Origin of the sequence: Streptomyces sp. V3I7, from assembly GCF_030817495.1 — a bacterium.
Taxonomy (GTDB): Bacteria; Actinomycetota; Actinomycetes; order Streptomycetales; family Streptomycetaceae; genus Streptomyces.
The window spans coordinates 4,648,230-4,705,900 of the sequence record NZ_JAUSZK010000001.1; the positions used below are offsets into that span (position 1 = coordinate 4,648,230).

A 57,671-nucleotide genomic window follows, 5' to 3' on the forward strand; every position below is an offset into this window, starting at 1 on the left:
GGCTCCGTCAGCCTCGTGCTGACGGCGGGCAACAGCGGCACGCCGGTCAAGGCCGACAACATCTACATCGACGTCGCCGACCTGAACGCGGACGCCACGTTCAAGAACATCGACATCGGTGTGGCCGCCAAGGACGCCTCCAAGGGTCCGGGCATGAAGGGCCATGGTGAGCAGGCCAACCCCTTCGGCTTCGCGCAGCAGGCCGACAAGGCCATCCTGACCGACGTGAAGCAGACGGCGTGGGCCACCACCGCCGGAACCTTCAAGCTCAGCGGCCTGAAGATGTCGCTGCACCAGGGTGTCAAGGAGTGCTACTAAGCACTCGATGACGGGCGGGGGAGCCATCGGCGCCCCCGCCCGTCCCCTCTCCGGCCGCGCCTTCACACGCGGCACACATCACCACCACAGCACAACGCCGCACCAGGGAGCTGTTTTCCATGAGCGCCGAGACTCCTGCCGTATCCGGCCAGTTCACCCGCAGGAGGCAGCAGTTCCGCGTCTGGCGGGGCGAGAGGCCGTTCTGGTCCGGGCTGTTCGTCCTGCTCAGCGGGTTCCCGATCGCCTACCTGCCGTACGCACATCTGCAGATCGGCCACCTCACGCTGGCGATGGCGACCACGGCGGGCGCCGGGTCCCTGATCATCGGTGTGCTGCTCGTCGTCCTGGGCGTCAGCCTCTGGTTCCAGAAGCACGTACGGGTCTTCGCGGGTGTCGCGGCGATTCTGCTGGGGCTGGTGTCCCTCCCCGTGTCCAACCTCGGCGGCTTCTTCATCGGCTTCCTGCTCTCGCTGATCGGCGGGGCGATGGCCGTGGCGTGGGCGCCGGGCGAGGAGAGCCAGGCGCAGCCGGCCGGTGCGGGGACGACGGAGGCGGGCGACGCGGCGATGCATGCGAACGATCTGTCAGGAACGAGCCCGGCCAACGGGGCGAACGGGAGGCACAGTGCCGGCTGACGAGGTGACCCACGGGACTGATGTGGACGAGTCCTGTGCGAGAACCGGGCCGCGCCACGCGGCACCCAAGAAGCCGCTGTTCACCAGGTTCCACATGCCGACGGGCCGGACGATAGCCTCCGTGGCGATGCCGACCGCGGTCCTCATGGGCATGGGGTTCACGTCCTCGCTCGCCCTCGCCGACAGCGGGACGCCGACGCCGAAGCCGTCCAAGAGCCTGTCCGCGGACGACTACGCCAGCAATCTGTCCGTGGACCAGTACAAGGACTGCGTCGCGGCCCTCGACGGCTCCAAGGACAAGACGGACACGCCGTCGCCGTCCGCGAGCGAGGCCGACAAGTCCGACGGCACGTCCAAGGACGAGGCCGAGCCGAAGCCCTCGGCGTCGAGCGGCGGACAGGACACGCCGGGCACGCCGTCCTCGCCGGATTCAGGTTCCGGCGATGCCGGTACGCCCTCGCCGTCCGCCTCCCCCGAGGCGCCGGAGAGCGGTTCCGGCAGCACCTCCTCGGCTCCCTCGTCGTCCTCGGACGGCGGGCTGCTCGGTGGCCTGGGCGACGCGGTGGGCGGTCTGCTCGGCGGCGGTGGCTCGACCCCGTCGGCGAGCGCGAGCCCCACGCCGTCCCCGTCGGCCACCGGCGACGCCGCCGGCAGCGTCACCGGCTCCGTCAAGGACACGGTCGACCAGACCACCAAGACGGTCGGCGACACCGTGAAGGGCACCACCGACACGGTGTCCAAGACGGTCGGCGGTACCACCGAAGCCGTGCGGAAGGCGGCCGAGGCGGCGGCCTCCGGAACCGGTCCGGCGGCGGACTCCGGCGCGTCCGCGGACGGCTGCCCGGTCGCCACCGACGAGACCGGCGGCGTGGACAACGCGGTGCCGGTGGCGGACGACCCCTGGTACCTCAACGCCAGCTCGCTGCTCCTCAAGGGCGCCGACTACCAGGGCATCGTCCAGGTGAAGACGGCCAGCGGGGGCACCAAGAAGGTGCTCAAGTACGTCATCTCCGACGGCACCGACATCGGCGACCTGCACCAGACGGTGAAGGACAAGCAGTCCGGCAAGACCTACCACGTGCAGGCGGCCAAGGGCTCGACGTCCACGATCCGCGACGGCAAGACGGTGATGTACACCGAGAGCATCTCCGGCAACCTGTTCGGGCTGATCCCGCTGAAGTTCACCCCGGACAGCCCGCCGCCGCTGAACCTGCCGCTGATCTACTTCACCGACGTCCACGTGACCCAGGCCGCCCAGTTCGGCGGCAGCCTGCACGTGCCCGGCATGCACGTGTTCACGACCGACTGAGCGCGCTCACAGGCCCGTTCGGGAGCCGCAACGCCTGAGGGCGCCCCCTGTCGCAGGGGGCGCCCTCAGCGCCGTTCAAAGGCCTTCGCGGCCGGGGCCGTCGGTGGCCGTCAGTCCTGGTCGCCGCCACCGAGGTGGTGGACGCGCACCATGTTGGTGGTGCCGGGGACGCCGGGGGGCGAGCCCGCGGTGATGACCACGATGTCGCCCGGGCTGAACCGCTTGAGCTTGATGACCTCCTGGTCCACCAGGTCGACCATCTCGTCGGTGCTGTTCACGAACGGCACGACGTGCGACTCCACGCCCCAGCTGAGGGTCAGCTGGTTGCGGGTGGACTCGTCCGTGGTGAAGGCGATGACCGGCTGGGCGGCGCGGTAGCGCGAGAGCCGGCGGGCCGTGTCACCGGACTTGGTGAAGGCGACCAGGCCCTTGCCGCCCAGGAAGTCCGCGATCTCCGCGGCCGCGCGGGCCACCGAACCGCCCTGCGTGCGCGGCTTCTTGCCCGGGACGAGGGGCTGCAGGCCCTTGGACAGCAGCTCCTCCTCGGCCGCCTGGACGATCTTCGACATCGTCTTGACGGTCTCGACCGGATACGCGCCCACGCTCGACTCGGCGGACAGCATGACCGCGTCGGCGCCGTCCAGGATCGCGTTGGCCACGTCGGAGGCCTCGGCGCGGGTCGGACGGGAGTTGGTGATCATCGACTCCATCATCTGGGTCGCCACGATCACCGGCTTGGCGTTGCGCCGGCACAGCTCGATCAGGCGCTTCTGCACCATCGGGACCTTCTCGAGCGGGTACTCGACGGCCAGGTCACCGCGGGCGACCATCACGCCGTCGAAGGCCATCACGACGTCCGTCATGTTCTCCACCGCCTGCGGCTTCTCCACCTTGGCGATGACCGGGACGCGGCGGCCCTCCTCGTCCATGACCTTGTGGACGTCCTGGATGTCCTTGGCGTCGCGGACGAAGGACAGGGCGACCATGTCGCAGCCCATGCGCAGCGCGAACCGCAGGTCCTCGACGTCCTTCTCGCTCAGCGCGGGCACGTTGACGGCCGCGCCGGGCAGGTTGATGCCCTTGTGGTCGGAGACGACACCGCCCTCGATGACGATCGTCTTCACCCGCGGACCCTCGATGTCCACGACCTTCAGCTCGACGTTGCCGTCGTTGATGAGGACCTGGTCGCCGCGCGAGACGTCGCCCGGCAGGCCCTTGTACGTCGTTCCGCAGATGTGCTTGTCGCCCGGAACGTCCTCGGTGGTGATGACGAACTCGTCACCGCGCTCCAGCTCCACCGGGCCCTCGGCGAAAGTTTCCAGACGGATCTTCGGGCCCTGGAGGTCGGCGAGGACACCGACGGCCTTGCCGGTCTCCTTGGCGGCGGCCCGGACGCGGTCGTACCGCGCCTGGTGCTCGGCGTGGGTGCCGTGACTGAAGTTGAAGCGGGCTACGTTCATGCCCGCCTCGATCATGTCGACGAGCTTCTCGTGGGAGTCGACCGCGGGGCCGAGAGTACAGACGATTTTCGAACGGCGCATGGGTGCGATCCTATCGGTTTGTTTCGCCGCGGAATATTCCGGCCGGTGGAAGAGACAAATGGGCGGACATGCGCTCAGGCGTGTTACCGGGCTGTATTGCTCAGCTGTTCCCTCTATTGCTCAGCTGTTCTTTCGGACCAGCGCGTAGGTCTGTGCGGCGATCTCCAGTTCCTCGTCGGTCGGCACCACCGCGACCGCCACCCGCGCGGACTCGGGCGAGATCAGCCGCGGTTCCCCGCCGCGTACGGCGTTCAGCGCGTCGTCGACCGCCAGGCCCAGCTCCTCAAGGCCCGCGATCGCCGCCGCGCGCACCGGCGCCGCGTTCTCGCCGACGCCGGCCGTGAACGCGACGGCGTCCACGTGACCGAGCAGCGCGTAATAGGCGCCGATGTACTTCTTGAGCCGGTGAATGTAAATATCGAAGGCGAGCGCCGCCTCTTCGTCGCCCTCGTCGATCCGGCGGCGGATCTCCCGCATGTCATTGTCGCCGCACAGACCGAACAGGCCGCTGCTCTTGTTCAGAAGAGTGTCGATCTCGTCCATGGACATTCCGGCGACACGCGCCAAATGGAAGATGACCGCCGGATCCAGGTCACCGGAGCGCGTTCCCATCACGAGCCCCTCCAGCGGCGTCAGCCCCATGGAGGTGTCCACGCACCGGCCCTTCTCCACCGCCGACGCCGAGGCGCCGTTGCCGAGGTGCAGCACGATGACGTTGACCTCGGAGGGGTCCTTGCCCAGCAGCCGCGCGGTCCGACGGGAGACGTAGGCGTGCGAGGTGCCGTGGAAGCCGTAGCGGCGGATGCGGTGGCGGTCGGCGATCTTCGGATCGATGGCGTACCGCGCCGCCGACTCCGGCATCGTCGTGTGGAAGGCGGTGTCGAAGACCGCGACCTGGGGCAGGTCGGGCCGCAGCGTCTGCGCCGTACGAATACCCGTCAGATTGGCCGGGTTGTGCAGCGGCGCGACCGGGATCAACCGCTCGATCTCGGTGAGCACCGAGTCGTCGATGACGGTCGGCTCGGTGAAGAACATGCCGCCGTGCACCACGCGGTGCCCGATGGCGGCCAGTTCCGGCGAGTCCAGGCCGAGGCCGTCCCGGGTCAGCTCCTCGGCGACGGCCTTCAGCGCGCCCTCGTGGTCGGCGATCGGCCCGTTCTGCTCGCGGGTCTCGCCGGTGGCCAGGCAGGTGTGCTTCAGCCGTGAGGTCTGCTCGCCGATGCGCTCGACCAGGCCCACCGCGAGCCGGCCGCTGTCCCTCATGTCCAGCAGCTGGTACTTCACCGACGAGGAGCCGGAGTTGAGGACGAGGACCCGGGTCGGGTCGCTGGGGGTGCTCACTGCTGGGCTGCCTTCTCGCTGGGGTGCTGGGCCTGGATCGCCGTGATGGCGACGGTGTTGACGATGTCCTGGACGAGAGCGCCCCGGGACAGGTCGTTGACCGGCTTGCGCAGACCCTGAAGGACCGGGCCGACGGCGATCGCGCCGGCCGAGCGCTGCACGGCCTTGTAGGTGTTGTTGCCGGTGTTGAGGTCGGGGAAGATCAGCACACTGGCCTGCCCGGCGACCTCGGAGTCCGGCAGCTTGGTCGCGGCCACCGTCGGCTCCACGGCCGCGTCGTACTGGATCGGGCCCTCGATCTTCAGGTCGGGGCGCCGCGCGCGGGCCAGTTCGGTCGCCTCGCGCACCTTGTCGACGTCGGCGCCCGAACCGGACGTACCGGTGGAGTACGACAGCATCGCGATCCGCGGCTCCACCCCGAACTGGGCGGCGGTGGACGCCGACTGGAGGGCGATGTCGGCCAGCTGCTCGGCGTTCGGGTCCGGGTTGACGGCGCAGTCGCCGTACACCAGCACCTTGTCGGCGAGGCACATGAAGAACACCGACGAGACGATCGACGCGTCCGGCCTGGTCTTGATGATCTCGAAGGCGGGCCGGATGGTCGCGGCCGTGGAGTGCACCGCCCCGGACACCATCCCGTCGGCGAGCCCCTCCTGGACCATCAGCGTGCCGAAGTAGTTCACGTCGCTGACGACGTCGTACGCCAGCTCGACGGTCACGCCCTTGTGGGCGCGCAGTTGGGCGTACTTCTCGGCGAAGGCGTCGCGCAGTTCGGAGGTGGCCGGGTCGATCAGCTGGGCCTCGGCGAGGTCGATGCCCAGGTCGGCGGCCTTCTTGCGGATCTGGTCGACCGGACCGAGCAGGGTCAGGTCGCACACGTCCCGGCGCAGCAGCACCTCGGCTGCGTGCAGCACGCGCTCCTCGGTGCCCTCCGGCAGCACGACCCGGCGCCGGTCCGCGCGGGCCCGCTCCAGCAGCTTGTGCTCGAACATCATCGGGGTGAGGCGGTCGCCGCTCGGGGCGCTCACGTGCGAGGTCAGCTCGCCGGTGTCGACGTACCGCTCGAACAGCCCGAGCGCGGTCTCCGCCTTGCGCGGGGTGGCCGCGCTCAGCTTGCCCTCCAGGGAGAACAGCCGCTCCGCGGTCGGGAAGCTGTTGCCGGGCACCGAGAGGACCGGGGTGCCCGGGGCGAGGCGGGCGGCCAGGGTGAGGACGCCGTCGGAGGGGACCTCGTTCAGGGTCAGCAGCACGCCGGCGATCGGCGGGGTCCCGGCGCTGTGCGCGGCCAGCGAGCCGACGACCAGGTCGGCGCGGTCGCCCGGGGTCACGACCAGGCAGCCGGGGGTCAGCGCGCCCAGCAGGTTGGGCAGCATGGCCCCGCCGAAGACGAAGTCGAGCGCGTCCCGGGCGAGCCCCGAGTCGTCGCCGAGCAGCACCTTGGCGTCGAGGGCGTGGCCGATCTGGGAGACGGTCGGCGCGGACAGGGCGGGCTCGTCAGGGAGGACGTAGCAGGGGACCGGCATCCGTCCGGCCAGCCGCTCGGCGATCTCGTCGCGGCCTCGGCGGTCCACCCGGTTGGCGACCATCGCCAGGACGTCGCAGCCGAGACCGTCGTACGCCCGGTAGGCGTTGCGCGTCTCGGCGAGCACCGACTCGGCGCTCTGCCCCAGGCCGCCCACGACCGGGATCACGGACGCGCCGAACTCGTTCGCCAGCCGCGCGTTCAGCGACAGCTCGTCCGGGAGCTGGGTGTCGGCGAAGTCCGTGCCGAGGACGAGGACGACGTCGTAGTCGCGGGCGACCTTGTGGAAGCGGTCGACCAGCACGGACACCAGCTCGTCGGTGCCGCGCTCGGCCTGGAGGGCGGACGCCTCGTGGTAGTCCATGCCGTACACGGTGGCCGGGTCCTGGGAGAGCCGGTAGCGGCCGCGCAGCAGCTCGAACAGCCGGTCCGGGCTGTGGTGCACGAGAGGCCGGAACACGCCCACCCGGTCGACCTGCCGGGTGAGCAGTTCCATGACGCCCAGCTCGACGACCTGGCGGCCGTCGCCGCGGTCGATACCGGTCACGTACACGCTGCGGGTCACGCGTGCTCTCCGTTTCGTCTGCGTCTTCGTCTGCGGCACGGATTCCCTGTCGCGCCACAAAAATCGCCCACCGAGGTGAGCGGAGCCCTCTTGACAATACCCCTGGCCCTCGATATGGCGCCCGCCGACCCATGTCGTCCTTCGCAGCCCCGGGGGACGTGAAACAATCGGACTGGCTCACCGGTATCAACAGCGAGCAGGAGACACAGCACGATGCGCATCGGAGTTCTCACCGCAGGCGGCGACTGCCCCGGCCTGAACGCAGTGATCCGGTCGGTCGTGCACCGCTCGGTGGCCCAGTACGGCGACGAGGCCATCGGTTTCCAGGACGGCTACCGGGGGCTGCTCGACGGCCACTACCGCCCCCTCGACCTGGACGCGGTCAGCGGCATCCTCTCCCTCGGCGGCACCATCCTCGGCTCCTCCCGACTGGAGCGCGACCGGCTGCGCGAGGCCTGCGAGCGGGCGACCGACATGGTCGAGGAGTTCGGCATCGACGCGCTGATCCCGATCGGTGGCGAGGGCACGCTCACGGCGGCCCGGATGCTGTCCGACGCGGGTCTGCCCGTGGTCGGCGTCCCGAAGACCATCGACAACGACATCTCCGCCACGGACCGCACCTTCGGCTTCGACACCGCGGTCGGCGTGGCCACGGAGGCGATGGACCGCCTGAAGACCACGGCCGAGTCCCACCAGCGCGTGATGGTCGTCGAGGTCATGGGCCGGCACGCCGGCTGGATCGCCCTGGAGTCCGGCATGGCCGCCGGCGCCCACGGCATCTGCCTGCCCGAGCGCGCCTTCGACCCCGCCGACCTGATGAAGATGGTCGAGGAGCGCTTCGCCCGCGGCAAGAAGTTCGCCGTCATCTGCGTCGCCGAGGGCGCCCACCCCGCCGAGGGCACCATGGACTACGGCCACGGCGCGATCGACCAGTACGGCCACGAGCGCTTCCAGGGCATCGGCACGGCGCTCGCCTACGAGCTGGAGCGCCGCCTCGGCAAGGAGGCCAAGCCGGTCATCCTCGGCCACATCCAGCGCGGGGGCACCCCGACCGCCTACGACCGCGTCCTCGCCACCCGCTTCGGCTGGCACGCCGTCGAAGCCGCCCACCGCGGCGACTTCGGCAAGATGACCGCGCTGCGTGGCACGGACATCGAGATGGTGCCGCTGGCGGAGGCCGTGACGGAGCTGAAGACGGTGCCGAAGGACCGGATGGACGAGGCGGAGTCGGTGTTCTGACCCGCTTGCCCCGGCGGGACCGTTGCGCTCAGACGCTGATGATGCCGATCGAGGGCTGCCCCGGAAGCTCCAGAGCGGCGGCACACAGCTTCGGTATGTGCGAACTGTCAGACGTCACCAGGCGGACGGGCGGTGCGCTGAGCGCCGCCGTGGCAACGACGACAGCATCCACGAGACATTCGTGGCCGTCGAGGCCGGTCGCGTCCAGCAGCTGCCCCGCTGCCTGGATGACGCCGTCGTCGACGGGCCTGGTGTCCAGCCGGGACAACAGGAACGCGAGACGCCGGCCAGCGTGCCCCGTGCGCCTCACTTCGAGGGGTGTGAGAGCGGACAGCGCCACCTTTCGGCCGTGCTGCTCGGCGGACTTGATCCGGGCGCGCATTCCGTCGTCGCCGTCGACGTACAAGGACAGGCCCTGGGCGTCCAGCACGAGGGTACCTCCGGCCTTGACCCTCGCCTTGAGCCGTTTGCTCACCACTCGGATTCCGCCCGCCTCATGGCCTCGTCGCTGACAGGCCCGAACTCGCGCTCGTCGGCCTCGACCACTTCGCGCAGCTTGGCCATGGCCAGCCACTGCTCCAGTGCCTCGGAGACGACGGATGAGAAGCCCGTCTTTCCGGTCCGCGCCTCGACTTCCTTTATCAGCGACTGGGGCAGCGAGACCGACCGCTTTCCGGCCCGCTCCGGCGTGGGGGAAACAGCGTGTGTACCCATACCCAAAATGTACTACTGCTGGTAGGAAAGAACCTGGGATCGGGTGGACCGGAGGCCGAAGCGGTTCAGCCCTTGACCGCCCCGCCCAGTGCGAATCCGCCCCCGAGCCGCCGCGCCACCAGCACGTACAGCAGGATCACCGGGGTCGAGTACAGCATCGAGAACGCGGCGAGCTGGCCGTAGACGACCGTGCCGCGGTTGCCGAAGAACTCGTTGATTTCGACCGACGCGGGCATCTGGTCGGGGGACAGCAGGAGCATGAAGGGGACGAAGAAGTTGCCCCACATCAGTACGAACGAGAAGACCGTCACCACGGCGACCCCGGGCCCCATGAGCGGCAGCACGATCCGGACGAGTGACTGAAGGGACGACGCGCCGTCCGTCCACGCCGCCTCCTCCAGCTCCTTGGGTACGCCGTCCATGAAGTTCTTCATGATCCATATGGCGAAGGGGAGTTGGGAGGCGGTGAAGAACAGGATCGTGCCCTGCATGGTGGCGATGAGGTTGACGCGGACGAACAGGGCGTAGACCGGGACCATGATCGCCGTGACCGGCAGGCAGGTCGCGAAGAGGATCGTGAGCAGGAACGGGCGGTTGAGGCGGGAGCGGAAGCGGGACAGGGGGTAGGCGGCCAGGGCCGCGCACACCACGGTCAGCAGGGTCGCGCTGCCGCACAGGATCAGGCTGTTGAGCAGCGGCGTGAGCGTGATGTCGGGGGTGAGGATCGCGTCGAAGTTGCCGAGGGTGAGGGCGTCGGGCATCCGTACCCGGAGGTCGGCGTGCGGGTTCAGGGAGGACAGGACGACCCAGGCGAGCGGGAGGACGAAGCCGGCCGCCACGACCAACAGGCCCGCGTCGGCGGCCAGTCGACGGGTCGTACGGCGGGAGAGAGTCGGTGCCATGGCTGGGGTCAGACCTCCGTCCGCAGCAGGCGCAGATACACCAGGGAGAAGAGCGAGCCGACGACCAGGAGGAGCAGGGCGACCGCCGTGCCGTAGCCGATCGCGCTCTTCTGGAAGGCCTGCTCGTACATGAACAGGGGAAGCGTCTGGCTGCGGTTGCCCGGGCCGCCCCGCGTCATCACCCAGATCAGCCCGAAGACGGACAGTGTCTGGAGGGTGTTGAGCATCAGGTTGGTGCCGATGGAGCGGCGGATCATCGGCAGCGTGATGTGCCACATGCGCCGCCAGCCGCCCGCCCCGTCCACCTCGGCGGCCTCCGTGATCTCCTTCGGGATCTCGCCCAGCGCGGCGGTGTAGACGAGCATCGAGAAGGCCGTGCCGCGCCAGACGTTGGCGAAGGACACGGCGAGGATCGGAAGGGTGAACAGCCAGTTCTGGGTGGGGAGATGGAGCCAGTCCAGGATGGCGTTCAGGGTGCCCTCGCGGCGGAAGAAGGCGTAGAGCAGGAAGCCGGCCACCACCTCTGGCAGCACCCACGCCGTGACCACGACCCCGCCGGTGAGCGTGCGCACCGGCTTCGACGCGCGCTGCATGAGGGCCGCGAGGGCGAGCCCGAGGGTGTTCTGGCCGATGAGGGACGACAGGACCGTGAACACCAGGGTCAGCCATACGGCGTTGCGGAACGCCTCGTCCCCGAACGCCGTACGGAAGTTGTCGAGGCCGACGAACGAGGAGTGCGCCTGGCCGGTGAGCTGGAGGTCGGTGAAGGCGATGAGGACGCAGTAGGCGAGCGGGCCGGCGAGGAAGAGGAGCAGGACGACGACGGCGGGGTGAGGGGGAGGGCACGTACCAGGCGGCGACGGATCACTTCTGGGTCACTTGGTCGTCCGCGGCCCGCTTGAGCGCCTCGTCGTAGTCGCGCGCCGCCTTCTCGACCGAGGAGTCGCCTGTCGTCACGCCCTCCATCGCCTCCTGGATGGCGGTGGAGACCTTCGGGTACGCCGGGTAGGCGGGCCGGTAGTGGGTGCTGGCGACGAGGTCGGTGAAGAACTTGATGCCGGGCTGGGCCTTGACGTACGCCGGATCGGCGGCGACGTCCTTGCGGACCGCGATACCGGAGTTGGCGATGTACCACTTCTGGGCGTTGGCCTTGGTCTGCATCGTCCTGATGAAGTCGAAGGCGAGGTCGGGGTTGCCCGCCTTGGCCGGGATCGCCCAGGTCCAGCCGCCGGACATGCTCACCTTGCCCGGGGCCTGGCCGTGCTGGGTGGGCATCGCGGCGAGGCCGAGCTTCTTGGACCACTCGGGCCAGGCGTGGCCGGCGCCGGGCAGCCAGTCCTGGGGCAGCCAGGAGCCGTCGAGGTTGATGCCGAGCTTGCCCTGCGGGAGGAACTCGTCGCGGGCCCGGATGGCGATGTTGGGGTCGAGCGCGTCGGAGACGTCGGGCCCGAGCTTCTCCTTGTACACGGTCTGGACGAAGGAGAGGGCGTCCTTGAAGGGCTGCCCCGCGGTGATCCACTTCTTGCTCGCGCTGTCGTAGAGGGGCTCGGCGTTCGCGTCGCCCGTGCCGTAGAGGAGCATCTCGAAGCCCTGCATGGCGGCGGCCTCACCGGCGGGCTTGCCCGTGTAGACGTTGAGCGGGATGACACCGGGCACCTTCCGCTTGATGGTGCGCGCGGCGTCGAGGACCTCGTCCCACGTCCTCGGCTGCCAGTCGGCGGGCAGCCCCGCCTTCTTGAACACGCCCTTGTCGAACCACAGGCCCCGGGTGTCGGTGCCCTCCGGGATGCCGTACGTCTTCCCGTCCTCGGCCTTGGCCGCGGTCTTCGCCGTGTCGATGAACTGGTCCCAGTCCTTCCACTTGGCGAGGTACGGGTCGAGTGGCCTCAAGTACCCGCTGGTGATGTCCGAGTTGATGAGGAAGGTGTCCTCGTAGACCACGTCGGGCGCGGTCTTGGGGGAGCGGAGCATCTGCTGGAGCTTGGTGTAGTACTCCGAGTCCGGCGCCTTGATGGGCACCAACTCGACCTTCTTTCCCGGGTACTTCTTCTCGAACTGCTTCTTCATGTCGGCGAGGTACGTGTCCATCACCTTGATGGAGTTGTCCGTCGACTGCTTGAAACTGACCCTGACGGTGTCCGGGCTACTGCCCGAGCTGCCGCTACAGGCGGTGAGGGCGGACGCGGCGAGGGCGGTGGAGAGGAGGGCGGTGAGGGCGATGCGGGCGGGCCGGGAGGTGCGGGTGGCACGGGCAGTGCGAGCGGTGCGGGCGGCGGCGGGACGCACGGGCATGACCTCCTGCGGACTCACTGGGCTGTGGCCGGGATGGTTGCGGTGCGAACGTAAGAGGAGTGGTCTGGTCGGGTCAATGTGTGTGCGCGGGATTGGGTGCCGCGAACTTCATGAAGTCCGCGGCCCGAGTGGGGACTTCACTGTGCGATCACCGTCACGGCTCCAGGGCTCTGGTGATCAGTACGCGGGCCAGAATGCGCATGGCCACCGGGTCCGGCTCGACGAGGTCGGCGTGCTCGGTGTGCGCCCATACGTCCCGACCGGGCCCCGTGTTGGTCGGCTCGAACCGCAGGTGCACCGCGGCGTCGGGGGCGCTGATCGGCTGGCCGCAGTAGCGGCACACGGGCAGTCCGAGGGTCACGATCAACCTCCGGCCTGACCATGGCGGTTGCCGACCTTTTCGTAGTGGTCGCACAAGGCGTCCAGGGCTCGGGCCAGGCGTCTGGCGTGGCCGGCGACTCCTCCGTATCTGCGGCTGGGTTCGGAGTTGAGCCTGCGGCGTGCGTCGCCGACGCAAGCGAGCGCGCAGTAGCGGGGAATGCTCTCCTTGCCGAGCCTACGGACCGTTGCCTCGACCTCCGGGATGAGCAGCTCCAGGTGGCGGCGTACCGTCCGGGTCAGTGACTCGATCTCCGCGTCGGACGGCGGCAGTACCTCCGGGACGGCGTCCGGATCCAGCAGGATTCTCACGGTCTCGCGCATCGCCGCGAGGTCCAGCGGGTCTCCTTCGCTTTGATCTGCCGCAGCCGTCGGTCGGGTTGTAGGTTTCATGGTGTCGGCGCTCCCTCGAAGCGTTGACCAAGCCCCGGGGCCCTGCCAGGCCGCCGGGGTCCTGCGGCTTCGACGGTAGAAGCGCCTGCGCGGTACTGCCGACCGTAATCCGGTCGCTACGCTCAGGCAGCGAGGAGGCCCACCTTCGCCGCCAGTTCCGAGGCACGCCGGCGACGTGGCTCCCGCGTCGATTCGACCTGCTCCAAGAGGATCGCTCGCGCGTAGCCGTTGTATCGGATCGTCTCCGGCGCCGCCTCGTAGGCCTTCTCCAATGATGCGAGTGCCACGTCCGGTTGGTTGTCGAGCTGGTAGCCCCGTGCTTCTTCGATCCGGTGCCTGGCGCGGCGGGGGCGGGACTGGATGGTCGTCCGGTTCGCGCGGGCCGCTTGCCGTACCGACTCACCGCCTTGGTGCAGCTCCACAGCCACTGTCACGGCATGAGCGCCCATGACGGCTCGGCTGAAGCTGGTGACGGGGTGGTAGTACTCGGCGGGCAACCGTGTCGCCATGGCGTTGGCCTTGTCCCAGTGCCGCCATGCCGTACCACTTTCCTGACGGCGGGCTGCGGTATAGCCGAGCTCGAACTCAAGGGCGCCCGCGATGGCGAGGACGTCGCGCGAGGCATCGGGCAACAGTGGCTCAAGGAAACGTACAGCCTCGCTGTTGACGGCGTCGGCGGCGCCGTAATGCCTCGGCCCGGAGTCGCGGTGGGCCTGGGCGAGCAGCCACGAGGCGACGCCGATGGCATGCGGGTCTTCGCTCTCCTGAGCGGCGGTCATGCAGCGTTCGGCGACGCGCCACAGCAAGGACGAGTCGGGCTGGTAGGCGATGAAGAACTGCGACAGCGCGTAGGCCTGGGCGAGTTGGGATTGCGCGAAGCGCCTCTCAACTGCGGTGTCGGCATTTCGGACGAGGGCCTGGGTGTCGCGGATCAGGTCGGGCAGCAGCCTGCCGATCGCCTCACGATGGTTCTTTGAGGCATGGCGTGCCTTCCAAGCGGCGTGCAGTCGGGCCTCGAGATGTGACACCGGCGGTGGCTCGACGCCGGTGCCGAGCGGGAAGCTGTCGATGGCGGACCTGACGGCGGCGAGGCGTGGATGACCGGGGCCGATGAACAGGTCCACGTTCGCGTCCGAGCGTCCCGTCAGCTCCGCCAGGTCCCGGACCCGCAGCGCCTCGGCGATGCGCAGCACCGTGTCGAGGCGGGGTGGCTTCTGCTGGCCGTTCTCGATCTTCCGCACGGTGTGCTCCGAGAGGCCGATGAGACCGCCGAGTTGGGCCTGGGTCATCCCACGGCGTTCACGGAGGATCTGCACCCTCTGACCGAACCGCAGGGGATCGGCGTACGGACCCGGAGTAGCTTCTGAGGACATAACGGCGTTGCCCCTTCTGCCGGTTTCGTCATTGCCAGGGTAGAGGGAAGGTCGGTTTTCCGTGGCGATCAGGCTCGGCTTTGACATCGGGACGGCCCGTGCACCCTTGGGCGCGATGCCCGTGTGGGCGATACGAGGTGTACTGCAAGGGTTCCCCCGCCCGGCCGTGTCCGGTGCATGGTCAGTCGTCGAAGGAGGGGCACTGACCGACGTGGCGTTCGTGGCCGTTGAGGGCAGTGGGTTCGCAAAGCGCAGTGTGGCGCAGGTGTTCAGCGAGCACGGCCGTGGCCGGTGACGAGACACGGTCCCTGACGCCCCAGGCCAGCAAATGGTGGCGGCGGGCCCAGGAATCCCCCAGTTCGCACACGTCGAGTGGCTGGCGGGAGTCGACGGCGCGGCGCGGTACGACGGCGAGCCCGATGCCGGCGGCGGCGAGGGCCACGAGGACGTGGAGGTTGGCAACGGTGGTGCGATAGCGCACTGCGGGGGCGTGAGGCCCGAGGCGCTTCTCGATCCAACGTCGCAGTGAAGAACCGGCGTTGAGTCCAACGAGAGGGTGCTCGGCGACCTCGTGGTAGGCCAGCGCGGTCCGTCCGGACAGGATCCCTCCGGCCTGGCCGATGACGACGAGGGAGTCGTCGCCAAGAGGTTCCATGCGCAGGCCGCAGTCGCGGGCCTCGTCGTCTAGGACGACTCCCAGGTCCGCCTCGCCGTCAGTGAGCATTCGCACGGTCTGAGGGGTGCGGCTTTCGAAGACCCTGACATCGACATCCGGGTGGGCGCGGAGGAACGAGATCAGGGCCTGCGGCACGAGCCGATGCATAGCGGAGCCGCCGCCCAGCAGGGTGAGCGGAGCGGTCGGGGAGCGGGTATAACTCGCGACGGCGCTTTCGAGCCGTACGGTCTGGGCGATGACGTCGCGCGCATGGCGGGCCAAGGTCATCCCCGCCGGTGTGGGCCGCACGCCCCGTCGGCCTCGGATCAGGAGGGCCACACCGGCGTGGCGTTCCAGTGATCGGATCCTGGCACTGGCTGAAGGCAGGCTCAGACGCATCCGGTGAGCGCCCGCCGTGATCGATCCTTCAGCCACGATGTGGAGGAAGAGCCGCAGGTCGTCCAAGTCGTAGCGCACCGCCTCAGCCTAAGTTCCAGCCTTAGGCTGAGTAAGGCGATTACGCATTGTGGGCTCACCGTTCACAGGGCGATGCTCGGCGTGTGTCCGAGATATTGCTTGTCCTGCTGGCGGGAGTCGCCGCCGGAGCCCTGAACGCCATCGGTGGTGGAGGCACGTTCGTGGCGCTGCCCGCTCTGGCCGCGTTCGGCCTGTCACCGGTGACGGCGAACGCGTTGTCGCGGATTGCCCTCGTGCCCGGAGCGGTAGCGAGTACGTGGGTCTACCGACGGGAACTCACCCCGGTCGGGGCGATATCCACGAAGGCGCTGACGGCGACAAGTGTCCTGGGCGGCGGAGTCGGCGCTGCTCTGCTGCTGGTGCTCCCAGCAGCATCGTTTGATGCCGCGGCACCGTGGCTGCTCGCCTTCGCCACGGCGATTCTCGCCTTCGGACACCGCCTCTCCAGGGCGATGAGCACCGCACTGGGGCGCTCGTTCGGCATGAGGTCCCAAGCCGTTCTGATCGGCCAGTTCCTCCTCGCCGTGTACGGCGGATACTTCGGCGGTGCCGTAGGCATCATGATGTTGGCCCTGTGGGGCATCGGCCTCGACCTCGATGCTGCAGCCGGCAACCCGATGCGGATCGCGCAGATGGCGGCCATCTATCTCAGCGCCACCGCGCTGTTCCTTGTCGCCTCGGACGCACTGGACGTACCGCTCCTCCTTGCCGCCATGCTGGTAGGCGCCGTGGCCGGTGGCTTCGCGGGTGCCCACGTCGCCCGACATCTCTCTGCCCAACTGCTGAGGGGCGTCATCCTGGTCACCGCCGTGACCACAACCGTCCTGTACTTCCTGCGCGGATGACCACAGGGGGAAGGCGTGGCGATGATCCTGCGTCAGGCGCCGCAACCCGTCTCACTGCCCCGCCCCCCACCGATACTGCAACTCCGGTCGCCCCACCGTCCCGTACTGGGGGCTGCGGGCTGCTCGACCGGTGTGGACCAGGTGTTCCAGGTAGCGGCGGGCCGTGATGCGGGAGATGCCGACCGCTTCGGCGATGCCGGTGGCGGTGAGGCCGGCCGGGTGGTCGCGGAGAGCCGCGGTGACGCGTTCCAGGGTGGGGGCGCTGAGGCCCTTGGGGAGGGCGGCGGGGCCGGGGGCGCGCAGGGCGGCCAGGGCGCGGTCGACGTCGGCCTGGCCGCTCGCCTCGCCGGCCGCCGTGCGGAACTCGGCGTAGCGCATCAGCCGGTCGCGCAGGGTCGCGAAGGTGAAGGGCTTCAGGACGTACTGGACGACCCCGAGGGACACCCCCTCGCGGACCACCGTCAGGTCGCGGGCCGAGGTCACCGCGATGACGTCCGCGAGATGGCCGGCCGCGCGGAGCGAGCGGGCGAACTGCAGGCCGTGGACGTCCGGGAGGTGGAGGTCGAGGAGGAGCAGGTCGACCGGCGTGCGGTCCAGCAGGCGGCGGGCCTCCGCGCCCGTGTGCGCCGTGCCGACCGCCACGAAGCCCGGGACCCGGCCGACGTACATGACATGGGCGTCCGCCGCCACGGGGTCGTCCTCGACGACGAGGACGCGGATGGGTGGTGCGTCCGTCATACGGCACCCCGCGCCAGTGCGCGTCCCGCCGTCTCCCACGGCAGCCGTACCTCGAACACCGCGCCGCCCTCCTCGGCCTTCGCCACCGTCAGCGAGCCCTCGAGCCGGGTGACCGCCTGGCGTACCAGGGCGAGTCCGAGGCCGCGGCCGCCGGGTCCGGCCGGCTTGGTCGAGAACCCCCGCTGGAATACCAGACCGGCGTGCGCGGGATCCAGGCCCGTGCCCGTGTCCGCCACGCGCAGCAGCAGCTCGGCCCCCGCGGGGTCGTCGGAGTTGCGCGTGTACGCCGTCACCGTCACCCGGGCGCCCGCGCTTCCCTGCGCCGCGTCCACGGCGTTGTCGATCAGGTTTCCCAGGACCGTCACCAGGTCGCGCGCCGACAGGGTCTCGGGGAGCAGGCCGTCGTCGAGGCGGGTGTCGGGCGACACCACGAGCGCGACGCCCCGTTCGTGGGCCTGGGCCGTCTTGCCCAGCAGCAGGGCGGCCAGCACCGGTTCGCCGACCGCCGCCACCACCTGGTCGGTCAGCGCCTGCGCCAGCTCCAGTTCGGCGGTCGCGAAGTCCACCGCCTCGTCCACGCGGCCGAGTTCGATGAGGGACACGACCGTGTGGAGCCGGTTCGCCGCCTCGTGCGCCTGGGAGCGCAGCGCCTCGGTGAAGCCGCGCTCGGAGTCCAGTTCGCCCATCAGGGACTGGAGTTGAGTGACGTCCCGGAGCGTGACGACGGTTCCTCGGCGCTCGCCGCCCGACACCGGGGAGGTGTTGACCATCAGTACCCGGTCCGCCGTCAGATGCACCTCGTCCACCCGCGGCTCGGCGGACAGCAGCGCCCCCGTCAGCGGGGCGGGCAGCGCCAGTTCCGCCACCGACCGGCCCACCACGTCCTCCTCGGGGCCCACGCCGAGCAGCTCCCGGCCGCCGTCGTTGACGAGCGCCACCCGGTACTGCCCGTCCAGCATCAGCAGCCCCTCGCGCACCGCGTGCAGCGTGGCCTGGTGGTAGTCGTGGACGCGGCTGAGCTCGGTGGCGTTCATGCCGTGGGTGTGGCGGCGCAGCCGGGCGTTGATGACGTACGTACCGACCGCGCCCAGCAGCAGGGCGCCCCCGGCGACGCCGAGCAGGGCCGTGAGCTGGTCCTGGACCCGGCGGCTGATCGCCTCGACGCGGATGCCCGCGCTCACCAGTCCGACGACGCGGCCGTGCTCCTCGACCGGGGCCACCGCGCGGACCGACGCGCCGAGCGTGCCGGTGAAGGTCTCGGTGAAGGCGTGGCCGCTTCGGGCCGGCTCGATGTGGCCCAGGAAGCGCCTGCCTATCTCGTCCGGGTCGGGGTGGGTCCAGCGGATCCCCTCCGGGGTCATGATCGTGACGAAGTCGACGCCGGTGTCGCGGGTGACCTGGAGGGCGTACGGCTGGAGGCGCGCCGTGGGGTCGGGGCCGCGCAGCGCGGTCCGTACGGAGGGGGCGTCCGCGACGGCGCGGGCGACCGCCATGGCCTGGCGCCCGGCCGCCTCCTCGGCGTGGCCGCGGTTGCCGGCGTAGGCGAACAGCGCGTACCCCGCGACGACGACCGCTATCAGCACGGCCTGCATGGCGAACAACTGCCCGGCCAGGCTGCGCGGCCGGGGGACGACGGGAAAGCGCATCCCGACAGTGTGCCTCCCGGCGGGCGAGCGGGGACTCATCGCCCCCTGGGCGGGTACGAGCTCCGGCCCGCCTGCGACCGGATGGCTCGGCCTGCCCGCCCCGGCACGCGGCCCCGGCGCTCTTAGAACTCCTAACGAAATGATCTTCGAGATGGTTGGATCACTCCGGGATCAGCGATCTGGGGGTGCGGGGTGGCTCGGCCGAAGCCGTGGGAAGTTGACGACGAGTTGTGGGCGGTGGTGGAGCCGCTGTTGCCGAAGGTAGAGCGTCGGGCCCATCATCCTGGGCGCAAGCGGCATCCGGACCGGTTGGTGTTCCAGGGCATCCTGTTCGTCCTGCACACCGGGATCGCCTGGGAACATCTGCCACAGGAGCTCGGCTTCGGCTCGGGCATGACCTGCTGGCGGCGGCTGGCCGAGTGGACTGAGGCCGGGGTGTGGCCCCGGCTGCATGAGGTCCTCCTTGCCAAGCTCCGCAGCGCCAACGTCCTGGACTTCTCCCGGGCGGCCGTCGACGGCTCCCACATCCGAGCGCTAAAGGGGGCTCGAAGACGGGACGAAGCCCTGTTGACCGGGGCAGGACGGGCAGCAAGCATCACCTGATCACCGACGCTACCGGCATCCCGCTCGCTGCCACCTTGACCGGCGGTAACCGCAACGACGTCACCCAGCTGATCCCGCTCCTCCAAACCGTGCCGCCGGTGCGGGGCAAGCGCGGTCGACCCCGACGCCGCCCGGACGTGCTGCTGGCCGACCGCGGTTACGACCATGACAAGTACCGTCGCCTGGTCTGGGATCTCGGCGTGAAGCCGCTGATCGCCCGCCGGGGCACCGAACATGGCTCCGGGCTCGGCACCCAACGCTGGGTCGTGGAGCGCGCGTTTGCCCACCTGCACTGGTTCCGCCGCCTGCGGATCCGCTGGGAGATCCGCGACGACATCCACGAGGCATTCCTCACCCTCGGATGCGCTCTCATCTGTTGGCGACGCCTGAACTCGCCCCGCCTGGTTCCGGCCGAGGCGGCTGGTGCAGGATCTCGAGGTCGGGATCCGGCTCCAGGAGGCACACCATCACCATCATCACGCACGAGGACCCGATCGGCCGAGGTCCCAGCAACTACATGATCCACGCTGATCTGTCGGATCGGGAGGACGGCTGGCGCGAGCAGCTTTGGACCCAGCAGCTCGCGCCTGACCGGTTCGAGGTGGCGTGTCTGCCCTTCTTCACCTACGGCATCTGCTACCGCGACGTGGTGGCCATAGACAGCAACCACCTCGTAACCGCCGTGCTGGAGAAATCCGGCCACCGGACCCTCCGGGTCGCTCTCGTCATCGACCACCCAGATCGGGACCAGCTGCACGAACTCCTGCACGACAGCACCATTGAGGCCGGCTTGCCCCACGAATGGCTCCAGGGGACCTACCTCGCGGTGGACCTCCCGCCGGGCACGGATCCGACAGCAGCACTCGTGAAGATCCTGGAGGCATCCGCTCAGACTGGCGCTCTCCACTGGGAGATCGACTCCTGAGCATTCCGATAGGAGTTCTTAGACCGGATGCCCGTGTCCGGATGCGGGGCCTGTTCGGTGCGGCGCAGGATCCTGATCATGCGGACATCCACGGTCACCCTGTCCTCGCTCCGGTCGATGCGGTGTGGCGGTGCGCGGCATTTCGTATCCGTGGCCGTCGCCTGCGGCGTTCTGCTGGCGACGATGACGGCTTGCGGGGTCACGGGCGTGCGTACCAGCCCCGCCGGTGCGCCGGGCACCAACAACCCCGCGTCCGCCACGCAGGACGCGCCCCTTCCGGGCGTGGGGGAGCGGATGTGGCAGCGGGTGCCGTCCGGCACCCGGCAGGTGGTGGTCGTCTACGGGGAGGGCCGGAACTCGGCCGACAGCCTCGTCGCGCTCTACGAGCAGCACGGAACGGCCTGGGAACGGACCGGCAGCTGGCCTGCCCACAACGGCCGGATGGGCTGGACCACGGACCATCGCCTGGACGACGAACGCAGTCCCGTCGGCGTGTTCACCCTCACCGACGCAGGGGGCGCCCTGAGAAGCCCCGGCAGCCGGTTGCCGTACTGGTACGACGACAACGCCTTCACCGCCACCCTGGGCCAGGCGGACCGGGAGTACGAGGCGTACGGAGAGGACGAGGAGGACGGGAAGGGCCAGGACGCGGCCTTCGCCCACGCCTTCGACTACGTCATCGCCATCGACTACAACCGCCTCAAGGGCGCCCCGCCCTACGACTGGTCCCGGCCCGACGGCGTGGAGAAGGGCGGCGGCATCTGGCTGCACCTGGACCACGGAGCGGGCACGTCCGGCTGCGTCTCCCTCCCGGAGCCCGGGATGAAGACCCTGCTGCGCACCCTCGATCCCGTCGATCACCCTGTGGTGGTGATGGGGGACCGGGAACGGCTCGGGAGTTGACGCAGGCCGGAGGGGCGGCACACAACTCCCATGCCAACTCCCGTACCACGCGGATCCGTTCGGCACCCCGGCCCCACCGGGGGTGCCGGCGCGTCCGAACCGGGAGGCCGCACGGCACGTGAACTCAATGAACGGAAGGGTGACCGCCCGCACACAGCAGGAGATAGTCACGGCATTCCCCCACCCCGGACGTGAGCCGCACGCCGGTGATGCCGACGACGACGTCAAGGAGGGCAGCCGTGGCCGCCACAACCCCCGATACGGCACCTGCCGCACCCGCTGGGAAGCGGGACCGCACTCATTACCTGTACATCGCCGTCATCGCGGCAGTGGCGCTCGGCATCGCCGTGGGGCTCATCTGGCCCGAGGCCGGGGTCGAGCTCAAGCCGCTGGGCACGGGCTTCGTGAACCTGATCAAGATGATGATCTCGCCGATCATCTTCTGCACGATCGTGCTCGGCATCGGCTCGGTCCGCAAGGCCGCCAAGGTCGGCGCCGTCGGCGGCATCGCGCTCGGCTACTTCCTCGTGATGTCGTTCGTCGCGCTCGCCATCGGCCTCGTCGTCGGCAACGTCCTGCACCCCGGCGACGGACTGCACCTGACCGCCGCGCTCAAGCAGACCGGCCACGCCCAGGTCGCGCCCGACGCGCTGCCGCCGGTCGACTTCGTGCTGTCGATCATCCCGGTGACCTTCGTCTCCGCCTTCACCGAGGGCCAGGTCCTCCAGACCCTGCTCATCGCGCTGCTGGCCGGTTTCGCGCTCCAGGCCATGGGCCCGGCGGGCCGGCCGATCCTGCGCGGCGTCGAGCACATCCAGCGGCTCGTCTTCCGCATCCTCGCCATGGTGATGTGGGCCGCGCCGATCGGCGCCTTCGGGGCCATCGCGGCCGTGGTCGGATCCGCCGGCCTGGACGCGCTGAAGAGCCTCGCCGTGCTGATGCTCGGCTTCTACGTGACGTGCTTCCTGTTCGTCTTCGTCGTGCTCGGCGCGCTGCTGCGGATCGTCACCGGGCTGAACATCTTCTCCCTGCTGAAGTACCTGGCCCGGGAGTTCCTGCTCATCCTGTCCACCTCCTCCTCCGAGTCCGCGCTGCCGCGGCTCATCGCGAAGATGGAGCACCTGGGCGTGAGCAAGCCGGTGGTCGGTATCACCGTCCCGACCGGCTACTCCTTCAACCTCGACGGCACCATGATCTACATGACCATGGCGTCCCTCTACATCGCCGACGCCCTGGGCACCCCGATGTCCATCGGCGAGCAGATCCCGCTCCTGCTGTTCCTGCTGCTCGCCTCGAAGGGCGCGGCGGGCGTCAGCGGCGCCGGTCTGGCGACGCTGGCCGGCGGCCTGCAGTCGCACAAGCCCGCGCTGGTCGACGGCGTCGGCCTGATCGTCGGCATCGACCGCTTCATGAGCGAGGCCCGCGCCCTGACGAACTTCGCGGGTAACTCCGTCGCCACCGTCCTGATCGGTACCTGGACCAAGGAGATCGACAAGGACCGCGTCCAGCGCGTCCTCGCCGGTGAACTGCCGTTCGACGAGACGACGCTGCTGGACGAGGACGGGGACGAGAGCGGGGCCGACGCGGACTCCGGGCTGCCCGAGCAGCGCGGCGACGGCGAGAGGGAGCCGGCCACGGCCTGACGACGTACGAACCCCGGGTCCGTACGCCGACCCGGGGTTCGCCCCCCGAGCGCTCAGGCGCTCAGCTTCGCCACCAGTTCGGTGGCCTGTGAGGCGGGCATGCCCGCCGCGATCAGGACGGTGATCGCGGCGGAGCGGCCCGCCTCCTCTGCTGCCAGCTGCCCGTCGTTCACCGCCTCCATCAGCGCGAACAGCATCTGCTCATGGACGTACGCCAGCACCGGCGCCGGCAGCGTGGAGTGGAACAGGCCCGCGTCGAGGCCCTGTTGGAGCAGCGCGGCGCTGGACTCCCGCACGGGCGTGAGGCGTTCGCGGATGCCCTGCGGGGTGACCGTGCGCTGGGCGAGCGCGATCAGCAGCCGGTAGCGGTCGGCGATCTCCCAGACGGTGAGCACCGAGCGGGCCACCGCCGTCGCCGGATCATCCTCGACTCCTTCGTGGCCCGCCGCCTTCGCGGCCATCACCGAGTCCACCGCCTCGTCGAGGAGCGTGCTGATCAGCGCCTCGCGGCTGGGGAAGTGCCCGTACACCGTGCGGCGTACGACCCCCGCGGCGCGGGCGATCTGGTCCATGGAGGCGTCGGGGTCGCGCAGCAGCTCCGCGAGCGCGACGTCGAGGATGCGGCGGCGGTTCGCGTCGGCGCGCGTGGTGTTACCCGTGGTCATGGCGGCCATTCTGCCTTCCCTCGACTTGCACATCAATGTGCAACGGCGTACATTGCACAGCGTTGTGCAATTGCACTCCACTGTGCAAATCTGGTCGTGGTGCACCCGTCAGGGCTCGTGGTGCGCCTGCGAGGAAGGCGACTTCTGCCCATGCGACTCGTCATGAACGAACCCGTCGAACGGATGGAGCGCCCCTACGCGCGGCGCTGGTGGGCGCTCCTCGTGCTCTGTCTGAGCCTGCTGATCATCGTGATGGCCAACACGGCCCTCACGGTCGCGGCGCCCGACATGATCCGGGACCTGGACCTCTCCAGCGCCGACCTCCAGTGGGTGATCGACGGCTACACCGTCCCGTACGCCGCGCTGATGCTGCTGCTCGGCGTGATCGGCGACCGCCGCAGCCGCCGGGGCGCGCTCGTCCTCGGGCTCGCCGTCTTCGGAGGCGGGGCCGTCTTCGGCTACCTCGCGGACAGCGCCACGACCGTCATCGCGGCCCGTGCCGTCATGGGCGTCGGCGCGGCGCTCATCATGCCCGCCACGCTCTCCCTGCTCGCCGCGACCTTCCCGCGCGCCGAACGCACCCGGGCCATCACCCTGTGGACCGCCACGGCCGGCCTCGCCATCGCGGCCGGACCGGTGGTCGCGGGCGCCCTGCTGCGCGACCACGGATGGTCGTCGACCTTCCTGATCAACGTGCCCATCGCCGCCGTCGCGATCGTGGGTGCCCTGGTCCTGGTTCCGCCGTCCAAGGCGGCCGCCGGCCCGGACGGCACCCGCGCGAGGATCGACTACGTCGGCGGTCTGCTGTCCGTGCTGTGGACCGGCTCGCTGATCTACATGATCATCGAGGGCCCGCACTTCGGCTGGGGCACCAAGGCCGTCACCGCCGCCGTCGTCGCGGGCGCCGGGCTGATCGCCTTCGTCCTGTGGGAGCTGCGCCACCCGCACCCCGTCCTCGACGTCCGCCGCTTCGCCGACCGCCGGTTCGCGGGCTCCAACCTCGCCGTCGCCCTCTTCTTCCTCGCCGTCTTCGGCGCCTTCTACTACCTCACCCAGCACCTCCAGTTCGTGCTGCGCTACGACGCCCTGGAGACCGGTGTCCGCATGCTGCCGCTGGCCGGCGCCGTCTTCGTCGGCTCGGCGGTCACCGGCTTCCTGACCCCGCGCATCGGTATGAAGTGGACGGTCGGCGCGGGCATGGTCGGCGGCACGACCGCCCTCGCCCTGCTGACCCGGGTGGACGCCGCGTCGACGTACGGCGACTTCGTGCCCCCGCTCATCGTCCTCGGCCTGGCCATCGGCCTCGCGCTCTCGCCCTGCACGGACGCGATCATGGGCGCGTTCCCGGAGTCCCAGCTGGGCGTCGGCGGCGCCGTGAACGACACCTCGCTGGAACTCGGCGGCTCCCTCGGCATCGCGATCCTCGGCTCGCTCCTGTCGACGTCGTACGACCACCACCTCGCGGACGCCACCCGGGGCAGCAAGCTGCCCTCCGACGCCCTGTCCACCGCCCAGGACTCGGTCGGCGCCGGCTACGCCGTCGCCCAGGGCATCGCCGACAAGGCACACCGGCTCGCGGCGCAGGCCGCCCACACGACCGACCCCCACCAGGCCGCCCAGTTGAAGGCACAGGCCCAGGCACTCGCGGCCGGCGCCCGCCAGATGACGGACGCCGTCGGCTCCTCGTTCGCCGACGCGGTGGCCCACACCAGCCTCATCGGCGCGGCCATCCTGGGCCTCGGCACGCTCGTGGTGATCCTGCTGCTCCCACGCCGCAACCGGACCGCGGCGAAGCCGCCGACTCCGGCGGCGGGAACGCCGGTCGCCGGGGAGGCGTCGGCTGAGGCCGGGGAGGCGTCGGCTGAGGCCGGGGAGAAGTCGGCTGAGGTCGAGGGGATGTCGGCCGGAGAAGCGAAGTCGGCCGCGGAGGAGAAGCCGGTCGAGGTGGAGCAGTCGACCGAGGCAGAGCAGCCGACTGAGGCTGAGCAGGAGGAAAAGGGGGAACAGGAGGAACTCGCGGACAGTAAGGCGAGCTGAGGCTGCGGGTCGCCCCGCGGGGGAGCGGGGGGCCAAGGGGGCCCGGCACCCGAGGGGTGACCGGCCCCCGGCCAGGGGTGCAGGGGGCGCAGTCCCCGTCGCGGTCTGGGGCGGAGCCCCAGGGGGGCACCTTTCAGCCGACCGAGTCGGGTGGTTGGGTGGGCAAAGATCCGCGACCCAAGCGGAGCGCGACCCCTTGCCCTGACGTCGGCGTCAACCCCTACCGTCACAGACATGCGAATCGGCGAACTGGCCGCGCGGGCCAGGACCACCACGCGCACCCTCAGGTACTACGAGGCGCGGGGGCTGCTGCCCGCGCGGCGCGACGGCAACGGGCACCGGGCGTACGACGAGCGGGACCTGGAGTTGCTCGCGCAGATCCGGACGCTGCAGGACTTCGGGTTCGAGCTGGAGGAGACCCGGCCCTTCGTCGAATGCCTGCGGGCCGGACACCCGGAGGGCGACTCCTGTCCCGCCTCGCTCGCGGTCTACCGGCGCAAGCTGGACGAGCTCGACGCGCTCATCGGGGAGCTGCGGGCGGTGCGCGAGAAAGTCGCCGGGCAGCTCCGGCGGGCCGAGAGCGCGCGCGACGAGCTGGCCGCCGAGGCGCTGGTTCCGGGGGGTCCGGAACCCGTATGCGAACTGGGAGGGCAGGCAGGATGACCGTGGTGAGCGGGCTGGCCGAGGTGACGGACGCGGACTTCGAGGCGGAGGTGATCGGCTCCGAACTGCCGGTGCTGGTGCAGTTCACGGCAGACTGGTGCGGGCCGTGCCGGCAACTGGCGCCGGTGCTGAAGGACCTCGCCTTCGAGGAGGGCGACCGGCTGAAGGTCGTACAGCTGGACGTCGACCGCAATCCGGGGACCACCGTGGCGTACGGCGTGCTGTCGACGCCCACGCTGATGGTGTTCCGCGACGGGGAGCCGGTGCGGTCGATGGTCGGGGCGCGCCCCAAGCGGCGCCTGTTGGAGGAGCTGTCCGACCTCCTCTGAGGCCCTGCCCCGAGACCTGATCCGAAGGCCGCCGAAACCAAAGAAATCCCCCGGGCAATTGCGCTCGGGGGATTTCTTTGCGTATATTCGATGATTCGCGACTTCGAATGAATGAGGTCACGAAGAAGTTCGATGAGCAGAGTATATCCGGGCGGGAGTGGAATTGTCAAACACCGAATTTCCGGACGTTGAATTGCGGCAGGAACAGGAATTCATCGACGGACTGTACGCGCGTGTGGACGCGCTGCGCGGCGACACCGAGGCGGCGGTCGCGGACGCGCTCGCCCAGGGTGACAAGCCCATGCAGGCCCGGCTGGAGCGGGACATCGCGGTCGCCGAACGCTCGGGGCTGCTCGCCGCGCTCAACGCCGTGGACGGTTCGCTCTGCTTCGGCCGGATCGACCTGACCTCCGGCGCCGCCCACCACATCGGCCGTATCGGTCTGCGCCGCGACGACGCCGAGCGCACTCCGATGCTCATCGACTGGCGTGCCGACGTCGCCCGGCCTTTCTACCTCGCCACCGGTCACACCCCGATGGGGTTGCGCCGGCGCCGGCACATCGCCACCAGCGGCCGCACCGTGACCTCCCTGCACGACGAGATCCTCGACCTCGGCGACCAGGAGCGGACCGGCCACGAGGACCCGACCGGCGACGCCGTGCTGCTCGCCGCGCTCAACTCCGCGCGCACCGGCCGGATGAGCGACATCGTGCAGACCATCCAGGCCGAGCAGGACGAGATCATCCGCGCGCCGCACCGCGGGGTGCTCGTCGTCGAGGGCGGCCCCGGCACCGGCAAGACCGCCGTCGCCCTGCACCGTGCCGCGTACCTGCTCTACGAGCACCGGGAGCTGCTCGCCCGCCGCGCCGTCCTGATCGTCGGCCCCAACCCCGCGTTCCTCGGCTACATCGGCGAGGTGCTGCCCTCGCTCGGCGAGACGGGCGTACTGCTGTCGACGGTCGGCGAGCTGTTCCCGGGGGTGCGGGCGACTGCTCAGGACACTCCGGAGGCGGCCGCCGTGAAGGGCCGCGCCGACATGGCCGACGTCCTCGCCGCCGTCGTCCGCGACCGGCAGGCGCTGCCCGACCCGGTCATCGCCATCGAGCACGACCGCGAGACCCTCCTGCTCGACGACGGTCTGGTGAGCGTCGCCCGCGAGCGCACCCGCGCGGCGAAGCTGCCGCACAACGCGGCCCGCGAGCACTTCGAGGGGCACATCCTCAACACCCTCACCGACCTGGTCGCCGAGCGCATCGGCACCGACCCGTACGACGGCTCGAACCTGCTCGACCCCAGCGACATCACCCAGATCCGCGACGAGCTGGCCGAGAATCCCGACGTCTGGGCCGCCATCGACCAGTTGTGGCCGGTGCTCAGCCCGCAGCGGGTGGTCGCCGACCTCCTGGCCGACCCCGAGGGGTACCTCGGCGACGCGGACGCGGCCGCCGTCCGTCGCCCGGTCACCCGCGAGTGGACCGTCTCCGACGTACCGCTCCTGGACGAGGCCGCCGAACTGCTCGGCGTGGACGAGCGGACGGCCCGGGCGCGCGCCGAGCGCGAGCGGGAGACGCAGATCGCCTACGCGCAGGGCGTGCTCGACGTGTCGTACGCCTCGCGGACGTACGAGTTCGACGACAAGGAAGACAGTGACCCGGATGCCTCCGAGGTCCTGTCCGCGCACGACATCATCGACGCCGAGCGCTTCGCCGAGCGCCACGAGGAGGAGGACTTCCGCAGCGCAGCCGAGCGCGCGGCCGCCGACCGCACCTGGGCCTTCGGGCACATCATCGTCGACGAGGCGCAGGAGCTGTCGCCGATGGCCTGGCGGCTGCTCATGCGGCGCAGCCCGACCCGCTCGATGACCCTGGTCGGTGACCCGGCCCAGACCGCCGAGGCGGCGGGCGTCGGCTCCTGGGCGGGCATCCTGGACCCGTACGTCGAGGACCGCTGGGAGCACACCCGCCTCGGTGTCAACTACCGCACCCCGTCCGAGATCATGGACCTGGCCGCGGCCGTGGTCCGCGCCGGGGACCCGGACTTCGAGCCGCCGAGCTCGGTGCGCTCCACGGGCGTACGTCCCTGGGTGCGGCAGGTCACCGAGGACCTGCCCGGCGCGGTCGAGAAGGCCGTCGCCGAACTGACCCCCGAAGAGGGCCGGTTGGCGGTGATCGCCCCGCGCGAGCTGCACCGGGCGCTGGCCGCCCGGCTCGACGGCGTGACGGCGGGCGCCGCCCCCGACCTCACCCGCACCGTCGTCCTGCTCGACCCGCGCCAGGCCAAGGGGCTGGAGTTCGACTCGGTCCTGGTGGTCGAGCCGGGCGACTACGGCACGAGTGATCTGTACGTCGCGCTGACCCGGGCCACGCAGCGGCTCGGCGTGCTGTGCGCCGGCGCGCTGCCTCAGGGTCTGGCCGACACGGTGTGACGGTGGAGGCCCGGGACGTCGTGTCCCGGGCCTCCGGCCGCCCGGCTCAGGCCGGCCGCAGCCACACCGTCGCCAGCGGCGGCAGCGTCAGGCGGACGCTCGCCGCGCGGCCGTGCCAGCCCTGCGGTTCGGTCTTGACCGGGTGCGGGTGGACGATGTCGCCGCCGCCGTAGTGCGCCGCGTCGGTGTTGAGGACCTCCGACCAGGCGGGGATGTCGTCCGGAACGCCCAGGCGGTAGTCGTGGCGTACGACGGGGGAGAAGTTCGAGACCGCGAGGAGCGGGTTGCCTTCGGCGTCGAGGCGCAGGAAGGCGAGGACGTCGTCCTCGGCCGCGTCGCCGACGACCCACTGGAAGCCGGACGGGTCGGTGTCGCGCTGCCACAGGGCCGGGGTGCGCCGGTACACGGAGTTGAGGTCGCGGACCAGGTCGCGCACGCCGCGGTGGTCCGCCTCGGCCCCGTACGCGGGGTCGAGCAGCCACCAGTCGGGGCCGTGTGCCTCGGACCACTCGGCGCCCTGGGCGAACTCCTGCCCCATGAAGAGGAGTTGCTTGCCCGGGTGGGCCCACATGAAGCCCAGGTAGGCGCGAAGCGTGGCGCGCCGCTGCCACCAGTCGCCGGGCATCTTCGACACCAGGGAGTGCTTGCCGTGCACAACCTCGTCGTGGGAGAGCGGCAGCACGTAGTTCTCGCTGTACGCGTACACCATCGAGAACGTCATCTCGTGGTGGTGGTAGGCGCGGTGCACCGGCTCGTGCCGCAGGTACTCCAGCGAGTCGTTCATCCAGCCCATGTTCCACTTCAGCCCGAAGCCGAGGCCGCCGAAGCCGCTCGGGCCGCGGTGGTGCGTGGGGCGCGTGACGCCGTCCCAGGACGTCGACTCCTCGGCGATCGTGACGACGCCCGGACAGAGCCGGTAGACGGTGGCGTTCATCTCCTGGAGGAAGGCCACCGCGTCCAGGTTCTCCCGGCCGCCCTGCTCGTTCGGGATCCACTGGCCGGGCTCGCGCGAGTAGTCGAGGTAGAGCATCGAGGCGACGGCGTCCACGCGCAGTCCGTCGATGTGGAACTCCTCGCACCAGTACACGGCGTTCGCCACCAGGAAGTTGCGCACCTCGCGCCGGCCGAGGTCGAACTCGAGGGTGCCCCAGTCGGGGTGGGCGGCGCGCAGGGGGTCCTGGTGCTCGTACAGCGGGCGCCCGTCGAACTCCGCGAGCGCCCACTCGTCACGCGGGAAATGGGCCGGGACCCAGTCCATGATGACGCCGATGCCCGCCCGGTGGAGGGCGTCGATCAGGTACTTGAAGTCGTCGGGGGTGCCGAGGCGGGCGGTCGGCGCGTAGAAGCCGGTGACCTGGTAGCCCCAGGAGCCGCCGAAGGGGTGCTCGGCGACCGGCATGAACTCCACGTGCGTGAAGCCCAAGTCGCCCACGTAACGCGGCAGTTGGTCGGCGAGCTGGCGGTAGGTGAGCCCCGGGCGCCAGGAGGCGAGGTGGACCTCGTACACCGAGAACGGCGCCTCGTGCACGGGGATGTCCGCGCGGTGCGCCAGCCACTCGGCGTCGCCCCACTCGTGGTGCGAGGCCGTCACCACCGACGAGGTGGCCGGAGGCGTCTCGGTGCGGCGGGCCAGCGGATCGGCCCGCAGGGTGTGGGAGCCGTCCGGGCGGGTGATGTCGAACTTGTACAGCTCGCCCTCGCCGATCCCCGGCACGAACAGCTCCCAGACACCGGAGGAGCCCAGCGAGCGCATCGGGTACCCGGTGCCGTCCCAGAAGTTGAAGCCGCCGGCCAGCCGCACGCCGCGCGCGTCCGGCGCCCACACCGCGAACCGGGTGCCGGGCACGCCCTGGTGGGTCGTGGGGTGCGCGCCGAGCGCCTCCCACAGCCGCTCGTGCCGGCCCTCGCCGATCAGGTGCAGATCGAGCTCGCCGAGCGTGGGCACGAAGCGGTAGGCGTCCTCGGTCTCCTGGACCTCTCCCTCGTACGCGACCAGCAGCCGGTACTCCGGGACCTCGCGCAGCGGCAGCAGACCGGAGAAGAACCCCGCGCCGTCGTCGTGCAGTTCGGCCCGCAGGTCGCCCGAGACGACGGTGACGGAGCGCGCGTACGGACGGAAGGCGCGGAAGGCGACGCCGCCGGGCACCGCATGGGCGCCTAGGACGGTGTGCGGGTCGTGATGGGTGCCGTCGAGCAGACGGGCCCGGTCCTCCGCCGAGAGGGCGGGGGACACCGGCTGCTTCTTCCGCGCGGCCGCCGGTTTCCTCCCCGGCTTGGCGGGCCTGTCCTTGGGCGGCTTCTGCTCGGCGGACGCGGACTTCTTGACGGACGCGGACTTCCTGGGGTCGGGGACTGTCTTCTTGACGGGGGCTGTCTTCTTGGACGTCACGGAGGCTTTCTCCCGGGCGAGAGTCAGGTGAGCTCGGACGTGGCGAGGCGGCGGACCGCCGACAGGGGGACGGGGAGCCAGTCGGGGCGGTGGCGGGCCTCGTAGGCGACCTCGTACACCGCCTTGTCGGTCTCGCAGGCCCGCAGCAGAACGGGATCGCTACGCGGATCGACGCCGGCGACCTCGGCGTACCCGGAGCAGTACGCCGCCCGGCACACGGCCGCCCAGCCCGGCACCGGCGGGGTCGCCGAGTGCGCCGCGTAGTCGAAGGAGCGGAGCATCCCGGCGATGTCCCGCACCGGCGGCTGCGGCATGCGGCGCTCGGCCAGCGGGCGGGCCGGCTCGCCCTCGAAGTCGATCAGCGACCAGTGGCCTCCCCCACCGCTCAACGCGTGGGAGGTGCCCCCAGTCGAGCGCAGGCACTGCCCGAGGTGCAGGTCGCCGTGGACGCGCTGGGCGGTCCAGGTGCGGCCCTCGGCGGCGAGGTCGGCGAGCGCCGCGTAGGCGGAGCGCAGCCCGGGCTCGTACGGACGCAGCGCGGGCACCGCCTGCGCGGTCGCCGCCAGACGCTCGGTCATGCCGTCGACCAGCTGCCGCAGCGGGCCATGGCCCAGCGTGACCGTGGGCAGCGCGCGGGCGAGGGCCGTGTGGACCTCGGCGGTGGCCCGGCCCAGCGCCCGCGCCTCCGCGCCGAAGTTCTCGTACTCCTCACCCTTGGCCAGCTCGCGCAACGCCAGCTCCCAGCCGTCCGTGGCGCCCCGCAGAAACGGCTGGAGCACCGCGAGGACGTAACTCTCCCCGGCCGCCGCCTCCGCCCGCAGCCACGCCGTCGGCGCGGGCACCCGGGCGCAGCCGGCACGGGCCAGCGCCAGCGGCAGCTCCAGGTCCGGGTTGGTGCCGGGAACGACGCGGCGGAGGAGCTTCAGGACGTACGTGTCGCCGTACACCACCGAGGAGTTGGACTGCTCGGCGGTCATCAGTCGCGGTATGAGGCCGCCTCGGATCTCCGAGCCCGGGTCCCGCTCGAAGCGGAGCCCGCCGATGCGGGCCTGGGAGCGCAGCGCCTCCAGGAGCACCTCGGCGGGCCGGGGGTCGTACAGGGCGTCGTACACCGTCCGTCCGGCGAGCGGCCCTTCCTGTACGTGGCCGATCAGCGCGGGCGCCAGCCGGGGCGGCAGCGCCTCGCGCACGCCTATGAGGAGCTGGTAGCAGTCGCCGGGGTGGGGCGGGGCGCCGGGCACGGCCGGCTGATGGACCCGGACCAGCAGATGGAGCAGCCCCAACCGGCCGTCGGACGGCAGGAGTTCGGTGACCGCCACCGGCGAGAACCCGGCGACGGGACGCCCCTTGCCCGCGAACCAGCGCTGCCTAGGCAGCCACTCGCGCAGCAGGGGACCCAGCGACGTGAGGAGGGACCCGGGACCTGTCGTCCCGGAAGGGGTGACAGTTTCCGCCATGGCGTCACGTCCTTTCCCCGGGGCCATCGGGGTGGTTACTGATGGGTGCCCCGGGTGGGGCGGGGGAAACCGCCCCACCGGCCGCGGCTAAACGGAGGCGACGGGTCCGTCCTTGCGGATCCGGAACCAGTAGAAGCCGTGGCCTCCCAGGGTGAGCAGGTACGGAAGTTCACCGATCGCCGGGAAGCGCACCCCGCCGAACAGCTCGACCGGGTGCCGGCCGGTGAAGGGCCGCAGGTCCAGCTCCGTCGGCTGGGCGAAGCGGGAGAAGTTGTGCACGCACAGGACGAGGTCGTCCTCGTACTCGCGCAGGAAGGCGAGGACGGCCGGGTTGGTCGACTGGAGCTCGGTGTAGGTGCCCAGTCCGAAGGCGGGGTTCTGCTTGCGGATCTCGATCATCCGGCGCGTCCAGTGCAGCAGCGACGAGGGCGAGGACATCGACGCCTCGACGTTCGTCACCTGGAAGCCGTAGACCGGATCCATGATGGTCGGCAGGAACAGCCGCCCCGGATCGGACGACGAGAAACCCGCGTTGCGGTCGGGTGTCCACTGCATGGGTGTGCGGACGGCGTCGCGGTCGCCGAGCCAGATGTTGTCGCCCATGCCGATCTCGTCGCCGTAGTAGAGGATCGGCGAGCCGGGCAGGGAGAGCAGCAGGGCGGTGAACAGCTCGATCTGGTTGCGGTCGTTGTCGAGGAGGGGTGCGAGGCGGCGGCGGATGCCGATGTTGGCGCGCATGCGGGGGTCCTTGGCGTACTCGGCCCACATGTAGTCGCGTTCCTCGTCGGTGACCATCTCCAGGGTCAGCTCGTCGTGGTTGCGCAGGAAGATGCCCCACTGGCAGCCCGACGGGATCGAGGGCGTCTTGGCGAGGATCTCGGAGACCGGGTAGCGCGACTCACGGCGCACCGCCATGAAGATCCTCGGCATGACGGGGAAGTGGAACGCCATGTGGCATTCGTCGCCGCCGGACTGGTAGTCGCCGAAGTAGTCGACGACGTCCTCCGGCCACTGGTTCGCCTCGGCGAGCAGCACGGTGTCCGGGTACTGGGTGTCGATCTCCTTGCGCACCCGCTTAAGGAAGTCGTGCGTGGCAGGCAGGTTCTCGCAGTTGGTGCCCTCCTGCTGGTACAGGTACGGCACCGCGTCCAGCCGGAACCCGTCGATGCCCAGGTCCAGCCAGAACTTCAGCGCGGAGATCATCTCCTCCTGCACGGCCGGGTTCTCGTAGTTGAGGTCCGGCTGGTGGGAGAAGAAGCGATGCCAGTAGTACTCCTTGCGCACGGGGTCGTACGTCCAGTTGGAGGCCTCGGTGTCGACGAAGATGATCCGGGCGTCCTGGTACTGCTTGTCGTCGCCGGCCCAGACGTAGTAGTCGCCGTAGGGGCCGTCGGGGTTCCTGCGCGACTCCTGGAACCACGGGTGCTGGTCGCTGGTGTGGTTCATGACGAAGTCGATGATGACGCGCATGCCGCGCTGGTGGGCGGCGTCCACGAACTCGACGAAGTCGGCCAGGTCACCGAACTCGGGCAGGACCGAGGTGTAGTCGGAGACGTCGTAACCGCCGTCCCTGAGAGGGGACTTGAAGAAGGGCGGCAGCCAGAGGCAGTCGACGCCGAGCCACTGGAGGTAGTCGAGTTTGGCCGTGATGCCCTTGAGGTCGCCGATGCCGTCGCCGTTGCTGTCCTGGAAGGAGCGCACCAGGACCTCGTAGAAGACGGCGCGCTTGAACCAATCCGGGTCCCGGTCTCTGGCGGGGGTGTCCTCGAAGGTGTCCGGGACGGGCTCGTTGACGATCATCGCTTGGCTGACCCTCCGATCTGCGGGGTGGCCGGTCGCAGGATGGTGAGGATGTGGGCGGGACGGTGACCCGGTTCGAGTCGCACGTAGTTGGCGCGGCCCCAGTGGAACGTCTCGCCGGTGAGCTCGTCGCGCACGGGCACCGACTCGTGCCAGTCCAGGCCGAGTCGCGGCATGTCCAACGCGACCGTGGCCTCCTGGGTGTGGTGGGGGTCGAGGTTGGCGACCACCAGCACCGTGTTCGAACCGCTCTGCTTGCTGTACGCGATCACCGAGTCCTGGTCGGCGTGGTGGAAGTGGAGGTCGCGCAACTGCTGGAGCGCCGGGCTCTGGCGCCGGATGGTGTTGAGCCGGGTGACGAGGGGCGCGATGCTGCGGCCCTCGCGCTCGGCGGCGGCCCAGGCGCGCGGCCTCAGTTGGTACTTCTCCGAGTCGAGGTACTCCTCGGAGTTCTCCCTGAGGGGCGTGTTCTCGCAGAGTTCGTAGCCGCTGTAGATGCCCCAGGTGGGGGAGAGGGTGGCCGCGAGGACGGCACGGACCTCGAAGGCGGGGCGGCCGCCGTCCTGGAGGTAGGCGTGCAGGATGTCGGGGGTGTTGGCGAAGAAGTTCGGCCGCATGTAGGCCGCCGCGTCCCCCGACAACTCCGTCAGGTATTCGGTGAGTTCCTGCTTGCTGGTGCGCCAGGTGAAGTACGTGTACGACTGCTGGAAGCCGATCTGGGCGAGCGTGTGCATCATCGCCGGGCGGGTGAACGCCTCCGCCAGGAAGATCACGTCCGGATCGGTGCGGTTGACCTCCCGGATGACTCGCTCCCAGAACAGGACCGGCTTGGTGTGCGGGTTGTCGACGCGGAAGATCCGCACGCCGTGCGCCATCCAGTGCCGCAGGATCCGCACCGTCTCGGTGACCAGCCCGTCCATGTCCGCGTCGAACGCGACCGGATAGATGTCCTGGTACTTCTTCGGCGGGTTCTCCGCGTACGCGATCGTCCCGTCGGGGCGATGGTGGAACCACTCGGGATGCTTGTGCACCCACGGGTGGTCCGGCGAGCACTGCAACGCGAAGTCCAGCGCCACCTCAAGGCCCAACTCCGCCGCCCGGCCCACGAAGTGGTCGAAGTCCTCCAACGTGCCGAGGTCGGGATGGATCGCGTCGTGGCCACCTTCCGGAGAGCCGATCGCCCACGGCACCCCGACGTCGTCCGCACGGGCCGTGAGGGTGTTGTTGCGGCCCTTGCGGAAGGTCGTCCCGATCGGGTGGATCGGCGGGAGGTAGACCACGTCGAAACCCATACCCGCGATCGCGTCCAACCGACGGGCCGCCGTACGAAAGGAGCCATGCGGCTGCTCGGCCGTCCCCTCGGAGCGGGGGAAGAACTCGTACCACGAGCCGAACAGGGCCCTCTCCCGCTCCACCAGCAACGGCAACGGATCGGAAGCGGTGACCAGTTCACGCAGCGGATACCGGTCCAGGACCTCGGTCACCTCCGGCGCCAGCGCCGCCGCGAGGCGCCAGGCGGCCGGCCGGTTGTCGTCCCGCAGGGCGCTCGCCGCGCCGCGTACGACGTCCCGCTCTCCGCCGGCCTTCGGGACACCGGCCGCCGCCCGCTCCAGCAGGCGCGCGCCCTCCTCCAGGACCAGGTCCGTGTCGATCCCGGCCGGGATCTTGATCCGCGCGTGGTGACGCCAGGTGGCGAGGGGATCCGCCCACGCCTCCACCTGGTACGCCCACAGGCCCGGTTGCCCGGCGGTGACGGTGGCGCCCCAACGGTCGGTGCCGGGGGCCAGTTCGCGCATCGGGGTCCAGGGGCCGGGGCGGCCCTCGGGGTCTCTCAGGACGACGTTGGCGGCGACGGCGTCGTGTCCCTCCCGGAACACCGTGGCCGAGACCTCGAACGACTCACCGGTGACCGCCTTGGCCGGGCGGCGGCCGCCCTGGACCACGGGGCGGACGTCGAGGACGGGGATGCGGCCGAGGGCGGTGGGGGGCTCGGCCGCGGCGGGTTTCTCTCGGGCGGTCGGCGGGGCCGTACCGTCCGACCTGCCGGTCCTTGTACCGCTCCGGCCGCGTGCCGGGGGTGCTGACGAATGGTGTGTGGCGGGCATGACCGCTCCTGTCCGCGTCAACGGGGGTGGAACTGCGGGGGTATGCCTGTGCGCTGTACCGGGGGAGCCTTCCCACCCTATTCGGGTGGGCAATCCGGCGCGTTGTTAACTACTCGTCCGTAGACCCGCACACAAGTCCGACGCCGTCCGGCGGGAGGGAGTCGGTGGCGGAACTCCGACTCAAGTCCCCGGCGTGGGAAGGGATTTGTCCGGTGAGCCGGGGCCCGCGCCGGACACGTTGCCGAGGGCGGCGTCGGCGTCCCTTACGAGAACGCGCTCGACTTGAGCCGGTGCGGCCTTCGGGTGGTCCGCCAGGTACCGCGCGCCCGGCCGCCCGCGGGTATGGCGGCGAGCCGCCCGGCCTGTCTCGCCGTGGTCCGGATGGCGTAGCCGTTCGGCACTTTGCCGTAGACGTGGCTGACGTGTGCGCCGTAGGCCGCGGCCACGGTCCGGCCGGCCGCCGATGCGGCCTTCGCCCCCTCCCCGAGTCACCAGGTAGCTTCCGGCGAGGCGACGGCGCGCCCCGCTCACCGCCGTCGCGTATCGTCCCCGGCGCAGACGTCGTGCGCGGCCGAGAACACCATGGCCGCGGCCGCGGCCACGGCTCGGTCGGCCGCCGACGCGTCCTTCGTTCCTCACCGTGGCCGCCGCCGTGGGGCCCCCGCCCGGAGCAGACGCCGTGCGCGCGTCCGTCCGTGTCGTGGTCCGTGCTCCCCATCCCCTCCCGGTCTCGTCCGGGGATGGGCCGGGGCTCGGGCCGGATGCCGCAGCGGCGCGGCCAAGGGGGATTCGGTCGTATCGGCCTGTGGAGGTGTCCGGCCTGGGGGGATTCGGCCCGATGGGGGGTCCGTGGGCTCAGCACCCGGCGACGGGTGGCCGGACACCGGTACGGTGCTGTGTGACGGGACGCACAGTGCTGTGCGTCCAACCAGCGAGCGAACGCGCCGAGGTGGAGTGTGAAGGCGATCCGTCGGTTCACCGTCCGTCCCGTTCTCCCCGAACCTCTCCGGCCGCTGAGTGACCTGGCGCGCAATCTGCGCTGGTCCTGGCATGCGGAAACCCGTGATCTTTTCCAGTCCGTCGACCCCGGGCGCTGGGCCGCCTGCGGGGGCGACCCGGTCCGGCTCCTGGGCAGCGTGCCGGCCGGGCGGCTCGCCGAGCTGGCCCAGGACCGCCGCTTCCTGCGCCGGCTGACCGCGGCCGCCGGCGACCTGCACGACTACGTGACCGGCGACCGCTGGTACCAGTCCCAGTCACAGGCCGCCGACCTGCCCGCGGGCGTCGCCTACTTCTCCCCGGAGTTCGGCATCACCGCCGCCCTGCCGCAGTACTCCGGTGGCCTCGGCATCCTCGCGGGCGACCATCTGAAGGCGGCCAGCGACCTGGGCGTCCCGCTGATCGGCGTCGGCCTGCTCTACCGGCACGGCTACTTCCGCCAGGCCCTGTCCCGGGACGGCTGGCAGCAGGAGCACTACCCGGTGCTCGACCCCAACGAGCTGCCCGTGGCGCAGCTCAAGGAGGCCGACGGCACCCCCGCCCAGGTCTCCCTCGCCCTGCCCGGCGGCAGGCGGCTGCGCGCCCGGATCTGGCTGGCGCAGGTCGGCCGCGTCCCGCTGCTGCTGCTCGACTCGGACGTGGAGGACAACGACCTCGGCGAGCGCGGGGTGACCGACCGGCTCTACGGCGGCGGCAGCGAGCACCGGCTGCTCCAGGAGATGCTGCTCGGCATAGGAGGTGTCCGGGCGGTACGGACGTACTGCCGGCTCACCGGGCACCCGGAGCCCGAGGTGTTCCACACCAACGAGGGCCACGCGGGCTTCCTCGGCCTGGAGCGAATCGCCGAACTGGGCGAGCGGGGGCTGGACTTCGACGCGGCGCTGGAGGCGGTGCGCGCGGGGACCGTGTTCACCACGCACACGCCCGTCCCGGCCGGCATCGACCGCTTCGACCGGGAGCTGGTCGCCCGCCACTTCGGCCCGGACGCCGAACTCCCGGGCATCGAGGTCCCGCGCATCCTCCAGCTCGGCATGGAGACCTACCCGGGCGGTGAGCCCAACCTGTTCAACATGGCCGTGATGGGCCTCAGGCTCGCCCAGCGCGCCAACGGGGTGTCGCTGCTGCACGGGCAGGTCAGCCGGGAGATGTTCGCCGGGCTGTGGCCCGGGTTCGACTCCGGCGAGGTGCCCATCACCTCGGTCACCAACGGCGTGCACGCACCCACCTGGGTCGCCCCGGAGGTGATCCGGCTGGGCGCGCGACGGCTCGGGGCGCAGCGCACCGAGGACGCGCTGGCCGGCGGCGGTCCGGGCCGCTGGGAGGGGCTCGCGGACGTCCCGGACCAGGACATCTGGGACCTGCGGCGCTGCCTGCGCGAGCAGCTGGTCGAGGAGGTGCGCGAGCGGCTGCGCGCCTCGTGGCGGCAACGCGGCGCCGGGACGGCGGAGTTGGGCTGGATCGACGGCGTCCTGGACCCCGGCGTCCTCACCATCGGCTTCGCGCGGCGGGTGCCGTCGTACAAGCGGCTGACGCTGATGCTGCGCGACCGCGACCGGCTGATGGAACTGCTGCTGCATCCCGAGCGGCCGGTCCAGATCGTCGTCGCGGGCAAGGCGCACCCGGCGGACGACGGCGGTAAGCGGCTCGTGCAGGAGCTGGTCCGCTTCGCCGACGACCCGCGGGTCCGCCACCGCCTCGTCTTCCTGCCCGACTACGGCATGGCGATGGCGCAGAAGCTCTACCCGGGGTGCGACATCTGGCTGAACAACCCCCTGCGCCCGCTGGAGGCCTGCGGCACGAGCGGTATGAAGGCCGCCCTCAACGGCTGCCTCAACCTGTCCGTCTTGGACGGCTGGTGGGACGAGTGGTTCCAGCCGGACTTCGGCTGGGCGATCCCGACCGCCGACGGCGCGGGCACCGACCCCGACCGCCGCGACGACATCGAGGCCGCCGCCCTCTACGACCTGCTCGAACAGCGGGTGACGCCCCGCTTCTACGAGCGCGGCCGCACCGGGCTGCCCGACCGCTGGATCGAGATGGTCCGCCAGACCCTGACCCTCCTGGGCCCGAAGGTGCTGGCGGGCCGCATGGTGCGCGAGTACGTCGAGCGCCTCTACACCCCGGCCGCGCACGCCCACCGCGCGCTCACCCCGGACACGGCCCGTGCGCTGGCCGACTGGAAGGCGCGGGTCCGCTCGGCGTGGCACGGCGTGACGGTCGACCACGTGGAGACGACGGCGGCCACGGCCACCGCGGAACTGGGCACGACGCTCGGCCTGCGGGTCCGCGTCCACCTCGGCGCGCTGAGCCCCGACGACGTCGAGGTCCAGGCGGTCTCCGGCCGCGTCGACGCGGAGGACCGCATCACCGACGCCACGGCCGTCCCGCTGAAGCCGGCCGGCGGCGCCGATCTGGAGGGCCGCTGGGTCTACGAGGGCCCGCTCGCCCTGAACCGCACGGGACCCTACGGCTACACGGTCCGCATCCTGCCCGCCCACCGGCTCCTCGCCTCGGGTGCGGAGGTGGGACTCGTGGCCGTTCCGCCGCAGGAGGCGGTGGAACGGGCCGGGGTGCTGATGCGGTGAGAGCGGGCGGGGCGGGCGTTCGGCCGTCGGCCGTTCAGTCCTCGGCGACCTCCGCGCACAGCCTGCGCAGCACCGTCCCGCACCGGCGCGCGTACGCGTGCTGGAAGCCGCGGGCGGCGGGGCCGGCGGCGCGGGCGTACCAGGCGGCCGGGCGGCTGAAGGCGGCGACCGTGAGCCAGACGGTGCCGTCGCCGGTGCGGTCGAGGACGAAGGCCTCCTCGCCGCACTCGGGATGGTTCTCCAGGGTGCCGTAGGCCCAGCCGGCCTTGCGGGCCTCCTGCCGTGTCCAGACGACGCGGCAGGGGCCCTTGAGCACGCCGGCGATGCTGACCGTGACGTCGACGCCGGGGGCCGCGCGGTCGGCGTCGGTGTTCATGCCGATGCCCATCGCGCGGTGCATCTCCCAGGTGAAGAGCGCCTCGGTGGCCCGGCGGAACACCGGCTCGCCCTCGCCGATGCGGGTACGGACGTTCAGGGGGCGGAAGCCGGGCGGGCAGGCGGTGAGGTCCTCGCGGGTCGCGCCGACCGCCTCGTAGGTGAAGGCCATGGCGCCCAAGCGTAGAGCGGCCCCCGGGAACACGGGGTTCCCGGGGGCCGCTCTCGTCCACTGCTCGCGAACTAGTTCACGTTGACGCCGGACCAGGCGGCCGCCACCGCGTTGTACTCGGCGCTGCCGGAGCCGTAGAAGGCCGCGGCCGCGCTCAGGGTGCCGGTGCGGGCGCCCTGGTAGTTCGTGGTGGAGGTGAAGTACGTGGTCAGCGCCTTGTACCAGATCTGCAGCGCCTTGGCGCGGCCGATGCCGGTGACCGTGGAGCCGTTGGACGTGGGCGAGTTGTAGGTGACGCCGTTGATCGTCTTCGAGCCGCTGCCCTCGGACAGCAGGTAGAAGAAGTGGTTGGCGACACCGGAGGAGTAGTGGACGTCCAGACCGCCGACCGAGGAGGACCAGTAGTCCGCCGAGCCGCCGTCCTTGCTGGGCTTGTCCATGTAGCGCAGCGGGGTGCCGTCGCCGTTGATGTTGATCTTCTCGCCGATGAGGTAGTCGCCGACGTCGGAGGCGTTGCCGGCGGCGAACTCGACGCCGGTGCCGAAGATGTCGGAGGTGGCCTCGTTCAGGCCGCCGGACTCACCGGAGTAGTTGAGGCCCGCGGTGTTGGAGGTGACACCGTGGCTCATCTCGTGGCCGGCGACGTCGATCGACGTCAGCGGGTGGGTGTTGCCCGACCCGTCGCCGTACGTCATGCAGAAGCAGCTGTCGTCCCAGAAGGCGTTGACGTAGGCGTTGCCGTAGTGGACGCGCGAGTACGCCGCGACGCCGTTGTTCTTGATGCCGCTGCGCCCGAAGGTGTTCTTGTAGAAGTCCCACGTCACCTGCGCGCCGTAGGCGGCGTCGGCGGCGGCGGTCTGGTCGGAGGTCGAGCTGGAGGCCGTACCGGTGCCCCAGACGTCGTCCGCGTCGGTGAACAGGGTGCCCGCGGTGGTGCTGGTGGTGTGGGCCTTGTTGTAGGTCTTGTGGCCGCCGCGCGTCGTGTCGTACAGCTGGTACGTCGAGCCCGACAGCGTGGTGTTCAGGCCGACCGTGCCCGAGTAGAGGGTCTTGCCGGTGCCGGTCTCGACGCCCTGGTACTCGTAGAGCTTCTTGCCGGTGGCCGCGTCGGTGATGACGTGCAGCTGGTTGGGCGTGCCGTCGTCCTGGAGGCCGCCGACGACGGTCTCGTAGGCGAGGACGGGCTTGCCGGAGCCGGCCCAGATCACCTTGCGCGGGGCGTTGTCCGCGGTGGCCTTGTCGGAGCCCGCGGCCTTGGCGGCGGTCAGCGCCTGCTTCTCGGCCTTGGCCGAGTCGACGAGCGGCTTGAGCGAGGCCACCTTGATGGTGCTCTTCGTCGCCTTGGTGACGCCCTCGGTCTTGCCGGTCTTGGAGGTGTGGACGACCAGGTCACCGCCGAGGACCGGCAGGCCCGCGTAGGTGCGCTCGTAGCGGGTGTGGAGGGTGCCGTCGGCGTCCTTGACGACGTCCTTGACGACCAGCTTCTCCTTGGCGCCGAGGCCTATGGAGCGTGCGGTCTCGGCGGAGTCGGACCGCGCCTGCTGGATCAGGGCGGTGCGGGCCGTCGCGGTGAGCGCCGTCGGGGCGGCGGCCAGCGGCTGGCGGGTGGCGGCCGTGGTGCCGGCCGGGGTCTGGGCGGAGGCGCTGGTGGTCAGGCCGGTGCAGAGCAGCGCTCCGGCGGCCACAGCGGTGGCGATGGCAAGAGTGGTGTGCTTGCGACGCACGTGGAGGGGGCTCACTCAAGCTCCTTCGAGTGGGGGGAGTCCGGTCAGCGTGGGGTTACTGGCCGGAGTGTGCTGTGAAGTGGCTCTACTGCTGCGGCGGTTGAGGAGAGAGTGACACCGGGGGCGCGTACATGTCATGACCCCCAAATGATGTTGGCCGAAAGTCGACTCCCGGGTGAACATTGCGGGAACATGAACGGGCGCCGCCCGAGGGGATCCAACCCCCGGACGGCGCCCTGCTGTTGCCGTGATGACCTGCGGTTTACGGGAAGGTCAGCTTCCAGCTGTTGAGGGTGCCGACGTCGTAGGTGGCTTGGTCCTGGACCTTCAGCTTCCACGTCCCGTTGGCCGGTTCCGACGAGGCGTTGACGGTGTAGGTCTCGTTGACGTTGTCCGCCGAGTCGGAGGAGCTGAAGTTCTTCAGGCGGTACGACGCGCCCGAGGGGCCGATCAGGTCGATCACCAGGTCACCGCGCCAGGTGTGGGTGATGTCGACGTACACCTGGAGGTTGGACGGGGCGTTGCCGGTCCGGCCGGACACCGTGATCGACGAGGTGACCGCCGGTCCGTTGTCCGGGATGGACAGCGGCGTGGTGTTCTCGTACGAGGTGCCCGTGCCGCCGCCGCCCGAGCGCGAGCCGACCGCGACGCCCGCCCAGGCGTCCTGCACGGCCTTGTACTCGGCGCTCGTCGTGCCGTACAGCTCACCCGCCGCCGCGAGCGTGCCGGTGCGGGCGCCCGCGTAGTTGGTGGTGGACGTCCACTTGGTGGTCAGCGCCCGGTACCAGATCTGCAGCGCCTTGTCCCGGCCGATACCGGTGACCGGAAGCCCGTCCGCCGTCGGCGAGTTGTAGCTGATGCCGTTGATGACCTTGGCGCCGCTGCCCTCGCTCAGCAGGTAGAAGAAGTGGTTCGCGGGGCCCGAGGAGTAGTGGACGTCGACCGACCCGATCCCCGAGTACCAGCTGTCCTTGGACGCGCCGTCCTTGCTCGGCTTGTCCATGTACCGCAGCGGCGTGCCGTTGCCGTTGATGTCGATCTTCTCGCCGATGAGGTAGTCGCCGACATCGGAGGCGTTGGCCGCGGCGAACTCCACGCCGGTGCCGAAGATGTCGGAGGTCGCCTCGTTCAACCCGCCCGACTCACCGCTGTAGTTGAGTCCGGCCGTGTTGGAGGTGACGCCGTGGCTCATCTCGTGGCCCGCCACGTCGATGGAGGTCAGCGGCTTGGCGTTGGCCGACCCGTCGCCGTAGGTCATGCAGAAGCAGCTGTCGTCCCAGAAGGCGTTGACGTAGGCGTTGCCGTAGTGGGTCCGCGAGTACGCGCCCACGCCGTTGTTCTTGATGCCGCTGCGCCCGAAGGTGTTCTTGTAGAAGTCCCAGGTGACCGCCGCGCCGTAGTGCGCGTCGGCGCCCGCGGTGGCGGCGTTCGAGGTGGTGCCGTTGCCCCACGTGTCGCTGGTCTGCGAGAACAGCGTGCCGGTGCCCAGCGTGCCGTGGTTGAGGTTGTACGTCTTGTGGCCGCCGCGCGCCCCGTCGTTCAGCGTGTACGTCGACCCCGACAGCGTGGTCGTCAGCGAGACCTGGCCGCTGTACTGGGTGTTGCCGACGCCGGTCTCGATGCCCTGGTACTCGTAGAGCTTCTTGCCGGTCGTGGCGTCGGTGACGACGTGCAGCTGGTTGGGCGTGCCGTCGTCCTGGAGGCCGCCGACGACGGTCTCGTAGGCGAGGACGGGTTTGCCCGAGCCGGCCCAGATCACCTTGCGCGCACCGTCGGCCGCGGACTTGCTCCCGCCGAGGGCCCTGGCCCGCGCGACCGCCTGCCGCTCGGCCGCCGCCCGGGTGACGGACGGGGTCAGGCCGGAGACCCTCACGTCGGCCTTGGTCGCCTTGACGACCCGGGTGACCGCGCCCGACTCGGCGGTGTCGACGATCAGGTCGCCGCCGAGGACCGGGAGACCGGCGTACGTGCGCTCGTAGCGGGTGTGCAGCGTGCCGTCGCCGTCCTTGACGACGTCCCGGACGACCAGCTTCTCCCGGGCGCCGAGGCCGATCGCCCTGGCGGTGGCGGCCCGGTCGTCCCCAGCGTCGCGGAGCAGCCCGGCGCGCTCGGCGGGGGTCAGCCTGACCGCCGCGTGGGCCCGGTTGATCTTGCCGGTCGGTGCCTTGTCCGCCGGGGCGGCGCTCGCCGCGCCCGACTGGACGGCCGCGGCGACCAGCGCGGCGACACCGGCGAGGGCGACGGCGGCGGTGCGTCGCCCGGAGGTGTGGGAGGTGCGTCTGCGAGGCGAACTGGTTCTCAACACTGACTCCTTCTGCATGGCCGCAGGGCGCGCGGCCTGGGGAGATCCCGGCGGCGCGCTGGGCCGACCGGGCAGAGCAGGGCGTAACGCGGAACCATGTGCGAGTGCAGAACTGTCCATGACCGGCGCCGCCACCGTGTTCCGAATCTGTGGGGCCGCTGTGAACCGGTCGTGGGAAGAGTCGCAGGGGATCACCCAACCTGTCAGGAGCGCGTCAGCAACTTGGCCGGAATTGCCTCCGTTGACCGGAGGCCCGTATTCGCTATGCGGACTGCGCGGACTGCGCGGACTGCGCGGGCTGCGCGGACTGTGCGCCGCAGGCGGATCAGGTCAGGCCCGGCGGTCCCCGTGCCACGTCCGCCACAGCGCCGCGTACGCGCCGTCCGCCGCCACCAGCTCGTCGTGCGTGCCGAGTTCGCGGAGCCGCCCGTCCTCCATGACGGCCACCCGGTCCGCGTCGTGCGCGGTGTGCAGACGGTGGGCGATGGCGATGACGGTACGCCCCTCCAGCACGGCGGCCAGCGCGCGCTCGGTGTGCCGGGCGGTGGCCGGGTCCAGCAGGGCGGTGGCCTCGTCCAGGATCAGCGTGTGCGGGTCGGCCAGCACCACGCGGGCCAGGGCGAGTTGCTGGGCGCGCGAACCGTCCGTCGCGCAGCCGTCCGGGCCCAGCAGGGTGTCGAGGGCGTCCGGCAGGTCGCGCACCCAGTCGTCGGCGCCGACGGCCGCGAGGGTCGCCCACAACTGCCCGTCCGTGGCGGCCGTTTCGGCGATCAGCAGATTGTCGCGGACGGTGCCCAGGAACACGTGATGCTCCTGGGTGACGAGTACGACCTGGCGGCGCAGCCGCTCCGGCGCGAGGCCCGCGATCGGCACCCCGCCCACCGTCACCGTGCCCGTGCTCGGCGCGTCCACGCCCGCGATCAGCCGGCTCAGCGTCGTCTTGCCCGCCCCCGACGGGCCGACCACCGCGAGCCGTTCGCCGGGGCGCACGGTCAGGTCGACGCCCCGCAGCACCTCGCGGCCCCCGTCGTAGGCGTAGCGGACGCCGGTGACGTCGATGCGGTCGCCGTCCGGGACGGTGTCGTCGACGTCCGGCCTGGCCTGCGGGGCGCGGGCGAGTCCCTCGACCCGGGCGAAGGAGGCGCCGCCTGACTGGAGTTGCTCGACGCGCATCAGCACCGCGTCCAGCGGCTCGCTGAACTGCCGCAGATACAGTCCCGCCGCCACCACGTCACCCACGCTCACCGCCCCGCGCGCGTGCAGCACCCCGCCGATGAGCAGAACTCCGGCCACGGGAAGGAGATACGACACGTCGATCGCCGGGAAGAACACCGTGCGCAGATGCAGCGTGTGGAAGCGGGCACGCCGGGCCGTCTCCAGCGCCTCACGGCTGGCGGCGGTGCGCCGGGACCGCAGCCGGAACGCCTCGACCGTCCGGGCCCCGGCCGCCGTCGCCGCCAGGATCTCCGTGACGTCCGAGGTGGCCGCCCCCTCGGCGAGATAGGCCGCCCGCGCCCGGCGCAGATACCAGCGCAGGGCGAAGGTGACGGGCACGAGTCCCACCATGCCGATAGCACCCAGCAGCGGGTCGAGGGCGAACACCGCACCGAGCAGGAACAGCGCCTGCACCCCCTGGACGAGCAGTTCGGGGCCGACGTCGCGCAGAGTCGTCCCGACCGTCGTCACGTCGGCCGTGCCACGCGCGGTCAGATCGCCGGTACCGGCCCGCTCCACCACCGAGGCGGGCAGCGCCAGCGCCCGGTCGACGAACTCCTCTCGCACCCGCCCCAGCGTCCGCTCCCCGAACCGGTGCGCCACGTACCGCGCCCAGCGCGCCAGCAGCAGTTGCGCCCCCGCGCACACCAGGATGACCGGCGCCAAACGGTCCACCGCCGCGATGCCACCCCCGGACCGCACCGCGTCCACGATCCGTCCGACCAGCCACGGCCCCGCCAGCCCCGCCGCGGCCGCCGCCGCGTTCAGCGCCAGGACGCCCGCGAAGACCCGCCCGTCGGCCCGCACGAGCCGCGCCGCGGCCCTGCGTACGTCGACGGGCTCGGCGACGGGCAGCTTTTGCTGCGTCACCGCGTGTCCTCCTTGGCGTTCGTGCCGGTGTCCCGTGCCGGCTGGTCCGTCGCCGTGACCGCGCCCCAGGGCCCGATCCGCCCGGCGGGCCTGCCGTGGCCGCCGCTGTGTGCAGTGCCAAGGGCGGTCGCGAGGCCCCGCCCGTCGGCCCGCACGAGCCGGGCCGCGGCCCGGCGTACGTCGACGGGCTCGGCGACGGGCAGCTTTCCGGCCGTCATCCGGCCACCTCCTCGTCGGCTTCGATCTCGGTGTCGCGCGCTACCAGGGCCCGGTATCCCGGCTCCCCGTCCAGGAGTTCACCGTGGCTGCCGCTCGCCGCGAGCTTGCCGTCGACCAGGTAGTGCACGGTGTCCATGCGGTCGAGGACGAGCGGGGAGGTGGTCGTCACGACGGTCGTACGGCCCTTGCGCGCCCCGTACAGCCGCTCGGCCACCGCGGCCTCGGTGTGGGCGTCGAGCGCGGAGGTCGGTTCGACGGCGAGCAGCACTTCCGGGTCGGCCAGCAGCGCCCGGACGAGCCGTACGCGCTGACGCTGGCCGCCCGAGAGGTTGCGGCCCTGGGCGTCGACCGGCGCGTCGAGCCCGCCGGGCAGGCCCTGCACGATGTCGTCGGCCACGGCCGTGTGCACGGCGTTCAGGACCTCCGCCTCCCCCTGTTCCCCGGCCCCGCGGACCAGTTCGCGCAGGGGGCCCGCGAACAGGTCGGCCTCGTGATCGGCGACCAGGATCCGTTCGCGCACCCGCGCCAGCGGGACCGCCTCCAGGCGTACGTCCCCCCAGGTGACGTCCGAGGGCGCGTACCGGCCGAGGCGGTCGACGACGGCGGCGGTGTCGGCGGGCCGCGCCCCGGTCAGCGCGGTCAGCCGGCCAGGCAGCACCCGCACACCCGATTCGGGGTCGTGCAGCGCCGCCGGTCCGGCCGGCGGCTCGGCGGTGCCGGTGTCCGGCGCCGGCTCCAGCCGCAGCAGACGTACGACGCGCCGCGCGGCCACCACGCCCCGGCTCAGGAAGTAGCAGACGTCGATCAGCATGGCGACCGGCCATCCGGCCAGGACGGCGACATAGCCGTACACCGACACCAGCTCGCCCACGCTGATCTCCCCGCGGGCCGTCATCCGCGCCGCCAGCCAGGTCACCACGGCCAGGAACAGCGTCGGCAGCCCCGCGCCCAGCGCCTCGATCCAGCTGGTGACGGCCCCGACCCGGTAGCCCTGGTCGCGCAGCCGCCGCGAGTCCCGGCGGAAGGAGTCCGCGAACAGCCCCTTGCCGCCCAGGCCGTTGAGCACGCGCAGGCCGCCCGCGAGGTCGCCGATCCGCCCGGTCAGCACGCCCTGCCGCTCGCGGTACTCCGTCTCCGCGCCCTGCAGCCGCCCCATCAGCGGCCCCAGGACGACCCCGATCAGCGGCACCCCGAGCAGCACCACCACGGCCAGCGGCACGGAGACGGACAGCAGCAGTCCGGCGATCGCGACGTAGGTCATGAGCGCGCCGACACCGGGCCCGACCACCGTCAGCGCCGTGGCGATCGTCTGCACGTCCCCGACGCCGATCGTGACCACCTCCCCGGCCGCGACCTGCCCGGGCAGCGCGGCCCCCAGCCGCACCGCCTGACGCACGACGACCTTCACCGTGCGGAAGTTGGCGTCCATCCGCACCCGGGTCATCGTGCGGTGCCGCATGACGCCCAGCCACGCGTTGAACGCCCCGACCACGAACAGCGCGGCCGTCCACCCCGCCAGCGCCCCCATGTCACCCGGCTCCAGGCCCTCGTCGATCGCCCGGGCCATCAGGTACGGCGTCGCCGCCAGCAGCACCATCCACGTGCTGCCCAGCAGCGCACCGGCCACCGACCGGCCCGGCTGCCGGGTCACCAGCCACCACAGGTACCGCCAGCCGCCGCGACAGTCGGGCGTGCCGGGATCCTCGTACGCGTCGATCATCGAACCCCCGTTCCTCGTCCCGTCAGGCCAGGCTGGCGCGCCAGGCGTGGTGCAGATCGGCGAACCGGCCGGTGCCGGCGATCAGTTCGTCCGGGGTGCCGTCCTCGACGATCCGCCCGTGCTCCATCACCAGCACCCGGTCGGCGATCTCCACGGTCGACAGCCGGTGCGCGATGACGACGGCCGTACGCCCGCGCAGCACCGTCGACATCGCCCGCTGCACGGCCCGTTCGCCCGGCACGTCCAGCGAGCTGGTCGCCTCGTCGAGGATCAGCACCGCCGGGTCGGCCAGCAACGCGCGGGCGAAGGCGACCAGTTGGCGCTGGCCCGCGGAGATACGTCCGCCCCGCTTGCGGACGTCCGTGTCGTAGCCGTCGGGCAGCGCGTCGATGAACTCGTGCGCGCCGATCGCCTTCGCCGCCCGCTCGATGTCCTCACGGGAGGCGTCCGGCCGCCCGATGGCGATGTTCTCGGCGACCGTGCCGGAGAACAGGAACGCCTCCTGCGTCACCATCACCACCCCGCGCCGCAGCTCGGGCAGGGTGAGTTCACGCAGGTCGACGCCGTCCAGCAGGACCCGGCCGTCGGTGGGGTCGTAGAAGCGGGCGAGCAGCTTGGCCAGCGTCGACTTGCCCGCGCCCGTGGAGCCGACGACCGCGACGGTCTGCCCGGCCGGGAGCGAGAGATCGAAGCGGGGGAGCACCTCGCCGCCGGTGCGGTAGGCGAAACGGACGCCCTCGAACACGACTCCACGCCCAGGGAGTTCACCCGACAGCTCGGGCAGCGCCCTGGGGACCGAGGGCTCCGGCACCGAGGGGGTCTGGGCCAGCAGTCCGGCGATCTTCTCCAGCGAGGCGGCCGCCGACTGGTACGAGTTGAGGAACATGCCGAGGCGGTCGATGGGGTCGTACAGCCGCCGCAGATACAGCACCGCCGCCGCCAGCAGACCGAGGTCCAGCGAACCGGACGCCACCCGGTAGGCGCCCCACAGCACGATCAGCGCGACGGCCGCGTTGGCGACCAGCCGGGAGCCGACGACGTAGCGGGCCATCTCCAGCATGCCGTCGCCGTTGGTCCGCTCGTGCCGGGTGTTCAGGGCGGCGAAGTCGGCCTCGTTCACGGCCTCGCGGCGGAAGGCGCGCACCGGACGGATGCCGTTCATCGTCTCCACGAACTTCACGATCACCGCGGCGATGGCGGTGGACCGTGCCCTGAACACCCGTCCCGCGCGCCGCTGGTAGAGCCGCACGAGGAGGTACAGCGGCATGAAGGAGGCCACCGCGACCGCGCCGAGACCGAGATCCAGCCACAGCAGCATCGCCGAGATGGAGACGAACGACAGGATGACCGTGATCAGTTCCTGGAGACCCTCGCTGAGCAGCTCGCGCAGCGACTCGACATCCGTGGTGGAGCGGGAGATGAGCCGCCCGGAGGTGTAGCGCTCGTGGAAGTCGATGCTCAGCGCCTGGGCATGCCGGAAGATGCGGCCGCGCAGGTCGAGCAGCACGTCCTGGTTGACGCGCGCGGAGGCCTCGATGAACGCGAACTGCAGCATGCCGGAGGCCAGCGCGCACAGCAGATAGCCGGCGCCCACCGCGATCAGCGGACCGAGGTCGTGGGCGCGGAACGCCGGGACGGCACGGTCGATGGCGTACGCCACCAGCAGCGGGCCCGCCTGGACCGCGGCCTGCTGGAGCACCAGCAGCAGGGTGGTGACGGCGACGCGGGCCTTCATGGGGGCGAGCAGCGAGCGCAGCAGGGCGGCCGTCCCGCCGGGCGGCGTGGGCAGCGTGTCGCGGTCGAAGGGGTCGTCGGCGGCGAGGGGCGGGCGCGGACCGTCGTCGTCCTGGCCGGTGGAGGGGGAGGCCGTGGGGGCGGTCATCTCTGGTCGTCCTCCTGCTCTCCGGACATCAGATGGGCGTACTCGGCGTTGACGCGCAGCAGTTCGTGATGGGTGCCGACGGCGGTGATCCGGCCGCCGGACAGCAGGGCGACCCGGTCGGCGAGCAGCACCGTCGAGGGGCGGTGGGCGACGATGAGCGCGGTGGTGTCCGTGAGGACCCGGCGCAGCGCGGCCTCCACCGCCGCCTCGGTGTGGACGTCGAGGGCGGACAGGGGATCGTCCAGCACCAGGAACCGGGGCCGGCCGACGACGGCCCGCGCGAGCGCCAGCCGCTGCCGCTGCCCGCCGGACAGACTCAGCCCCTGCTCACCCACCTGCGTGTCCGTCCCCTGCGGCAGCGCGTGCGCGAACTCGGCCTGCGCGACGGCGAGCGCCCGCTCCAGCTCCGGCCGTCCGGCGCCGTCCGCGGCGCCCATGAGCACGTTCTCGCCGACGGAGGCGGAGAACAGGGTGGGTTCCTCGAAGGCCACGGCGACCTTGGCGCGCAGCTCCTCGCGGGGCATGGCGGTGATGTCCTCGCCGTCCAGGGTGATCCGCCCGGAGGTGACCTCGTGCAGCCGCGGGACGAGCGCCGTGAGCGTCGTCTTCCCGCTTCCGGTGGCGCCGACGAGGGCCATGGACTCGCCGGGGCGGATGTGGAGGTCGATGAGGTCGAGGGTGGGCGGGGTGCCGGGTGCGGCGTCGGGGTATCGGAAGGTGACTCCCTCGAAGCGCAACCCCCGGTCACCGGTGCCGGGTTGGAGCTGCGCGGCTTCCTGCCGCTCCGGTTCGGCGTCCAGCACCTCGAAGTACCGGTCCGTCGCGGTCGCCGCCTCCTGGCTCATCGCCAGCAGGAACCCGATGGAGTCCACCGGCCAGCGCAGCGCGAGCGCCGTGCTCAGGAAGGCGACCAGCGTGCCCGCGGACAGCTCCCCGTCCGCCACCTGGACGACGCCCACCACCAGCGCCGCCCCGATGGCCACCTCCGGCAGCGTGACGATGACGCCCCAGATCGCCGCCAGCAGCCGCGCCTTGCGCAGCTCCGTCCCGCGCAGCGTCCGCGACAGCTCACGGAAGGCCCGCGCCTGGCTGCGGTGCCGCCCGAACCCCTTGATGATCCTGATCCCGAGGACGCTCTCCTCGACGACCGTCGTCAGGTCCCCGACCTGGTCCTGCGCGAGCCGCGCCACGTCGGAGTACCGCCGCTCGAAGACGGAGCACAGCCACATCACCGGCACGGCCGGCCCGAGGATGACGAGTCCCAGCGTCCAATCCTGCACCAGCATGACGATGACGCCGACGAGGATGGTCACCCCGTTGACCAGCAGGAACGTCAACGGGAAGGCGAGGAACATGCGCAGCAGCATCAGATCGGTCGTGCCCCGGGAGAGCAACTGCCCCGACGCCCACCGGTCGTGGAAGGCCACCGGCAGCCGCTGCAGATGCCGGTACAGGTCGGCCCGCATCTCCGCCTCGACATGCGACAGCGGCCGTGCCACCAGCCACCGCCGCAGCCCGAACAGCAGCGCCTCGACGACCCCGAGCAGCAGCAGGTACAACGCCCCGAGCCACACACCCCCGGGATCCCGGCCGGCCACCGGCCCGTCCACCATCCACTTCAGGACGAGCGGGATCACCAGCCCGGTACAGGAGGCCACCACCGCGACGAACGCGGCCGTCGCCAGCCGCACCCGCACGGGACGGACGTACGGCCACAGGCGCAGCAGCGCTCGAACGGCGGACCGGTCGTTGGTGGTTGCAGGTGTCGTCGACATCAGAGCCGAGCGTACGGATGGTGACTGACAACGCCCACTGAGTTTCGCGTCGGACTGGGGGCGGGAGGGGAGCCGTTGGCGGTTTCCCGCTGTGCCCACCAAGGCGATCTTCGGACGATGGTGGGCAAGTTCCGGCGGAGCGAGGTACGCCCCGGCGCCATGACAGCCGCCCGCGCCTCATGCGCCACTCCGGTCTACCCGGCGTCCAGATCGTCCGGCCACAGGGCGAAGGCCGTGTGGCCGGTGAGGGGTCGCACCTTGCGGAAGTGGCGGTGGTCCAGGGTGAGCAGGGCGTCCGTGTGGTACTCCGCGGCCATCACGGCGTTCATCGTGTCGGTCAGTCCGATCTGCGGGTAGCGCCGCATGGTGACCAGGGCCGTGGACAGGTGCGGCTCGACCTCGGGTACGGCGTACCGTCGCTCGGCCACCCGGTCCCTGATGTGCCCCAGCGCCGCCTGAGCGGAGGCCGCGTCGATACGGGTGGAGATCAGGTAGTCGAGTTCAGCCAGGACGAGCGGCGTGATCACGAGGTGGGAGGCGCGCGCGACGGCCTTACGGCATGCGTCGTGGGCGGGTTCGTCAGCGTCGTAGAAGGCGTAGAGCCCCGACGTGTCGGCAACGAGCACAGTCATGCGCCGAAGCCCTCCAGATAGGAGCCGCGCCCAGCCTGCCAGTCAACTGGCCGTACGCCCCTGCGATTGCTGCTGCGCAGTATGGGAGCGGACTCGTCCTCACCCATGGGGTCGGTCGGGTACGGTGCCACGGTCTTGCTGCCGGCCGGCGACAGTGTGGCCACCGGGCGCCCGTTCTTGATCACGGTGATCAGCTCGCCGCGTTCTGCGGCCGCAAGGATCTTCGAGGCGTTCTGATTGAACTCTCGCGCGGTGATCTCCATGTAGTACAAGGTACTACCGCAGTCCGGGGAACGCGTCGATTCCCGGAGACGCTCCCGCTCCTTACCCGTACGTGTTCGCTACATCACTCTCAGCAACAAAACCGCCCGACCGGGTACCGAAATCGCCGTCCCCGCCTCGTGCATCACTCCCGGCCCCTCCCCCTGCTCCTCCCGCGACGTGTCGATCACGACCTCGTAGCGATTCGCCCACGGCGGTCCCGGCAGGGTGAAGGGCACCGGGTCGTGCCCCGCGTGCAGCAGGGCCAGGAAGCTGTCGTCCAGGATCGGAGCGCCCCGTTCGTCCCGGCCGGGTATGTCACGGCCCGAGAGGTACATGCCCAGGGTCGGGGACGGTGCGTACCAGTCGGCCTCCGTCATCTCCTCGCCCCGTGGCGTGAACCAGGCCAGGTCGCGCAGGCCGTCCGCCGAGTGGGCGCGGCCGGAGAAGAAGGCGCGGCGGCGTAGGACCGGGTGGGCGTGGCGCAGGGCGATCAGGCGGGACGTGAGGTCGAACAGCGCCCGCCAGCCGGGGTCTTCCAGCAGCGTCCAGTCCAGCCAGCTGGTCTCGTTGTCCTGGCAGTAGGCGTTGTTGTTGCCACCCTGAGTGCGGCCCAGTTCGTCGCCCGCCACCAGCATCGGGACGCCGGTCGACAACAACAGCGTCGTCAGCAGGTTCCGAAGCTGCCGCCGGCGCAGCGCCCGTACCGCCTCGTCGTCCGTCTCGCCCTCCGCCCCGCAGTTCCAGGAGCGGTTGTCATGCGTGCCGTCGCGGTTGCCCTCGCCGTTCGCCTCGTTGTGCTTGGTCTCGTACGACACCAGGTCCCGTAGCGTGAAACCGTCGTGTGCCGTCACGAAGTTGACCGAGGCGTACGGGCGGCGGCCGCCCCAGGCGTACAGGTCGCTGGAGCCGGAGAGGCGGTAGCCGAGGTCGCGTACGTCCGGCAGGGCGCCGCGCCAGAAGTCGCGGACGGCGTCTCGGTAGCGGTCGTTCCACTCCGTCCAGAGCGGGGGGAAGGCTCCTACCTGGTAGCCGCCCGAGCCGATGTCCCAGGGTTCCGCGATGAGTTTCACGCGGCGCAGCACCGGGTCCTGGGCGATCACGGCCAGGAACGGGGAGAGCATGTCGACGTCGTGCATGGAGCGGGCCAGCGCCGCCGCGAGGTCGAAGCGGAAGCCGTCCACGCCCATCTCCGTGACCCAGTAGCGCAGGGAGTCCGTGATGAGGCGCAGGACGTGGGGACGGACCACGTGCAGGGTGTTGCCGCAGCCCGTGTAGTCGGCGTAGCGGCGGGCGTCGTCCTGGAGGCGGTAGTACGCGCGGTTGTCGATGCCCTTCAAGGAGAGCATCGGGCCCAACTCGCCCGCTTCCGCCGTGTGGTTGTAGACGACGTCGAGGATGACCTCGATGCCGGCGGCGTGCAGCGCGCGGACCATGCGCTTGAACTCGCCGACCTGCTGTCCCGTCGTACCGGAGGCCGCGTACGCCGCGTGTGGGGCGAAGTAGCCGATGGAGTTGTAGCCCCAGTAGTTGCGCAGGCCGCGGCGCAACAAATGGTCCTCGTGGGCGAACTGGTGCACGGGGAGCAGTTCCACCGCCGTGACGCCCAACCTCACCAGATGCTCGATCGCCGCCGGATGGGCCAGCCCCGCGTACGTGCCGCGCAGCTCCGGCGGGATGTCCGGGTGGAGTTTGGTGAAGCCGCGTACGTGCAGCTCGTAGATCACCGAGTCCGCCCACGGCGTCTTGGGGCGGCGGTCGTACGTCCATTCGTCGTCGGTCACGTCGTCGTGGACGACGACGCCCTTCGGGACGTACGGCGCCGAGTCGCGGTCGTCGCGTACGGTGTCGGCGACATGCTGCTCGGGCCAGTCGCGGGCATGGCCGTACACCTCCGCCGGAAGGGTGAACTCGCCGTCCACCGCACGCGCGTACGGATCGAGCAGCAGCTTGGCCGGATTCCAGCGCGCGCCGGTCCACGGGTCCCAGCGGCCGTCCACCCGGTAGCCGTAGCGCTGGCCGGGCATCACCCCGGGCACGAAGCCGTGCCAGATCTCGTGCGTCAGCTCCGTCAGCCGCACCCGGCTCTCCCGGCCCCGCTCGTCGAAGAGACACAGCCAGACCGACTCCGAACCGGCCGACCACAGCGCGAAGTTGGTGCCCGCGACCCCGTCCGGGCCGACCCGGAAACGCGCCCCCAGCGGGGTGGGCGCGCCCGGCCAGGCGGGCACGGCGGGTGGCGCCGGGCGACGGCCGCCGTTCACCACGGCGGCCCGGCGGGCGCCCTGTGCGGCCCGCTCCTGAGCCCGCTGCTCGGCTGCGCTCGTCACCTGGCGGCCCCTCTGCGAATCGACTGATCGGCGGCTCTTCGCATCGTCCTCCCCACTGTTCTGCCCACCGCCTTGGTCGCACTCACGTTTCCCCGGGGCGGCCCCCGTCGTTGTGTCACGCGTGAGGCAAGGACAGAGGCGCGCTCGGCGCGCGGCGGCGGCGCTGGCCGCGGTGGTGACATGGGCAGGACTGCTGGCGGGTGCCGCCGGCTGCACCTCGGACGGGGCGGGCATCGACCGGGTGTTCGGCAAACCCTCGGCGCCCGAGGACCTCATCCGGGTCTCCCCGGACGACGGCAGCAAGGGCGTGCGCCAGGCCGAACGGCTGCGGGTGCGCGTGCCCGAGGGACGCCTGGAGTCGGTGAGCGTGGTCCGGTCGCAGGACGCCCAGGACACCCCGGTCACCGGGCACATCAGAGACGACGGCCGGGTCTGGGAGCCCGACGAGGGCAAGCTCGCGCTCGCCGCCAAGTACACGGTGGACGTGGTGGCGCTGGACGGCCACGGCCGCCGCTCGGCCCGGCACAGCACCTTCACGACGTACGTCCCCGAGGAGCGGTTCATCGGGTACGTCACCCCCGAGAACCGCTCCACCGTCGGCACCGGCATGATCGTGTCCCTGGCGTTCAGCCGGGACATCGTCAACCGCGAGGCCGTCGAACGCGCCGTCCGCGTCACGGCGAAGCCCACCGTCGAGGTGCGCCCGCACTGGTTCGGCAAGAACCGCCTCGACTTCCGCCCCCAGCGCTACTGGAAGCCCGGCACCCACGTCACGGTCGACATCGGGCTGCGCGACGTCGAGGCGGCGCCCGGCGTCTTCGGCCTCCAGCGCAAGACGATCTCCTTCACCGTCGGCCGCAGTCAGGTCTCGCAGGTGGACGTCGCCCGGCACACCATGGAGGTGCGCCGCGACGGCTCCCTGCTGGCCACCGTGCCGATCACGGCCGGCGCCCCCAAGACCACCACGTACAACGGCAAGATGGTGGTGATGGACATGCTGGAGATGACCCGCATGAACGGGCAGACGGTCGGCTTCGGCGGCGAGTACGACATCCCCGACGTCCCGCACGCCATCAAGCTCACCGACTCCGGCACCTTCCTGCACGGCAACTACTGGGCGCCCACCGCCCCGGGCAACGTCAACGTCAGTCACGGCTGCGTGGGTCTGCGGGACATCAAGGGCGGCAGCTCGGACACCCCCGCGGGCTGGTTCTACGACCGCACGCTCATCGGCGACGTCGTCGAGGTCGTCAACAGCAATGACCAAACGGTCTCTCCCGGCAACGGGCTCGGCGGGTGGAACATGGGGTGGAAGGAGTGGAAGGCGGGCGGCGCCGTCAAGTGACCTGGTGAGAGGCTGGGTTGCGGTCACGGTGGGCGGGGAAGCTTTGGGACTGAACAGTGACAATCGCCGGGCGCCGGCGCCCCTGAACGGGCAGTTAATATGCGCCAATGTGCGCGCGGGACGCGCAGGGGTGAGGGCCCGGGCCTGACACGCCCGGCGAGGGGAGAAAAATTGAACGTGCGGCCGATATCGGGGTCGTGGGCCGGCATGCGGGGGCGGGGGCGCAGGAGTGCGGGGGCGCTGATATCCGGCGCCCTCCTTCTCGCCGTCACCGCGTGCGGCGGGGGAGGGGCCGGCGCCGGGGGCGACGGGAAGGGCAAGGACGCCACCGCGCAGCAGAGCAAGCAGTCGGACGCCGTCGTCACCATCGCGCCCAAGGACGGCGCCAAGTCGGTCGACACCAACGGCGCACTCAAGGTCACGGTCGGCAAGGGGAAGCTG

General features: G+C 71.0%; 44 protein-coding genes and 2 pseudogenes (2 of these 46 cut by a window edge). 16 read left to right on the forward strand and 30 right to left on the reverse strand.

The features are described 5' to 3' along the window. The 3 genes from QFZ74_RS21865 to QFZ74_RS21875 form a co-directional block, all read left to right on the forward strand. A protein-coding gene (locus tag QFZ74_RS21865) for a DUF6230 family protein (protein WP_307622501.1) crosses the window boundary here: on the forward strand, positions 1-318 show its 3' end. 318 nt of this gene lie to the left of the window's left edge; 318 of the gene's 636 nt are visible here — the last part of the coding sequence; its start codon lies off the left edge, out of view; it ends in the stop codon at positions 316-318. Between the two features lie 119 nt (positions 319-437). Continuing rightward, the gene (locus QFZ74_RS21870; RefSeq protein WP_307622502.1) at positions 438-953 is read left to right on the forward strand and encodes a DUF6114 domain-containing protein; all 516 of its coding nucleotides are present in this window, start codon (positions 438-440) and stop codon (positions 951-953) included. Next, positions 943-2,262 carry a hypothetical protein gene (locus tag QFZ74_RS21875; protein ID WP_307622503.1) on the forward strand — a complete coding sequence of 440 codons (1,320 nt, stop codon included), beginning with the start codon at positions 943-945 and terminating at the stop codon, positions 2,260-2,262. The genes QFZ74_RS21870 and QFZ74_RS21875 overlap by 11 nt, the downstream gene beginning before the upstream one ends. A 110-nt stretch (positions 2,263-2,372) precedes the next feature. On the opposite strand, the gene pyk is transcribed toward QFZ74_RS21875, so the two are convergent. The 3 genes from pyk to pta form a co-directional block, all read right to left on the reverse strand. Beyond that, the gene (gene pyk / locus QFZ74_RS21880) at positions 2,373-3,803 is read right to left on the reverse strand and encodes a pyruvate kinase (RefSeq protein WP_307622504.1); all 1,431 of its coding nucleotides are present in this window, start codon (positions 3,801-3,803) and stop codon (positions 2,373-2,375) included. A 120-nt stretch (positions 3,804-3,923) separates the two neighbouring features. Continuing rightward, the gene (locus QFZ74_RS21885; protein WP_307622505.1) at positions 3,924-5,144 is read right to left on the reverse strand and encodes an acetate kinase; all 1,221 of its coding nucleotides are present in this window, start codon (positions 5,142-5,144) and stop codon (positions 3,924-3,926) included. Beyond that, entirely contained in the window at positions 5,141-7,231 is a 2,091-nt protein-coding gene (pta, locus tag QFZ74_RS21890) for a phosphate acetyltransferase (protein ID WP_307622506.1), read from the reverse strand. Before pta ends, QFZ74_RS21885 begins: the two co-directional genes overlap by 4 nt. Positions 7,232-7,444: 213 nt before the next feature. Here pta and QFZ74_RS21895 point away from each other — a divergent pair, with 213 nt between their 5' ends. After that, the gene (locus QFZ74_RS21895; RefSeq protein ID WP_307622507.1) at positions 7,445-8,470 is read left to right on the forward strand and encodes an ATP-dependent 6-phosphofructokinase; all 1,026 of its coding nucleotides are present in this window, start codon (positions 7,445-7,447) and stop codon (positions 8,468-8,470) included. 28 nt (positions 8,471-8,498) lie between these two features. Here QFZ74_RS21895 and QFZ74_RS21900 read toward each other — a convergent pair whose 3' ends face one another. The 9 genes and pseudogenes from QFZ74_RS21900 to QFZ74_RS21940 form a co-directional block, all read right to left on the reverse strand. After that, positions 8,499-8,945, reverse strand: coding sequence for a hypothetical protein (locus tag QFZ74_RS21900; RefSeq protein WP_307622508.1), 447 nt, complete (start codon positions 8,943-8,945; stop codon positions 8,499-8,501). Beyond that, entirely contained in the window at positions 8,942-9,184 is a 243-nt protein-coding gene (locus tag QFZ74_RS21905; protein ID WP_307622509.1) for a hypothetical protein, read from the reverse strand. The genes QFZ74_RS21900 and QFZ74_RS21905 overlap by 4 nt, the downstream gene beginning before the upstream one ends. Before the next feature lie 65 nt (positions 9,185-9,249). Further along, entirely contained in the window at positions 9,250-10,086 is an 837-nt protein-coding gene (locus QFZ74_RS21910) for a carbohydrate ABC transporter permease (RefSeq protein WP_307622510.1), read from the reverse strand. An 8-nt stretch (positions 10,087-10,094) separates the two neighbouring features. After that, positions 10,095-10,954 (reverse strand): annotated as a pseudogene (locus tag QFZ74_RS21915) (carbohydrate ABC transporter permease). Next, positions 10,951-12,378, reverse strand: coding sequence for an extracellular solute-binding protein (locus tag QFZ74_RS21920; RefSeq protein ID WP_307622511.1), 1,428 nt, complete (start codon positions 12,376-12,378; stop codon positions 10,951-10,953). The pseudogene QFZ74_RS21915 and the gene QFZ74_RS21920 overlap by 4 nt, the downstream one beginning before the upstream one ends. A 154-nt stretch (positions 12,379-12,532) precedes the next feature. Continuing rightward, the gene (locus tag QFZ74_RS21925; protein ID WP_307622512.1) at positions 12,533-12,739 is read right to left on the reverse strand and encodes a hypothetical protein; all 207 of its coding nucleotides are present in this window, start codon (positions 12,737-12,739) and stop codon (positions 12,533-12,535) included. A gap of 2 nt (positions 12,740-12,741) precedes the next feature. Beyond that, on the reverse strand, positions 12,742-13,080 hold the full coding sequence (locus QFZ74_RS21930) for a DUF6415 family natural product biosynthesis protein (RefSeq protein ID WP_307622513.1): 339 nt from the start codon (positions 13,078-13,080) through the stop codon (positions 12,742-12,744). 191 nt (positions 13,081-13,271) lie between these two features. Then, positions 13,272-14,522: a helix-turn-helix domain-containing protein gene (locus tag QFZ74_RS21935; protein ID WP_307624239.1), complete on the reverse strand. Its 1,251-nt coding sequence runs from the start codon at positions 14,520-14,522 to the stop codon at positions 13,272-13,274. A gap of 181 nt (positions 14,523-14,703) precedes the next feature. Then, complete coding sequence (locus tag QFZ74_RS21940; protein WP_307622514.1) at positions 14,704-15,654, reverse strand: LysR family transcriptional regulator; 951 nt, start codon at positions 15,652-15,654, stop codon at positions 14,704-14,706. Between the two features lie 83 nt (positions 15,655-15,737). Between QFZ74_RS21940 and QFZ74_RS21945 the strand changes: the two genes are divergently transcribed. After that, positions 15,738-16,499: a sulfite exporter TauE/SafE family protein gene (locus QFZ74_RS21945; protein ID WP_307622515.1), complete on the forward strand. Its 762-nt coding sequence runs from the start codon at positions 15,738-15,740 to the stop codon at positions 16,497-16,499. 51 nt (positions 16,500-16,550) lie between these two features. On the opposite strand, the gene QFZ74_RS21950 is transcribed toward QFZ74_RS21945, so the two are convergent. Continuing rightward, positions 16,551-17,237 (reverse strand): response regulator, encoded by a 687-nt coding sequence (locus tag QFZ74_RS21950; protein ID WP_307622516.1) that lies wholly within the window; start codon positions 17,235-17,237, stop codon positions 16,551-16,553. Further along, positions 17,234-18,883 carry a sensor histidine kinase gene (locus QFZ74_RS21955; protein WP_307622517.1) on the reverse strand — a complete coding sequence of 550 codons (1,650 nt, stop codon included), beginning with the start codon at positions 18,881-18,883 and terminating at the stop codon, positions 17,234-17,236. The genes QFZ74_RS21950 and QFZ74_RS21955 overlap by 4 nt, the downstream gene beginning before the upstream one ends. A gap of 192 nt (positions 18,884-19,075) precedes the next feature. On the opposite strand from QFZ74_RS21955, the pseudogene QFZ74_RS21960 reads away from it, so the two are divergent. The 4 genes and pseudogenes from QFZ74_RS21960 to QFZ74_RS21975 form a co-directional block, all read left to right on the forward strand. Further along, positions 19,076-19,872 (forward strand): annotated as a pseudogene (locus QFZ74_RS21960) (IS5 family transposase); the annotation flags it as partial. Positions 19,873-20,003: 131 nt separating this feature from the next. Next, positions 20,004-20,411 carry a DUF4265 domain-containing protein gene (locus QFZ74_RS21965; RefSeq protein ID WP_307622518.1) on the forward strand — a complete coding sequence of 136 codons (408 nt, stop codon included), beginning with the start codon at positions 20,004-20,006 and terminating at the stop codon, positions 20,409-20,411. Positions 20,412-20,489: 78 nt separating this feature from the next. Then, a complete protein-coding gene (locus tag QFZ74_RS21970) occupies positions 20,490-21,314 on the forward strand; it encodes a L,D-transpeptidase family protein (protein ID WP_307622519.1) in 825 nt (274 codons plus the stop codon). Between the two features lie 209 nt (positions 21,315-21,523). Continuing rightward, the gene (locus tag QFZ74_RS21975; RefSeq protein WP_307624240.1) at positions 21,524-22,957 is read left to right on the forward strand and encodes a cation:dicarboxylate symporter family transporter; all 1,434 of its coding nucleotides are present in this window, start codon (positions 21,524-21,526) and stop codon (positions 22,955-22,957) included. A gap of 53 nt (positions 22,958-23,010) precedes the next feature. Here QFZ74_RS21975 and QFZ74_RS21980 read toward each other — a convergent pair whose 3' ends face one another. Continuing rightward, positions 23,011-23,631 (reverse strand): TetR/AcrR family transcriptional regulator, encoded by a 621-nt coding sequence (locus QFZ74_RS21980; protein WP_307622520.1) that lies wholly within the window; start codon positions 23,629-23,631, stop codon positions 23,011-23,013. Positions 23,632-23,772: 141 nt separating this feature from the next. Between QFZ74_RS21980 and QFZ74_RS21985 the strand changes: the two genes are divergently transcribed. The 4 genes from QFZ74_RS21985 (at position 23,773) to QFZ74_RS22000 (ending at position 29,076) form a co-directional block, all read left to right on the forward strand. Further along, positions 23,773-25,659 carry an MFS transporter gene (locus QFZ74_RS21985; RefSeq protein WP_307622521.1) on the forward strand — a complete coding sequence of 629 codons (1,887 nt, stop codon included), beginning with the start codon at positions 23,773-23,775 and terminating at the stop codon, positions 25,657-25,659. Between the two features lie 234 nt (positions 25,660-25,893). Beyond that, on the forward strand, positions 25,894-26,322 hold the full coding sequence (locus tag QFZ74_RS21990) for a MerR family transcriptional regulator (protein ID WP_307622522.1): 429 nt from the start codon (positions 25,894-25,896) through the stop codon (positions 26,320-26,322). Further along, positions 26,319-26,651, forward strand: a complete 333-nt coding sequence (gene trxA / locus QFZ74_RS21995) for a thioredoxin (RefSeq protein ID WP_307622523.1) — start codon at positions 26,319-26,321, stop codon at positions 26,649-26,651. The genes QFZ74_RS21990 and trxA overlap by 4 nt, the downstream gene beginning before the upstream one ends. A gap of 193 nt (positions 26,652-26,844) precedes the next feature. Further along, complete coding sequence (locus tag QFZ74_RS22000; protein WP_307622524.1) at positions 26,845-29,076, forward strand: UvrD-helicase domain-containing protein; 2,232 nt, start codon at positions 26,845-26,847, stop codon at positions 29,074-29,076. A gap of 46 nt (positions 29,077-29,122) precedes the next feature. Here QFZ74_RS22000 and glgB read toward each other — a convergent pair whose 3' ends face one another. The 4 genes from glgB to QFZ74_RS22020 all read right to left on the reverse strand — a co-directional run bounded on the left by glgB (position 29,123) and on the right by QFZ74_RS22020 (position 36,827). Next, positions 29,123-31,465 carry a 1,4-alpha-glucan branching enzyme gene (gene glgB, locus QFZ74_RS22005; RefSeq protein WP_307622525.1) on the reverse strand — a complete coding sequence of 781 codons (2,343 nt, stop codon included), beginning with the start codon at positions 31,463-31,465 and terminating at the stop codon, positions 29,123-29,125. A gap of 23 nt (positions 31,466-31,488) precedes the next feature. Beyond that, a complete protein-coding gene (locus QFZ74_RS22010; protein ID WP_307622526.1) occupies positions 31,489-32,922 on the reverse strand; it encodes a phosphotransferase in 1,434 nt (477 codons plus the stop codon). A gap of 87 nt (positions 32,923-33,009) precedes the next feature. Continuing rightward, complete coding sequence (gene treS / locus QFZ74_RS22015) at positions 33,010-34,722, reverse strand: maltose alpha-D-glucosyltransferase (RefSeq protein ID WP_307622527.1); 1,713 nt, start codon at positions 34,720-34,722, stop codon at positions 33,010-33,012. Beyond that, positions 34,719-36,827: an alpha-1,4-glucan--maltose-1-phosphate maltosyltransferase gene (locus QFZ74_RS22020; protein ID WP_307622528.1), complete on the reverse strand. Its 2,109-nt coding sequence runs from the start codon at positions 36,825-36,827 to the stop codon at positions 34,719-34,721. Before QFZ74_RS22020 ends, treS begins: the two co-directional genes overlap by 4 nt. Before the next feature lie 956 nt (positions 36,828-37,783). On the opposite strand from QFZ74_RS22020, the gene QFZ74_RS22025 reads away from it, so the two are divergent. Next, positions 37,784-40,408, forward strand: a complete 2,625-nt coding sequence (locus QFZ74_RS22025; RefSeq protein WP_307622529.1) for a glycosyltransferase family 1 protein — start codon at positions 37,784-37,786, stop codon at positions 40,406-40,408. A 34-nt stretch (positions 40,409-40,442) separates the two neighbouring features. Here QFZ74_RS22025 and QFZ74_RS22030 read toward each other — a convergent pair whose 3' ends face one another. The 11 genes from QFZ74_RS22030 to glgX form a co-directional block, all read right to left on the reverse strand. Beyond that, the gene (locus tag QFZ74_RS22030; protein ID WP_307622530.1) at positions 40,443-40,955 is read right to left on the reverse strand and encodes a DUF1990 family protein; all 513 of its coding nucleotides are present in this window, start codon (positions 40,953-40,955) and stop codon (positions 40,443-40,445) included. A 71-nt stretch (positions 40,956-41,026) separates the two neighbouring features. Then, positions 41,027-42,694, reverse strand: a complete 1,668-nt coding sequence (locus QFZ74_RS22035) for a M4 family metallopeptidase (RefSeq protein WP_307622531.1) — start codon at positions 42,692-42,694, stop codon at positions 41,027-41,029. Between the two features lie 247 nt (positions 42,695-42,941). Continuing rightward, positions 42,942-44,981: a M4 family metallopeptidase gene (locus tag QFZ74_RS22040; RefSeq protein ID WP_307622532.1), complete on the reverse strand. Its 2,040-nt coding sequence runs from the start codon at positions 44,979-44,981 to the stop codon at positions 42,942-42,944. 330 nt (positions 44,982-45,311) lie between these two features. After that, complete coding sequence (locus tag QFZ74_RS22045) at positions 45,312-47,066, reverse strand: ABC transporter ATP-binding protein (RefSeq protein ID WP_307622533.1); 1,755 nt, start codon at positions 47,064-47,066, stop codon at positions 45,312-45,314. Beyond that, on the reverse strand, positions 47,063-47,284 hold the full coding sequence (locus QFZ74_RS22050; protein ID WP_307622534.1) for a hypothetical protein: 222 nt from the start codon (positions 47,282-47,284) through the stop codon (positions 47,063-47,065). Before QFZ74_RS22050 ends, QFZ74_RS22045 begins: the two co-directional genes overlap by 4 nt. Next, complete coding sequence (locus QFZ74_RS22055) at positions 47,281-49,005, reverse strand: ABC transporter ATP-binding protein (protein WP_307622535.1); 1,725 nt, start codon at positions 49,003-49,005, stop codon at positions 47,281-47,283. The genes QFZ74_RS22050 and QFZ74_RS22055 overlap by 4 nt, the downstream gene beginning before the upstream one ends. Positions 49,006-49,027: 22 nt before the next feature. Beyond that, positions 49,028-50,887, reverse strand: coding sequence for an ABC transporter ATP-binding protein (locus QFZ74_RS22060; RefSeq protein WP_307622536.1), 1,860 nt, complete (start codon positions 50,885-50,887; stop codon positions 49,028-49,030). Continuing rightward, positions 50,884-52,662, reverse strand: a complete 1,779-nt coding sequence (locus QFZ74_RS22065) for an ABC transporter ATP-binding protein (protein WP_307622537.1) — start codon at positions 52,660-52,662, stop codon at positions 50,884-50,886. The genes QFZ74_RS22060 and QFZ74_RS22065 overlap by 4 nt, the downstream gene beginning before the upstream one ends. Before the next feature lie 194 nt (positions 52,663-52,856). After that, positions 52,857-53,294 (reverse strand): PIN domain-containing protein, encoded by a 438-nt coding sequence (locus QFZ74_RS22070; RefSeq protein ID WP_307622538.1) that lies wholly within the window; start codon positions 53,292-53,294, stop codon positions 52,857-52,859. Beyond that, a complete protein-coding gene (locus QFZ74_RS22075; protein WP_307622539.1) occupies positions 53,291-53,557 on the reverse strand; it encodes a type II toxin-antitoxin system Phd/YefM family antitoxin in 267 nt (88 codons plus the stop codon). The genes QFZ74_RS22070 and QFZ74_RS22075 overlap by 4 nt, the downstream gene beginning before the upstream one ends. Before the next feature lie 78 nt (positions 53,558-53,635). After that, the gene (gene glgX / locus QFZ74_RS22080) at positions 53,636-55,885 is read right to left on the reverse strand and encodes a glycogen debranching protein GlgX (protein ID WP_307622540.1); all 2,250 of its coding nucleotides are present in this window, start codon (positions 55,883-55,885) and stop codon (positions 53,636-53,638) included. A gap of 121 nt (positions 55,886-56,006) precedes the next feature. Between glgX and QFZ74_RS22085 the strand changes: the two genes are divergently transcribed. Further along, entirely contained in the window at positions 56,007-57,230 is a 1,224-nt protein-coding gene (locus tag QFZ74_RS22085) for an Ig-like domain-containing protein (protein WP_307622541.1), read from the forward strand. A 171-nt stretch (positions 57,231-57,401) separates the two neighbouring features. After that, on the forward strand, positions 57,402-57,671 hold the 5' portion of the coding sequence (locus tag QFZ74_RS22090) for an Ig-like domain-containing protein (protein WP_373462426.1). Its footprint extends 966 nt past the window's final position; 270 of the gene's 1,236 nt are visible here — the first part of the coding sequence; it begins with the start codon at positions 57,402-57,404; the stop codon falls past the right edge of the window.

Excerpts from the sequence above, each read along its gene's own strand:
- QFZ74_RS21980 (WP_307622520.1), bottom strand. The coding sequence starts at position 23,631 with ATGGCCGCCATGACCACGGGTAACACCACGCGCGCCGACGCGAACCGC.
- QFZ74_RS22075 (WP_307622539.1), bottom strand. The coding sequence starts at position 53,557 with ATGGAGATCACCGCGCGAGAGTTCAATCAGAACGCCTCGAAGATCCTT.
- QFZ74_RS21985 (WP_307622521.1), top strand. The coding sequence starts at position 23,773 with ATGCGACTCGTCATGAACGAACCCGTCGAACGGATGGAGCGCCCCTAC.
- QFZ74_RS21950 (WP_307622516.1), bottom strand. The coding sequence starts at position 17,237 with ATGACGGACGCACCACCCATCCGCGTCCTCGTCGTCGAGGACGACCCC.
- QFZ74_RS21975 (WP_307624240.1), top strand. The coding sequence starts at position 21,524 with ATGCCGACGACGACGTCAAGGAGGGCAGCCGTGGCCGCCACAACCCCC.
- treS (WP_307622527.1), bottom strand. The coding sequence starts at position 34,722 with ATGATCGTCAACGAGCCCGTCCCGGACACCTTCGAGGACACCCCCGCC.
- QFZ74_RS22065 (WP_307622537.1), bottom strand. The coding sequence starts at position 52,662 with ATGTCGACGACACCTGCAACCACCAACGACCGGTCCGCCGTTCGAGCG.
- QFZ74_RS21990 (WP_307622522.1), top strand. The coding sequence starts at position 25,894 with ATGCGAATCGGCGAACTGGCCGCGCGGGCCAGGACCACCACGCGCACC.
- QFZ74_RS21910 (WP_307622510.1), bottom strand. The coding sequence starts at position 10,086 with ATGGCACCGACTCTCTCCCGCCGTACGACCCGTCGACTGGCCGCCGAC.
- QFZ74_RS22010 (WP_307622526.1), bottom strand. The coding sequence starts at position 32,922 with ATGGCGGAAACTGTCACCCCTTCCGGGACGACAGGTCCCGGGTCCCTC.
- QFZ74_RS21905 (WP_307622509.1), bottom strand. The coding sequence starts at position 9,184 with ATGGGTACACACGCTGTTTCCCCCACGCCGGAGCGGGCCGGAAAGCGG.
- pyk (WP_307622504.1), bottom strand. The coding sequence starts at position 3,803 with ATGCGCCGTTCGAAAATCGTCTGTACTCTCGGCCCCGCGGTCGACTCC.
- QFZ74_RS22050 (WP_307622534.1), bottom strand. The coding sequence starts at position 47,284 with ATGACGGCCGGAAAGCTGCCCGTCGCCGAGCCCGTCGACGTACGCCGG.
- QFZ74_RS21965 (WP_307622518.1), top strand. The coding sequence starts at position 20,004 with ATGATCCACGCTGATCTGTCGGATCGGGAGGACGGCTGGCGCGAGCAG.
- QFZ74_RS22020 (WP_307622528.1), bottom strand. The coding sequence starts at position 36,827 with ATGCCCGCCACACACCATTCGTCAGCACCCCCGGCACGCGGCCGGAGC.
- QFZ74_RS21970 (WP_307622519.1), top strand. The coding sequence starts at position 20,490 with ATGCGGACATCCACGGTCACCCTGTCCTCGCTCCGGTCGATGCGGTGT.
- QFZ74_RS21895 (WP_307622507.1), top strand. The coding sequence starts at position 7,445 with ATGCGCATCGGAGTTCTCACCGCAGGCGGCGACTGCCCCGGCCTGAAC.
- trxA (WP_307622523.1), top strand. The coding sequence starts at position 26,319 with ATGACCGTGGTGAGCGGGCTGGCCGAGGTGACGGACGCGGACTTCGAG.
- QFZ74_RS21930 (WP_307622513.1), bottom strand. The coding sequence starts at position 13,080 with ATGCGCGAGACCGTGAGAATCCTGCTGGATCCGGACGCCGTCCCGGAG.
- QFZ74_RS22055 (WP_307622535.1), bottom strand. The coding sequence starts at position 49,005 with ATGATCGACGCGTACGAGGATCCCGGCACGCCCGACTGTCGCGGCGGC.
- QFZ74_RS21920 (WP_307622511.1), bottom strand. The coding sequence starts at position 12,378 with ATGCCCGTGCGTCCCGCCGCCGCCCGCACCGCTCGCACTGCCCGTGCC.
- QFZ74_RS21935 (WP_307624239.1), bottom strand. The coding sequence starts at position 14,522 with ATGTCCTCAGAAGCTACTCCGGGTCCGTACGCCGATCCCCTGCGGTTC.
- QFZ74_RS21870 (WP_307622502.1), top strand. The coding sequence starts at position 438 with ATGAGCGCCGAGACTCCTGCCGTATCCGGCCAGTTCACCCGCAGGAGG.
- QFZ74_RS22030 (WP_307622530.1), bottom strand. The coding sequence starts at position 40,955 with ATGGCCTTCACCTACGAGGCGGTCGGCGCGACCCGCGAGGACCTCACC.
- QFZ74_RS22070 (WP_307622538.1), bottom strand. The coding sequence starts at position 53,294 with ATGACTGTGCTCGTTGCCGACACGTCGGGGCTCTACGCCTTCTACGAC.
- QFZ74_RS22060 (WP_307622536.1), bottom strand. The coding sequence starts at position 50,887 with ATGACCGCCCCCACGGCCTCCCCCTCCACCGGCCAGGACGACGACGGT.
- QFZ74_RS21955 (WP_307622517.1), bottom strand. The coding sequence starts at position 18,883 with ATGCGCTTTCCCGTCGTCCCCCGGCCGCGCAGCCTGGCCGGGCAGTTG.